At 37.6% G+C, this 56,227-nt stretch carries 62 protein-coding genes, 1 tRNA gene and 2 pseudogenes (1 of these 65 cut by a window edge); 34 read left to right on the top strand and 31 right to left on the bottom strand.

All coding sequences use genetic code 11. From position 1 onward, the window contains the following. A protein-coding gene (gene rppB, locus VB691_RS03140; protein ID WP_323290006.1) for a two-component system sensor histidine kinase RppB crosses the window boundary here: on the top strand, positions 1–610 show its final stretch. The gene continues 752 nt to the left of window position 1, outside the view; 610 of the gene's 1,362 nt are visible here — the last part of the coding sequence; its start codon lies beyond the left edge, outside the window; it ends in the stop codon at positions 608–610. A gap of 29 nt (positions 611–639) precedes the next feature. Here rppB and VB691_RS03135 read toward each other — a convergent pair whose 3' ends face one another. Continuing rightward, positions 640–2,097 (bottom strand): carotenoid oxygenase family protein, encoded by a 1,458-nt coding sequence (locus VB691_RS03135; protein ID WP_323290005.1) that lies wholly within the window; start codon positions 2,095–2,097, stop codon positions 640–642. A gap of 11 nt (positions 2,098–2,108) precedes the next feature. Next, positions 2,109–2,609 (bottom strand): alpha/beta hydrolase, encoded by a 501-nt coding sequence (locus tag VB691_RS03130; RefSeq protein ID WP_323290004.1) that lies wholly within the window; start codon positions 2,607–2,609, stop codon positions 2,109–2,111. A 213-nt stretch (positions 2,610–2,822) separates the two neighbouring features. Between VB691_RS03130 and VB691_RS03125 the strand changes: the two genes are divergently transcribed. Together VB691_RS03125 and VB691_RS03120 are read left to right on the top strand one after the other, a co-directional pair. Further along, entirely contained in the window at positions 2,823–3,029 is a 207-nt protein-coding gene (locus VB691_RS03125) for a hypothetical protein (RefSeq protein ID WP_323290003.1), read from the top strand. 106 nt (positions 3,030–3,135) lie between these two features. Beyond that, positions 3,136–3,354, top strand: coding sequence for a hypothetical protein (locus VB691_RS03120; protein WP_323290002.1), 219 nt, complete (start codon positions 3,136–3,138; stop codon positions 3,352–3,354). A 94-nt stretch (positions 3,355–3,448) separates the two neighbouring features. Here VB691_RS03120 and ilvN read toward each other — a convergent pair whose 3' ends face one another. Together ilvN and VB691_RS03110 are read right to left on the bottom strand one after the other, a co-directional pair. After that, on the bottom strand, positions 3,449–3,970 hold the full coding sequence (gene ilvN, locus VB691_RS03115; protein WP_323290001.1) for an acetolactate synthase small subunit: 522 nt from the start codon (positions 3,968–3,970) through the stop codon (positions 3,449–3,451). Between the two features lie 151 nt (positions 3,971–4,121). Next, positions 4,122–4,880: a response regulator transcription factor gene (locus VB691_RS03110; protein ID WP_323290000.1), complete on the bottom strand. Its 759-nt coding sequence runs from the start codon at positions 4,878–4,880 to the stop codon at positions 4,122–4,124. A gap of 96 nt (positions 4,881–4,976) precedes the next feature. Here VB691_RS03110 and VB691_RS03105 point away from each other — a divergent pair, with 96 nt between their 5' ends. The 3 genes from VB691_RS03105 (at position 4,977) to VB691_RS03095 (ending at position 7,396) form a co-directional block, all read left to right on the top strand. Continuing rightward, the gene (locus VB691_RS03105) at positions 4,977–5,723 is read left to right on the top strand and encodes a creatininase family protein (protein ID WP_323289999.1); all 747 of its coding nucleotides are present in this window, start codon (positions 4,977–4,979) and stop codon (positions 5,721–5,723) included. Positions 5,724–5,761: 38 nt separating this feature from the next. Continuing rightward, the gene (ruvB, locus tag VB691_RS03100) at positions 5,762–6,862 is read left to right on the top strand and encodes a Holliday junction branch migration DNA helicase RuvB (protein ID WP_323290173.1); all 1,101 of its coding nucleotides are present in this window, start codon (positions 5,762–5,764) and stop codon (positions 6,860–6,862) included. A gap of 75 nt (positions 6,863–6,937) precedes the next feature. Continuing rightward, positions 6,938–7,396, top strand: coding sequence for a hypothetical protein (locus tag VB691_RS03095; RefSeq protein ID WP_323289998.1), 459 nt, complete (start codon positions 6,938–6,940; stop codon positions 7,394–7,396). Positions 7,397–7,440: 44 nt separating this feature from the next. Here the strand turns inward: VB691_RS03095 and VB691_RS03090 are convergent, their stop codons facing one another. Continuing rightward, positions 7,441–9,183 carry an ABC transporter substrate-binding protein gene (locus VB691_RS03090; RefSeq protein ID WP_416244663.1) on the bottom strand — a complete coding sequence of 581 codons (1,743 nt, stop codon included), beginning with the start codon at positions 9,181–9,183 and terminating at the stop codon, positions 7,441–7,443. Between the two features lie 179 nt (positions 9,184–9,362). Here VB691_RS03090 and VB691_RS03085 point away from each other — a divergent pair, with 179 nt between their 5' ends. The 3 genes from VB691_RS03085 to VB691_RS03075 all read left to right on the top strand — a co-directional run bounded on the left by VB691_RS03085 (position 9,363) and on the right by VB691_RS03075 (position 10,308). Next, the gene (locus VB691_RS03085) at positions 9,363–9,680 is read left to right on the top strand and encodes a hypothetical protein (protein ID WP_323290172.1); all 318 of its coding nucleotides are present in this window, start codon (positions 9,363–9,365) and stop codon (positions 9,678–9,680) included. Between the two features lie 68 nt (positions 9,681–9,748). Next, positions 9,749–10,012, top strand: a complete 264-nt coding sequence (locus VB691_RS03080) for a hypothetical protein (protein ID WP_323289996.1) — start codon at positions 9,749–9,751, stop codon at positions 10,010–10,012. Between the two features lie 68 nt (positions 10,013–10,080). After that, on the top strand, positions 10,081–10,308 hold the full coding sequence (locus tag VB691_RS03075; RefSeq protein WP_323289995.1) for a hypothetical protein: 228 nt from the start codon (positions 10,081–10,083) through the stop codon (positions 10,306–10,308). 78 nt (positions 10,309–10,386) lie between these two features. Here VB691_RS03075 and VB691_RS03070 read toward each other — a convergent pair whose 3' ends face one another. After that, a complete protein-coding gene (locus tag VB691_RS03070) occupies positions 10,387–11,412 on the bottom strand; it encodes an ABC transporter permease (RefSeq protein WP_323289994.1) in 1,026 nt (341 codons plus the stop codon). Positions 11,413–11,448: 36 nt separating this feature from the next. Beyond that, on the bottom strand, positions 11,449–11,727 hold the full coding sequence (locus VB691_RS03065; RefSeq protein ID WP_323289993.1) for a hypothetical protein: 279 nt from the start codon (positions 11,725–11,727) through the stop codon (positions 11,449–11,451). 215 nt (positions 11,728–11,942) lie between these two features. Between VB691_RS03065 and VB691_RS03060 the strand changes: the two genes are divergently transcribed. From VB691_RS03060 to VB691_RS03045, 4 genes are read left to right on the top strand one after another with little or no spacing between them, the layout of a single operon-like run. After that, positions 11,943–12,395 carry a hypothetical protein gene (locus VB691_RS03060; protein WP_323289992.1) on the top strand — a complete coding sequence of 151 codons (453 nt, stop codon included), beginning with the start codon at positions 11,943–11,945 and terminating at the stop codon, positions 12,393–12,395. A 21-nt stretch (positions 12,396–12,416) separates the two neighbouring features. Then, positions 12,417–12,737 carry a hypothetical protein gene (locus tag VB691_RS03055; protein WP_323289991.1) on the top strand — a complete coding sequence of 107 codons (321 nt, stop codon included), beginning with the start codon at positions 12,417–12,419 and terminating at the stop codon, positions 12,735–12,737. A 60-nt stretch (positions 12,738–12,797) separates the two neighbouring features. Then, a complete protein-coding gene (locus VB691_RS03050) occupies positions 12,798–13,055 on the top strand; it encodes a prevent-host-death family protein (protein ID WP_323289990.1) in 258 nt (85 codons plus the stop codon). Further along, entirely contained in the window at positions 13,055–13,495 is a 441-nt protein-coding gene (locus VB691_RS03045; RefSeq protein ID WP_323289989.1) for a PIN domain-containing protein, read from the top strand. The genes VB691_RS03050 and VB691_RS03045 overlap by 1 nt, the downstream gene beginning before the upstream one ends. Positions 13,496–13,519: 24 nt before the next feature. Here VB691_RS03045 and VB691_RS03040 read toward each other — a convergent pair whose 3' ends face one another. The 4 genes from VB691_RS03040 to VB691_RS03025 all read right to left on the bottom strand — a co-directional run bounded on the left by VB691_RS03040 (position 13,520) and on the right by VB691_RS03025 (position 15,633). Further along, positions 13,520–14,134 (bottom strand): DUF938 domain-containing protein, encoded by a 615-nt coding sequence (locus VB691_RS03040; protein WP_323289988.1) that lies wholly within the window; start codon positions 14,132–14,134, stop codon positions 13,520–13,522. A gap of 3 nt (positions 14,135–14,137) precedes the next feature. Next, the gene (locus VB691_RS03035; protein WP_416244617.1) at positions 14,138–14,674 is read right to left on the bottom strand and encodes a hypothetical protein; all 537 of its coding nucleotides are present in this window, start codon (positions 14,672–14,674) and stop codon (positions 14,138–14,140) included. Further along, complete coding sequence (gene pyrF, locus VB691_RS03030; protein WP_323289987.1) at positions 14,671–15,363, bottom strand: orotidine-5'-phosphate decarboxylase; 693 nt, start codon at positions 15,361–15,363, stop codon at positions 14,671–14,673. The genes VB691_RS03035 and pyrF overlap by 4 nt, the downstream gene beginning before the upstream one ends. Positions 15,364–15,513: 150 nt before the next feature. Beyond that, the gene (locus VB691_RS03025; RefSeq protein ID WP_323289986.1) at positions 15,514–15,633 is read right to left on the bottom strand and encodes a photosystem II protein Y; all 120 of its coding nucleotides are present in this window, start codon (positions 15,631–15,633) and stop codon (positions 15,514–15,516) included. Positions 15,634–15,860: 227 nt separating this feature from the next. On the opposite strand from VB691_RS03025, the gene VB691_RS03020 reads away from it, so the two are divergent. From VB691_RS03020 to VB691_RS03010, 3 genes are all read left to right on the top strand, one after another. Further along, positions 15,861–16,757 carry a glycosyltransferase family 2 protein gene (locus tag VB691_RS03020; RefSeq protein WP_323289985.1) on the top strand — a complete coding sequence of 299 codons (897 nt, stop codon included), beginning with the start codon at positions 15,861–15,863 and terminating at the stop codon, positions 16,755–16,757. Between the two features lie 63 nt (positions 16,758–16,820). After that, on the top strand, positions 16,821–17,894 hold the full coding sequence (locus VB691_RS03015; RefSeq protein WP_323289984.1) for an AI-2E family transporter: 1,074 nt from the start codon (positions 16,821–16,823) through the stop codon (positions 17,892–17,894). Positions 17,895–17,976: 82 nt separating this feature from the next. Next, positions 17,977–19,053 carry a hypothetical protein gene (locus tag VB691_RS03010; protein WP_323289983.1) on the top strand — a complete coding sequence of 359 codons (1,077 nt, stop codon included), beginning with the start codon at positions 17,977–17,979 and terminating at the stop codon, positions 19,051–19,053. Between the two features lie 64 nt (positions 19,054–19,117). Here VB691_RS03010 and bchI read toward each other — a convergent pair whose 3' ends face one another. Next, positions 19,118–20,194 carry a magnesium chelatase ATPase subunit I gene (bchI, locus tag VB691_RS03005; RefSeq protein ID WP_323289982.1) on the bottom strand — a complete coding sequence of 359 codons (1,077 nt, stop codon included), beginning with the start codon at positions 20,192–20,194 and terminating at the stop codon, positions 19,118–19,120. A 244-nt stretch (positions 20,195–20,438) separates the two neighbouring features. On the opposite strand from bchI, the pseudogene VB691_RS03000 reads away from it, so the two are divergent. Next, a pseudogene (locus tag VB691_RS03000) lies at positions 20,439–20,858 on the top strand (AAA family ATPase); the annotation flags it as partial. Positions 20,859–20,972: 114 nt separating this feature from the next. Here the strand turns inward: VB691_RS03000 and VB691_RS02995 are convergent. The 7 genes from VB691_RS02995 to hemW all read right to left on the bottom strand — a co-directional run bounded on the left by VB691_RS02995 (position 20,973) and on the right by hemW (position 26,171). Continuing rightward, entirely contained in the window at positions 20,973–21,170 is a 198-nt protein-coding gene (locus tag VB691_RS02995) for a type II toxin-antitoxin system HicA family toxin (RefSeq protein WP_323290170.1), read from the bottom strand. Between the two features lies 1 nt (position 21,171). Then, positions 21,172–21,399, bottom strand: coding sequence for a type II toxin-antitoxin system HicB family antitoxin (locus VB691_RS02990; RefSeq protein ID WP_323289981.1), 228 nt, complete (start codon positions 21,397–21,399; stop codon positions 21,172–21,174). Positions 21,400–21,802: 403 nt separating this feature from the next. Continuing rightward, positions 21,803–22,153: a phenylpyruvate tautomerase MIF-related protein gene (locus tag VB691_RS02985; RefSeq protein WP_323289980.1), complete on the bottom strand. Its 351-nt coding sequence runs from the start codon at positions 22,151–22,153 to the stop codon at positions 21,803–21,805. Positions 22,154–22,219: 66 nt separating this feature from the next. Beyond that, on the bottom strand, positions 22,220–22,702 hold the full coding sequence (locus VB691_RS02980) for a flavin reductase family protein (protein WP_323289979.1): 483 nt from the start codon (positions 22,700–22,702) through the stop codon (positions 22,220–22,222). Between the two features lie 110 nt (positions 22,703–22,812). Continuing rightward, entirely contained in the window at positions 22,813–23,778 is a 966-nt protein-coding gene (locus VB691_RS02975) for a deoxyhypusine synthase family protein (protein WP_323289978.1), read from the bottom strand. Positions 23,779–23,932: 154 nt separating this feature from the next. Beyond that, the gene (locus VB691_RS02970) at positions 23,933–24,802 is read right to left on the bottom strand and encodes a fatty acid desaturase family protein (RefSeq protein ID WP_323289977.1); all 870 of its coding nucleotides are present in this window, start codon (positions 24,800–24,802) and stop codon (positions 23,933–23,935) included. Between the two features lie 127 nt (positions 24,803–24,929). Continuing rightward, a complete protein-coding gene (gene hemW / locus VB691_RS02965; protein WP_323289976.1) occupies positions 24,930–26,171 on the bottom strand; it encodes a radical SAM family heme chaperone HemW in 1,242 nt (413 codons plus the stop codon). 187 nt (positions 26,172–26,358) lie between these two features. Here hemW and VB691_RS02960 point away from each other — a divergent pair, with 187 nt between their 5' ends. After that, entirely contained in the window at positions 26,359–27,441 is a 1,083-nt protein-coding gene (locus VB691_RS02960) for a PIN/TRAM domain-containing protein (RefSeq protein ID WP_323289975.1), read from the top strand. 13 nt (positions 27,442–27,454) lie between these two features. Here VB691_RS02960 and VB691_RS02955 read toward each other — a convergent pair. The 4 genes and pseudogenes from VB691_RS02955 to purU all read right to left on the bottom strand — a co-directional run. Next, a pseudogene (locus tag VB691_RS02955) lies at positions 27,455–28,423 on the bottom strand (RNA-guided endonuclease InsQ/TnpB family protein); the annotation flags it as partial. Continuing rightward, positions 28,420–28,503 carry a helix-turn-helix domain-containing protein gene (locus VB691_RS25790; RefSeq protein WP_416244661.1) on the bottom strand — a complete coding sequence of 28 codons (84 nt, stop codon included), beginning with the start codon at positions 28,501–28,503 and terminating at the stop codon, positions 28,420–28,422. The gene VB691_RS25790 and the pseudogene VB691_RS02955, both read right to left, overlap by 4 nt. Positions 28,504–28,845: 342 nt before the next feature. Then, on the bottom strand, positions 28,846–29,553 hold the full coding sequence (locus VB691_RS02950) for a 1-acyl-sn-glycerol-3-phosphate acyltransferase (protein ID WP_323289974.1): 708 nt from the start codon (positions 29,551–29,553) through the stop codon (positions 28,846–28,848). A 119-nt stretch (positions 29,554–29,672) separates the two neighbouring features. After that, on the bottom strand, positions 29,673–30,527 hold the full coding sequence (gene purU / locus VB691_RS02945) for a formyltetrahydrofolate deformylase (RefSeq protein ID WP_323290169.1): 855 nt from the start codon (positions 30,525–30,527) through the stop codon (positions 29,673–29,675). A gap of 125 nt (positions 30,528–30,652) precedes the next feature. On the opposite strand from purU, the gene VB691_RS02940 reads away from it, so the two are divergent. The 4 genes from VB691_RS02940 (at position 30,653) to VB691_RS02925 (ending at position 34,484) form a co-directional block, all read left to right on the top strand. After that, positions 30,653–32,164, top strand: coding sequence for a hypothetical protein (locus tag VB691_RS02940; protein ID WP_323289973.1), 1,512 nt, complete (start codon positions 30,653–30,655; stop codon positions 32,162–32,164). A gap of 70 nt (positions 32,165–32,234) precedes the next feature. Then, a complete protein-coding gene (locus tag VB691_RS02935) occupies positions 32,235–32,453 on the top strand; it encodes a four helix bundle protein (RefSeq protein ID WP_323289972.1) in 219 nt (72 codons plus the stop codon). A 35-nt stretch (positions 32,454–32,488) separates the two neighbouring features. Continuing rightward, positions 32,489–33,169, top strand: coding sequence for a response regulator transcription factor (locus VB691_RS02930; protein WP_323289971.1), 681 nt, complete (start codon positions 32,489–32,491; stop codon positions 33,167–33,169). Positions 33,170–33,251: 82 nt separating this feature from the next. Beyond that, the gene (locus tag VB691_RS02925) at positions 33,252–34,484 is read left to right on the top strand and encodes an ATP-binding protein (protein ID WP_323289970.1); all 1,233 of its coding nucleotides are present in this window, start codon (positions 33,252–33,254) and stop codon (positions 34,482–34,484) included. Positions 34,485–34,661: 177 nt separating this feature from the next. Here the strand turns inward: VB691_RS02925 and VB691_RS02920 are convergent, their stop codons facing one another. The 4 genes from VB691_RS02920 to VB691_RS02905 form a co-directional block, all read right to left on the bottom strand. Further along, entirely contained in the window at positions 34,662–35,159 is a 498-nt protein-coding gene (locus VB691_RS02920) for a PepSY domain-containing protein (RefSeq protein WP_323289969.1), read from the bottom strand. A gap of 136 nt (positions 35,160–35,295) precedes the next feature. Next, positions 35,296–37,764, bottom strand: a complete 2,469-nt coding sequence (locus tag VB691_RS02915) for a plasma-membrane proton-efflux P-type ATPase (RefSeq protein WP_323289968.1) — start codon at positions 37,762–37,764, stop codon at positions 35,296–35,298. Positions 37,765–37,793: 29 nt separating this feature from the next. Continuing rightward, a complete protein-coding gene (gene cax, locus VB691_RS02910) occupies positions 37,794–38,888 on the bottom strand; it encodes a calcium/proton exchanger (RefSeq protein WP_323290168.1) in 1,095 nt (364 codons plus the stop codon). Between the two features lie 45 nt (positions 38,889–38,933). After that, complete coding sequence (locus VB691_RS02905; protein ID WP_323289967.1) at positions 38,934–39,455, bottom strand: DUF1003 domain-containing protein; 522 nt, start codon at positions 39,453–39,455, stop codon at positions 38,934–38,936. 202 nt (positions 39,456–39,657) lie between these two features. Here VB691_RS02905 and VB691_RS02900 point away from each other — a divergent pair, with 202 nt between their 5' ends. From VB691_RS02900 to VB691_RS02880, 5 genes are all read left to right on the top strand, one after another. Further along, the gene (locus VB691_RS02900; protein WP_323289966.1) at positions 39,658–40,413 is read left to right on the top strand and encodes a MinD/ParA family protein; all 756 of its coding nucleotides are present in this window, start codon (positions 39,658–39,660) and stop codon (positions 40,411–40,413) included. Positions 40,414–40,454: 41 nt separating this feature from the next. Further along, positions 40,455–41,486, top strand: coding sequence for a glutaminase A (gene glsA, locus VB691_RS02895; protein WP_323289965.1), 1,032 nt, complete (start codon positions 40,455–40,457; stop codon positions 41,484–41,486). Positions 41,487–41,554: 68 nt separating this feature from the next. Further along, complete coding sequence (locus VB691_RS02890; RefSeq protein WP_323289964.1) at positions 41,555–42,397, top strand: hypothetical protein; 843 nt, start codon at positions 41,555–41,557, stop codon at positions 42,395–42,397. 5 nt (positions 42,398–42,402) lie between these two features. Continuing rightward, entirely contained in the window at positions 42,403–42,762 is a 360-nt protein-coding gene (locus VB691_RS02885; protein WP_323289963.1) for a PAS domain S-box protein, read from the top strand. Beyond that, the gene (locus tag VB691_RS02880) at positions 42,759–44,276 is read left to right on the top strand and encodes a PAS domain S-box protein (RefSeq protein ID WP_323289962.1); all 1,518 of its coding nucleotides are present in this window, start codon (positions 42,759–42,761) and stop codon (positions 44,274–44,276) included. Before VB691_RS02885 ends, VB691_RS02880 begins: the two co-directional genes overlap by 4 nt. A gap of 2 nt (positions 44,277–44,278) precedes the next feature. Here VB691_RS02880 and VB691_RS02875 read toward each other — a convergent pair whose 3' ends face one another. Beyond that, positions 44,279–45,166 (bottom strand): LysR family transcriptional regulator, encoded by an 888-nt coding sequence (locus VB691_RS02875; RefSeq protein WP_323289961.1) that lies wholly within the window; start codon positions 45,164–45,166, stop codon positions 44,279–44,281. A 327-nt stretch (positions 45,167–45,493) separates the two neighbouring features. Between VB691_RS02875 and VB691_RS02870 the strand changes: the two genes are divergently transcribed. From VB691_RS02870 to VB691_RS02850, 5 genes are all read left to right on the top strand, one after another. Beyond that, the gene (locus VB691_RS02870) at positions 45,494–46,096 is read left to right on the top strand and encodes a hypothetical protein (RefSeq protein WP_323289960.1); all 603 of its coding nucleotides are present in this window, start codon (positions 45,494–45,496) and stop codon (positions 46,094–46,096) included. Next, complete coding sequence (locus VB691_RS02865; RefSeq protein WP_323289959.1) at positions 46,083–47,144, top strand: PEP-CTERM sorting domain-containing protein; 1,062 nt, start codon at positions 46,083–46,085, stop codon at positions 47,142–47,144. Before VB691_RS02870 ends, VB691_RS02865 begins: the two co-directional genes overlap by 14 nt. Positions 47,145–47,388: 244 nt before the next feature. Further along, positions 47,389–48,828: a TldD/PmbA family protein gene (locus tag VB691_RS02860; RefSeq protein ID WP_323289958.1), complete on the top strand. Its 1,440-nt coding sequence runs from the start codon at positions 47,389–47,391 to the stop codon at positions 48,826–48,828. Between the two features lie 118 nt (positions 48,829–48,946). Next, positions 48,947–50,290 (top strand): TldD/PmbA family protein, encoded by a 1,344-nt coding sequence (locus VB691_RS02855; protein WP_323289957.1) that lies wholly within the window; start codon positions 48,947–48,949, stop codon positions 50,288–50,290. Between the two features lie 120 nt (positions 50,291–50,410). Further along, a complete protein-coding gene (locus VB691_RS02850) occupies positions 50,411–51,235 on the top strand; it encodes an FkbM family methyltransferase (RefSeq protein ID WP_323289956.1) in 825 nt (274 codons plus the stop codon). 161 nt (positions 51,236–51,396) lie between these two features. Here the strand turns inward: VB691_RS02850 and VB691_RS02845 are convergent. The 3 genes from VB691_RS02845 to nagA all read right to left on the bottom strand — a co-directional run bounded on the left by VB691_RS02845 (position 51,397) and on the right by nagA (position 53,830). Then, positions 51,397–51,469: transfer RNA gene (locus tag VB691_RS02845), tRNA-Arg, on the bottom strand. Between the two features lie 51 nt (positions 51,470–51,520). Beyond that, the gene (locus VB691_RS02840) at positions 51,521–52,630 is read right to left on the bottom strand and encodes a pentapeptide repeat-containing protein (protein ID WP_323289955.1); all 1,110 of its coding nucleotides are present in this window, start codon (positions 52,628–52,630) and stop codon (positions 51,521–51,523) included. Positions 52,631–52,669: 39 nt separating this feature from the next. After that, positions 52,670–53,830 (bottom strand): N-acetylglucosamine-6-phosphate deacetylase, encoded by a 1,161-nt coding sequence (nagA, locus tag VB691_RS02835; RefSeq protein WP_323289954.1) that lies wholly within the window; start codon positions 53,828–53,830, stop codon positions 52,670–52,672. A 182-nt stretch (positions 53,831–54,012) separates the two neighbouring features. Here nagA and ggt point away from each other — a divergent pair, with 182 nt between their 5' ends. Further along, positions 54,013–55,566: a gamma-glutamyltransferase gene (gene ggt, locus VB691_RS02830; protein WP_323289953.1), complete on the top strand. Its 1,554-nt coding sequence runs from the start codon at positions 54,013–54,015 to the stop codon at positions 55,564–55,566. Positions 55,567–55,708: 142 nt separating this feature from the next. Continuing rightward, complete coding sequence (locus tag VB691_RS02825) at positions 55,709–56,200, top strand: hypothetical protein (protein WP_323289952.1); 492 nt, start codon at positions 55,709–55,711, stop codon at positions 56,198–56,200. The last annotated feature ends 27 nt before the right edge of the window (positions 56,201–56,227 follow it).

Here is a 56,227-nt window from a genome sequence, read left to right as displayed (position 1 = left end):
GAGTTCAATTTTAACAGAACAAGAAGCAAGAGAAACCTTGTCTATCTTGGGACGACAAACCCAAAGATTATCGGCTTTAGTTGCTGATTTATTAATGTTATCTCGTTTAGATTGGCAGTTAAACTCTAACTCAATTAATATTAAATATGAGAAAATTTGTCTTAATGATCTCATTAGTGATGTTTTAGAAGAATTAGCATCTTTTGCAATATCATTAGATATCGTACTACAAGCAGAAATCAGGGTTAATTATCCCTTAGAAATTCAGGGAGATACAGAACAAATTTATCGTTTACTCTTTAATTTAGTGGTTAATGGCATTCAATATACTCCCAAAGGAGGCGAAGTAATAATAATTTTAGAAAAAACGAATAAACTAGCAATAATTAAAGTAAAAGATACAGGAATTGGCATTAATTCACAAGCCTTACAACATATTTTTGAAAGGTTTTATCGGGTTGATCAAGGTCGTTCGAGAAAAGAAGGGGGTTCAGGGTTAGGGTTATCCATTTCTCAAGCGATCGCCCAAGCTCATCATGGTACAATTGAAGTGAGAAGTGAAGTTAACAAAGGCAGCTTATTCATCGTTCAATTACCCAAAATATTGTAGGGGTAATTCATGAATTACCCCTACAAATTCTAACCTATCCAGTTACCATGAAACCCACTAGGAACCCGCACAGGTAAATGTATCGTTGCGATGGGTTCCTTTTCAAAATTAGCAGGATCAATAATTAATAAATCACTGGTATTTGTATTCTCATTGTAAACGAAAGTAACAACATAACCATCTAATTCACCTGATTTATTTGGGTGGGGTATAAAGGAAGCTTCACCGCAATAACAACCTGATTTTAGTTGATGAGTTTTATGGTTTTGGTTAACCATATCATATTGAATTAAAGCAGGAAAATAGCCAATAATTTGTTTTTTAGCTAGTAAGTCATTGTCAATATAAGGGGTATAACCAAAGCGGTAAGGTTGTCCCATTCTACGACTATCAATAATAGGAAATTCAATGGAATGATCATCAATAGATTTTTGATTAATTTGATGAGTTTTCAAATCAATAGTCATTCTTTGTAGATTAGATTTATTAGATGAAATTGCTTCTAGATTGGTTTCTAGGTTCATTTTAGGATAGTGAACATAATCAATTGTTAATTGATTATCTTTTTCAAAAGAATTCATAAAATGCCATAGCCAAAAAGCTTCTGTTTTCAGATAAATAGGTTTTTTTTCAGGATGATGACGATCAACTAAAATAATGGTTGTTCCCCCTTCAGGTTCCCAAGTAAAAGGGGTATTATTTGCCTTAGCTTTTTCCATATTAAAAATCAAAGGACAGTCAAAGAAAATGGCATAATTTTCAGTGAGTGCCATATCATGTATTAGTACAGGTTTGGCAATTTCAATGGGATAATTTCTAATAATTTTTCCTTGTTTATCAGCAATATAATAATGTAAATAAGGTGAATTAAAAAATGAATAACGATAGAAATGTAATTCTCCTGTAGTATAATCAACTTTGGGATGGGCTGTCATAGACTGTTCTAAATTACCCTGAAAATTCCATTCCCCAACTGTCTCTAATTCTTGCGTTATTTCATAGGGTAAACCAATCTCATATAAAGCCAAAAGTTTGCCCCCATGGGACATAATATTTGTATTCGCATAATTCTTAAATTTTAATTCATCAAGTTCTTTTCCTTCAAACCTTTCATAAGCAAGTCCGCGAGTTTGAATCCAACGATTTTTATAACTAGCTTTTCCATTTTCCAAGTAAATTCCATGTAACATTCCATCCCCTTCTAAGGGATAATTATAAGACTCAGGTTTAAACATGGGATTAGGGCCATTACGAACATACATCCCCTTAATTTCTGGTGGAATTGTTCCCGATACTTTCAAATTACTAATATCAAGTTCTTGGAAAACTGGGGCATTAATTCCCTTCAAAAAACTATTGTCACTTTTCCAACTTTTGTAAGAACTATATTGTTTATACATGGGTTGAGATTGTACAGGTAAATTATGCAATGCCATCGTTCCCAAAGCGGTTAAGGTTGATTGAATTAAAAAGTCTCTTCTTTTCATGATTTTAATCCTTAAAATTTACTATTTTTGAGCATTTTTGTGGCCAGTTGTGTATCAATAGCAATGCTATCAGTCGGAAAATTACGCATTACATCTATTGCTGTCCATCCCTCTTTATCCTGATGAATAGCAGCAGAAACTAAGGCTCCACGAATGGCATAAAATCCATTAGAATTAGGATGGGTACTAAAAATTTGACCCATACTTTTTAATAAATCTTCCATTAAAGGAGTTCGCAATAAACGAGAAAATCTTACCCCATTAATAGTATGACGTTGCTGTAAAGTTTGACGCAGTTCAATTAAAGTCTGCTCATCAAATTGACTAGCATAAAGAGCAAATTCTTTCGTAATTCTTCCCTCTTTAGCATAAACTTCTAAAGAATCAACAGATAAGGGAAAATTGAACGGGCCATAAATAAAGTAAATTTTGTCTGCACTTAAAGCAGCTTGTGGAATTAAAGGAATAATTAATCCCCATAATCCCAACCAAAAACAAGAAAGTTTGGTCATATTTGTAACAGTAAATTTGTTGGAACTAAATAGGTTGCGGTGAATTGCTAATAAGGTTACAGTAAGTCCACAACTGAGGGCCTTGTAATTAATCAAATATTAACAAAGCAACGGGAAAACCTAAATTTTGGTGAACCCCTTTACAGATTTTAAGATTAACTTTATAGTTAAATTGTAGGTTAGTTAATTTTGTAACAGAAAAAGTCTTTAAAGATGAGTAATCAAGCAACTACTACTATTCAGATTGAACATCAACCCAGTGAAGCACGTTTACAAGAATTAGGGGTTAAACGCTGGCCCATTTGGAGTAAAGAAGTCTCTGTCTTCCCCTGGACGGCTCTCCCGACATCTTGGTATAAAATGTATAATCAGATACAATACTTAAGATGGTGGGTTACGACGCGGATTAAAACTTATTAGTTTTTCCTCAAAATCGTTGCCGCGTCTAACCCACCCTACGAATTATAAGCTTTACTTATCACCACAGGTACGGGAGAGCCAATCTAACTAAATTATTTTGAGCAATATGTCAATTTCTAAACCGGAAATAAAACAACTCTTAGAAAGAGTCATTTTTGAAGAAACTCATCCCGAAGACTGGGTAGAAGATGTTTGGGCTTTAAGTGCCATGCACGGAGACAGTGGAGCAAAATTACTTGATGTTTTTTATGCCTTAATTGAATGTTGTTCTGAGGAACAATTAGAAAATTTATTGCATACTTTATATCAAAAACAACTAAAATAGGACTGACGAAACACCAACCTAATTTATGTTTTTTGTAGGGGCAATTCATGAATTGCCCCTACGGGTAGCTTAAACCCTTCGGGCTTTGGTAAGCTTAAAAGACCTTAGCTTCAAGAGATTTCAAGTATTCAGTATTAACCCGTGATTCGCGGGTTAAGGCAATTTTACCAGTGCGGGCCACTTCCCTAATACCAAACTTATTTAACATCTGAAAAATTGCTACCATTTTACCAGGATCACCAACAACTTCTACGGTAACAGTTTCTTCAGACATATCAACAATTTTCGCTCGAAAAACCTGCACTAATTCCAGCACTTCTGCTCGGTTAGCTGCACTGGCATTGACTTTAAGTAACATTAATTCTCGTTCAACACAAGGGGTTTGAGTAATATCATTAACCTTAAGAACATTAATCAATTTATAGAGTTGCTTCGTTAATTGTTCAATGCTATTATCATCCCCAGGAACCACCATTGTGATCCGGGAAACCCCAACTTGTTCGGCGGGCCCCACAGCTAAACTTTCAATATTGAACCCACGACGGGCAAATAAACCAGCGATACGGGTTAAAACTCCCGCTTCATCTTCAACTAAAACAGAAAGAGTATGTTTCATGGTTATCAATAGGAAAATCTGGCAAACAATCAGAAATTAAGCACAATCCTAAGATGATTATTGCTTATTTTCGCTTTCTTTTTTCCTTGGTCTTTCAGATTATCATAACAAAGAGAGGAAAGCCCAAAATCTTGAGTTAAACTATCATTTTTTAACCAAAACGATAGCCAAACCCCCGCACAGTAATTAAATATTGCGGTTGACCGGGATCTTTTTCTAATTTCTCCCGTAACCAACGAATATGGACATCAACGGTTTTGGTATCCCCCAAAAAATCTGGCCCCCAAATTTGTTCAATTAATTGATCCCGTGACCAAACACGGCGCGGATAGCTCAGAAATAGCTCTAATAAGCGATATTCTTTGGGAGAAAGGTTAACTTCTTCCCCTCGAACCAACACCCGACATTCTTCGCTAAATAGGGTAATATCCCGGAAATGTCGCACAGGCGCGGACGACACATTATTAAAGCCTTGACGACGAATCAAAGCCCGACAACGAGCCACTAATTCCCGCATACTAAAGGGTTTGGTTAAATAATCATCGGCCCCCACTTCTAACCCCAAAACCCGATCAGTTTCACTGGCCTTGGCACTCAGAATTAAAATCGGCACAACATTGCCTTGATAACGTAACAAGCGACAAATATCTAAGCCGTTAACCTGTGGTAACATCAGATCCAAGATCAGCAAATCAAACCGGATTTGTCCTGGGTTCGGGTTGTCTTCGTCTTGCTGAAATAAATTTAAGGCAGTCCGTCCATCTGTTGCTGTTACAACTTCGTAACCTTCATCTTCTAAAGCCAAAACAATCATATCTCGGATGACATCTTCATCCTCTACCACGAGAATGCGGTAAGTCTGAACAACAGAGGGGTTAGGGGAATTTTGAGACACTTCAAAACACAGCATAATTACTCAACAGTTTGGTTCTAGGCCAACATATACAACAAAATTGGACATTTTGGGTAAAAAACTTTCTTTATTCTTTATTAATGTTAATTGATTATGTTATTACATCTCAGTACCTGGCCAGAAGTTGAACATTATTTAGAAACCAATCAAGGTATCATTATTCCTATTGGTTCAACGGAACAACATGGCCCCACTGGCCTCATTGGAACAGATGCTATCTGTGCAGAGGCGATCGCTAAAGGAGTGGGAGAGGCAACTAATAGCTTAGTGGGGCCAACAATTAATGTAGGAATGGCTTTACATCATACGGCTTTTCCTGGCAGCATGAGTTTACGTCCTAGTACCTTAATTCAGGTGATCATTGATTATCTTACCTGTTTAACTGAAGCGGGGTTTACGCGCTATTTTTTTATTAATGGTCATGGGGGCAATATTGCCACCTTAAAAGCGGCTTTTTCCGAGACTTATTATCAGTTATCTCAGCTAAAAATTGCCAAAGCTGATCAAGTTCATTGTCAAGTTGGTAACTGGTTTATGTGTCGTTCTGTTTATCAAAAAGCAAAGGAATTATATGGGGAGCAAGAGGGTTCCCATGCAACCCCTTCTGAGGTTGCTTTGACTCAATATGTGTATCCTGAGTCTATTAAAAATGCGCCTTTATCTGCTGATGTGGGGTCAGGATATCCCATTTATGGAGCAGCAGATTTTCGCGCTCATTATCCTGATGGTAGAATGGGATCAAATCCCGCTTTAGCAACCCCTGAACATGGGAAAGAACTCTATGAATTAGCGGTTAAAGAGTTGAGTGAAAGTTATCTTAAATTCTTGAATGCTGATTAATATAAAAGTTATAATTTTTTGATAATAATTGTAAAATGATGGCTATCAAACGTTCTAAAACTTCTAATAATCCTCCCGAAAAACCATCAAAATCACCTGAAGTAAAAAGAGAAAATAAAGAGTTACTTTCCCAAAAAGTAACGGAAAGAGAACAAGATAGCTTAGAAGAAAGTATTCGTCCTCATTGCTTCAATGATTATATTGGACAGCGGGATCTTAAAGATATTTTAGCAATTGTCATGGGAGCCGCCAAAACTAGAAATGAACCCATCGATCACTTATTATTATATGGGCCCCCTGGCTTGGGTAAAACTACAATTTCTATAATTTTAGCCTCCGAAATGGGCGTTAATTGTAAGATAACGGCTGCTCCTGCTCTAGAAAGACCAAGAGATATTACAGGATTATTAGTAAATCTTAAACCAGGAGATATTCTCTTTATTGATGAAATTCATCGCCTTAACCGTTTAACAGAAGAACTTCTTTATCCTGCCATGGAAGACTACCGTCTTGATATTACCATTGGCAAAGGACAAGCTGCTAGAATCCGTAGTATTCCTCTGCCTAAATTTACCTTAGTCGGAGCAACTACCAAAGTTGGGGCCTTAACTTCTCCTCTACGCGATCGCTTTGGACTAATTCAACGTTTAAAATTTTATGAACCTGATGAATTAAGCTTAATTATTTTACGCACCGCCAAGATTTTAAACACATCAATTACTCAAGAAGGGGCCCAAGAAATTGCCCGTCGTTCTAGAGGAACCCCTCGCATTGCTAACCGTTTATTACGAAGGGTTAGAGATTATATTCAAGTCAAAAAATTCGAGACAATTACGCAAGAATTCGCCGCAGAAGCTTTAGATATTTATCAAGTTGATCCCCAAGGACTAGATTGGACAGATCGCCTCATTTTAACAACTATGATTAATCAATTTAATGGGGGCCCCGTCGGGTTAGAAGCGATCGCAGCATCTACGGGAGAAGACAGCAAAACCATTGAAGAAGTTTACGAACCCTATTTATTACAAATTGGTTATCTTAATCGTACTCCAAGGGGAAGAATTGTAACCCCTGCGGCCTATCAACACTTAGGCCAAAACGGAGAAGAACAGTTATCGATTTTTGATGATTTGCTGTAATCAAAATCACAGCCAGATTCACAGTTTTGATTTATCTTTGACCTAAAAGTTCTTTTTGCATTGTTTTATTTTTCCATGAACGTTAACCCTAATATTATTATTTCTGCCCCCCATATCATGATTCCTAAAACCTATTGGAATCCCTTATTAGGAGAAATTTTGCGAGAAGCGGATCTGATTAATTCTGCTCAATTACAAACCGCATTAATGGATAAAAGCGAACATAAATGGCAGCGCATTGGGGAAATTTTAGCCTTACGAGGTTGGTTAAAACAGGAAACCGTTGATTTTTTTGCCGAAGAATGGAAAACCTGTTTACAACAAGGGGCCCAATATCCCATTGGAGAATATTTGAAACAAGCTGCCCTAATTAATGAGGCGCAAATTCAACAAATTTTAAAAGAACAACAACAACTTAAACTAAAGTTTGGGGAAATTGCAGTGGCGAAAGGCTTCGTTAAACAAACAACCATTGACTTTTTTCTCCATAATTTATTTGGTTATTGTTCTCAGGAATTCTTATTTGTTGCTTAAGTTCAAGAAACCCTATAAATTTACAACAGATTAGAACCCTAATATTAATTCTGTTCCTCAGTAAGATCAGTTACCGAAAGTTTCTCAATATTCCAGAATGCGCCCCCTAATGGTGAATATTGAATCCCGTCAAAACGGTTTCTAACCGCCGCTAAAGAATAAGGATTAACTAAATAAATAAAGGGTAAATATTCTGAGACTAATTCCTGGGATTCATTATAAATTTCTTTGCGCTTTTCTAGGACTAATTCTTGAGATCCAGCAACATATAAAGCTTCAATTTCTTTTTCCCAGTCAGCAAAAACTTGTCCGGTAATAGGTTGACTTCCTGCTTGGGGTTTTTGGTTAAACATATGTAAATTACCATCGGTGTACCAAATATTAGGTGAATGGGGTTCATTTCCTCCTGTAAATCCAATAATATGTGCCTCCCAATCTAAGGAATTACTAAGTTTATCAACTAAAACATTAAACGCTAAGGGACTGAAATCTACTTGCATTCCTAACTTTCTCAAATCTTCTTTAATTTGGGCCCCCATTGCTTCTCGAATTTTATTCCCTGCATTAGTAATTAAGGTAAACTGTACGCGATTTCCTTTACTATCCAATAATTCGCCCCCTTGATTATACTTAAAACCTTCTTGTAAAAGCAATTTTTTGGCTTTTTCAGGATCATAATCATACCCCTTGACTGATTTATTATAAAAGGGAGATTGCACAGATTCTTGGGTATTTTGTGGCCCACCTAAACCTCGATAAATATTATTAATAATCCGAGGGCGATCAATACCATAAGCAATGGCTTTTCTGAAATTGACGTTATTAAACCAAGCTGATTTAATGGGATCAATTAATGGTTTACCATCTCGTTTGCCTTTGTTTAAATTTAAAGACATAAATGTTGTTCCATAAGCAGGGCCACCATTGAAAATGGTAAAATTTCCGCGATTTTCTTCCTGTTTTAAGAGAGAAAAATATTCAGGGGTAACACTAATTGAGTCTAAACTTCCTGAGCGAAATTGTAATAAAGATGTATCGGTAGATTCAACAATTGCCCAAACCACTCTATTAATATTAGGTAGTTGTTTTTCTTGTTCATCTTTTTTCCAATAATAAGGATTTTTCTCAAAAATAATGCGCTGACTGGTAACATATTCTTTGAGTTTATAAGGGCCATTCACAATAATTTCATCAGGGGGTGTATCTGTCCCCCAAGCTGTTAAAAATGCTGGATTTCCTTCTTGATCTTTTTGTTCTATCGTTTTGCGTAATATATGGGCTGGTAAAATTGGAATACTAGCATTGTCTAAAAAAGGCGCGAAAGGTTCAGTAATTTTAAACTCAATTCGTCGATCATCTAATTTTTTAATCGTCGGAAAATCTCCACTTTTGCCAACTCTAAAACTATCCCGATAATTATTAGGTATTTTCTCATTCAAATATAAATCATTATAACTAAAAACAACATCATCAGCAGTTAAAGGCTTACCATCAGACCATTTTAATCCTTCTCTTAAGGTGAAAATAATGGTCAATTTATCATCAGAAAATTCCCAAGATTCTGCTAAAGCTGGTTCTTTTTCTGCCGTCAAAGGATTTTCGGTAATTAGTCCCTCATAAGTCAAACCAAAGACATTAGGAGATTCTTGAGATAAGACAGCATTAAAGGTTTTAGGATCACTTAAAACTGACAAAACAACTTGATTTTGACTCTCAGATGAGGCACAAGCTGTTAATGATAATACACATAAACCGATTAAAATAAAGCTTAATACACGACGATACATTGTTTTTATTGTCTCAAAATATTTCATGATTAATAACTAGCCAAGGGTTGATTTATTCCTACTATAACACGATGTTAACAAGCAAATAAGCTTTTGAAAATTAGGATATAATACAAATAGCCTCCTCATTGCCTCGAAGGAACATCTCAAAATAATAGATTTAATCGGAGAGTAACATGATGTCCAAGGTAACAGATAATGACATTAAAGAGCTAAAAGATTTGATCATCAGTAATCAAACACTCCTAGAAACAAGATTAACTGGTATTGAGAAGGGGCAAGCTGACTTAAAAGAACAGTTAACAGGAATTGATAAACAATTAACTGTAATTGAAACCCGTTTAGAGGACTGGAAACCATCTATGGATAAAATTCCAGACTTAGCTGAAAAGGTTGGAGAACTAAAGAATTGGAGACAGATATTAATCATTGCTTTAACAGCCCTCATTAGTAGTTCAATTACTTGGGGAATTCGAGGAGGAAGTCTCAAACCTTAACCGTAATTATTCGTCTTCAATTGTTTTCAAATTATACATCCTCTCATATCTAATTAGGAGTTTAATCCATGAGTCAAGAACCCGTTACCATTACTTATTCCCTTGAGGAAGTTTTAGCTAGATTAGAGCAAAAGATAGATAAACAATCAGAACAAATTGCCAGAATTGAAGCTACATTACAAGCACAACAGCCAATAATCCAAAAAATCCCAGATTTAGCTGAAAAGGTTGGAGAACTAAAAAACTGGAGACAGATAGTAATCATTGCTTTAACAGCCCTCATTAGTAGTTCCATTACTTGGGTAATTAGAGCGGGAAGTTTCAAACCTTAACGGCAATTATTCGTCTTCAATTGTTTTCAAATTATACATCCTCTCATATCTAATTAGGAGTTTAACCGATGTCAGACCTTGAATTTCACCGAAGATTATCAGCCCTAGAAAGACGACTCAGCAAGCTTGAAGATGGGTATAAAGAATTAGATAATGTAGTAGATCCTAAAGGATGGATCGGAGAAGCTTTTGAGTTACTTGAGAAAGATATCGATGAGGTTAAGCAAAAACTCAACGAAGTGGACGGAAAAATTGATGTCATTCTTCAACATTTGACGGGAATGAATAAAAGTTAATTAAAATGGCTCTACCGAACCTGCTATGTAGGTGTTGATTTAGCATAAAAAGTTCGGTAGAACCATTAAAATCAAGTATCAATAACGAATTCGCGGGTCGACATAAGCATTAGCTAAGTCAATTAAAATACTGACAAAGACAACAATGCCCCCAAAAAAGACCATAATTCCTTGCACCGTAGGGTAGTCTCTCACTGCGATCGCTTCATATAAACGGTTGCCTAACCCTGGCCAAGAAAAGGTGACTTCTGTTAAGACTGCGCCCCCTAATAAGGCAGCAAAGGTTAATCCTAAGACAGTAATCACAGGAATTAGAGCATTTTTCAAAGCATGAGCCAATAAAATTCGTCTTTCGGGGATACCTCTTGCCCTTGCTGCCTCTACATAATCAGCTTGTAAGGTTTGTTTAAGGTTTACCCTAACCATTCGTTCAAAAATTCCACTTAATAATAATCCCAAGGTAAAACAAGGTAGAATTAAATAATAAATGGCGGTAAAAAATTGCCCCAAATTGCCACTAAATAAGCTATCAATAGTATAAATTCCGGTTAGTCCATTGGGGGAAACTTGGTCAAGGGGAAAACGAGTTCCCAAAGGAAACCAACGTAACTGGACGGCAAAAATTAATTGGAACAACATTCCAACCCAAAAAATGGGTAAAGAATAGGTAATAATGCCAAATAATCGCCCACCCACATCAATTGCAGTATTCGGACGAGAAGCGGAGAGAATACCCAGACTCACCCCAATAACGATGGCAATAATCATACTATAAAAGGTCAGTTCAGCAGTGGCCGGAAAATGTTGGGCAATAATTTCCCAAACCGACTGTCCTTGACTGGTAATGGACGTTCCTAAATTCAAACTCAGTAATTGTCCGAGATAGGTGATATATTGCAGCCACAGGGGTTCATTTAAGCCTAAACTTTCCCTTAAAGCTTCTTTTGTGGCTTCAGGGGCGCGGTTTCCCAGAATTGCGTCTGCTGGATCACCAGGAGTCGCCCGCAGCAGCAAAAACACCAAAGTAACAATTGTCCACACCATAAGGGGGGCCAACAAGAGACGGGCTAGGAGATAATATTGTATGGCTTTAGAACGGGACATTAGCGGTTATGTAAAATACCAAATTTGGTTCTTATTTTAAGGGGTTGGTGGCTCATCGTCACTATCGGACTCAAATAGATTTTCTCCAATGCCTAATTCTCGTTTAGAGAGTTTAATTTGTTTCCAAAGGTCTTTAATTTGTTTATAAGCTTGTTCTGATTTAATTTTGCCAGCAGTTTCTAGATTACAAATATAGCTAACTCGTTGGGCAAATTCCTGTAAGTTAGCGTTAAAAACCAAATTTTCTGGTTTAACTTCCCCATAGTAACGACCATGAGGGTAGAAAAATTCATCTTTATTTGAATCTGAGGACATAAAAGCGGTTTCCTCTGGGGAAAGTTGACAGCGTTAATAATTTCAATGATTACTTATTTTCTGAAAATAGGATATTAAAAAATTTTAAGCTTGAGTAGATAAATTACATTCCTCTATAGTTTTACCATAAATTTTTCTATTTGACACGAATGTTAATTTAGCATTTGTGTTAAACTATTAGCTATTGGTGTGAATTTAATGAGCAAAGGATATCAATGAAAGCAGCTTATTTAGGTTTCGTAACTATTCTGAGTACCGTTACCTTGACTGTGCCAATTTCAATTATGGCACAAGATCCCCCGGCTGAAACTTATCAACCTGGTTTTTGGCAACCTGTGGCACGATTTGATCCTAAAAAACCCGTCGAAGTTAAACTGATTAATAAAACTGAATTATCTTTAGAATATGATTTAACTGACGTAGAATTTGTTAATCCTGATACCCTATCTCCAGGGGAAACGGGAATCCTCAAAAATTTTGGTAACTCTGCTTATATTGTTGTTTATACCCTTACTCCACCTAATCCAGAAACTCCCTTTACCCTCAAGTTTAATATTGATGTCACTGCTGATAATATTGTCACCGTAACGATTGAAAAAGCAGCACCTAATTTCTTTGGTCATCGTACCTTTAATTTACAAAAAACTGGTGCAATATTTGTTTATTAACTAACCCATTAACCATCATTGATGAACATTAAAACCCCCGTTGTGATTTATGATCAGGGAGATGTTTTAATTTTTGAGTCAATTAAAATCGCTGAATCCTATCTGGAAAGTATTGATATTCCTGGATATCTTGCTTATGATTGTGAAGGTCGATTGTTAAAATTAATCCCTGAAAAACAGCGAGTTAAAATAGAACTGGCTGAAAGTGAATCTTCTCATCAGCATCAATTACAGCAAATTTTAATTGACTTTTTAACCAAACTTGGTCATGATTTCCTTGAATTATCCCAAATGTCTTTAGGGGAATTAGTGACAAAAAGTTTAGTTTATAAAACTCAATAAATAGCTTAGAGGATATTTTGTTATCATGTAATTGTGTGTACATATTAGAGATTAAGCTATATGTCAAGTATTGAATCAGTTGGGATGAATGAGTTTAGCACAAACTTATACAAGTATACCAAAGAAAATCAGGAACCGATTGCTTTAACTTCTCATGGGGAAACAATTGGTTACTATATTCCTACTCAACCACAGAAAAAAGATATAGAGTCTTTACGTCAAGCTGTTCTCAAACTCAGTCATATTTTAGCTGGAAAAGGACTGAGTGAAGATGATATTGTGGCTGATTTTCAGAGCTTGAGAAAACAGAGTGATTAATGACCAAGCAAACAAAAATTATTGTTCTGGATGCCAATATTCTTATTCGTGCAGTTCTAGTAATAAAGACTTTTTCTCTGATCGCTGAAAATAGAGGAAAGGTACTTTTTTGTACACCACAAATTTGTTATCGTGAAGTTATTTTTCATATCCCTAATATTGCTCGAAAACGTCATATAAGTCCCACGGAAGAACAGGAGATATTAAAAACTCTCAATAAGCTAAAACAAGTTGTTAGTGAAATAGAAGAAGATATTTATAGAGATTTTAAGGAAGAAGCGTTAAGTCGCATTAGAGAAAGGGATGAAAAAGATTGGCCAATTGTTGCATTAGCTCTTGCTTTTGGCTGTCCTATTTGGACAGAGGATCAAGATTTCTTTGGCATAGGTATTGCTACATGGAAAACTAAAAATATTGAAATTTTCTTCCACGAATTATGATAATATTAAGTCCATAAATAAGAACTATAGCTTCTCAAAAATCACGGATAAATTATTAGCGGGCATTGTTATCATCTCTTTAAAGATTAACCCTTGATTTTGAGCAACAGTAACCACATCTTCTAAGTTACGAACTCCCCATTCTGGATTTTGACTTTGTAAAGATTGATCAAAAGATTGGTTGCTTGGTGCGGTATGTTTTCCCCCTTGTTTATAGGGGCCATATAAATATAAAATCCCCCCTGATGACAATAAACGGCCTGCCCCTTGCATCAGTCCTAAACAAGCTAACCAAGGAGAAATATGAATCATATTAATATTAACAATTGCTGCAATATTAATCTTTTGTTGTTCAACTTCCCAAACAGAATCTTGAGCATTAATATTAAGGGGAGAATGAAGATTATCCGTAGGAAATTCTTGTCGCCAAGCTTCAATACTATCCCTTAACATCTGATTAGGATCAGAAGGTATCCAGTGACGAGGATGTAAAGCAGGGGCAAAAAAAATAGAATGTTCTCCCGTTCCGCTGGCAATTTCTAGGATATTTCCTGATGGGGGAAGAACCCTTAATAAGACTTCTAAAATAGCTTCACGGTTGCGTTGAGTTGCGGGGGCAAATTGTTTAAAATCATTCATAATTTATTGTGTTAAAACTCCTGCACGACAATCTTTTAACCAAAGACTAATTGCTTGACCGATCGCACCATTACTGGCATCTTGGGGAGGTAAAGGCGGATCACCTTGTTGTAAATCTGCCAACTGAGAAAAGAGTAACACCGATCGCCAACCATCAGAACTTGGGGTCAAAAATAACCAATAATAATTTTGTAACTCAATTGCTTCCTCTCGACTATATTGCCTTTCTAAAGTTGTAAAAAACACCTGCTGAGTCTGATCAGCTAAAACAGGCTGATATTGTAAATTAGTTAGGGGTAAAGGCTCAAATTCCGGTCTACCTGCAATAATGACATGATTATAAGCATCAACAGTGCGATCGCCTCGTCTGGCCCGTTGAGTCACGCGGTTGGCATAACTGGGTAAATCTTTTAACATCAAGGTCATGAGGGTTTCAAGATCCGAAGGACAGGCCAGCCTGATAATTTTATTTTCAGCATCAACCCTTTCCCCCATGATCAGATTAAGCAGTAATAACAGTCCTAACAGCCAAGGTTTCATAGTTCGTTGATGATACGTTCCCACGCCATAACAGGATCATCTGCCATTGTAATCGGACGACCAATAACTAGGTAATCTGCTCCCGCTTCTAGGGCTTTTTGGGGAGTCATCACCCGTCGCTGATCTCCTGCTTGGGCCCAAGTCGGACGAACCCCAGGACAGACTAAAACAAAATCTTTGCCACAGACTTGTCTAAGTTGACTGACTTCATGAGGAGAACACACCGCCCCATGAATGCCGCATTCTTTGGCTAATAAAGCCATCTGTAGGGCGTATTCAGGGAGTTCTAGGGGAACTTTGAGGTCAAAAGCTAAATCCCGTGAATTAAGACTGGTGAGGAGAGTAATGGCTAATAATTGAGGGGGGGAGGGACTGTCAGCAATGGCTTCTCTTGCCGCTTTTAAGGCGTTTTGACCGGCCGTTGCGTGGAGAGTGAGTAAGTCTACCCCATAGTGACTGGCCGAACGACAGGCCCCGGCCACAGTGTTGGGGATATCATGAAATTTTAGGTCTAAAAAAATGCGTTTTTGACGATCTTTGAGATGTTTCAGAATATTGGGGCCAGCAGCGACAAATAATTCTAAGCCAACTTTCCAAAACGTCACTTGAGGAAGTTGATCAATCAGGGCGATCGCCGCTTCTTGGGTAGGGACATCTAAGGGAACAATCAGGCGATCGGCGGGTTTCATAAAAACTTTAGGACTTACATATAAAGGATATCTGTAGGGGTAATTTATGAATTGCCCCTACAAAAAACTGAAAAAGGGAAGTTTCCGGTTGTTAGTCTAGGGACTGACAACGGTTTAACCTCCCCTCAAACGCTTCTTAATGCTTGAAAATTAGCTTTCTTTGCTGAGAAACTTTTGAACTTGTCCAATAGCAGCAGCGGCAATATTAAAAGCTGCCCAACTAGCGGCAATGAGAAGGGGAGCAACAACGACTAAAACGCGCCAATCCATCTTTCTAGTTTCCTCTTGTTAATTGTTATGGAACTTTGTTGAAAATTTTATTAAATCCATATTACCACCAAGGCGCAAATTTCTAGCTTTTCTGTTAAGGATGGAAAACATCGATGGGAAATTGGAGACAAACTTTAAATACCTTGATACACTAGCTTATAGACTGATTGTCAGTAAAATGTTTTAAAACCAACCCTTAAGCTTAATTATCTTGGGCCATACCATTAATGATCTCTATTTACATCCTCACCTATAACGAACAAGTGGATATTGCGGAGTGTATTGAGTCCGCCCTTTCCCTCTCGGATGATATTATTGTCGTTGATTCCTTTAGCAGCGATCGCACTGTAGAAATTGCCTCTGGTTATCCGGTTCAAATTATTCAACATAAATTTGAAAGTCACGGGAAACAACGAACCTGGATGTTGAAAAATATCCCCACCAAAAATAACTGGGTTTATATTCTCGAAGCAGACGAACGCATGACCCCTGAATTATTCGCTGAATGTGTCGCCGCAAGTCAAAGCAAAGAAGCGGTGGGTTATTATGTGGCAGAACGGGTCATTTTTATGGGTAAATGGATTCGTCGCAGTACCCAATATCCCCGTTATCAAATGCGTTTGTTTGAAAAAGGAAAGGTCTGGTTTGGAGATTATGGCCACACGGAAAGGGAAGTTTATAGCGGCCCTGTGAGTTTTCTCAAAGAAACCTATCCTCATTATACCTGTGGTAAAGGGTTAAGTCGTTGGATAGAAAAACATAATCGTTATTCTACTGATGAGGCTAAAGAAACCCTTTATCAATTACAACAAGGAGGGGTTAATTGGAAAAAATTATTCTTTGGGTCTAGTGAGGTTGAACGACGACGGGCCCTCAAAGATTTATCCCTAAGAATGCCTTTTCGTCCGATTATTCGTTGGTTTTATATGTATTTTATTTTAGGGGGCATTTTAGACGGCAAAGCTGGTTTTGCTTGGTGTACCTTACAAGCTTTTTATGAATATCTCATCCTCTTAAAAGTTGATGAATTACGGGAGACTAATCTAGAGTCATCCTATCCTAATTCCCTGAAATATCCTAATACTGAAGAACCTTCTAATCAATCAGAATCTTTATCTTTGTAAATCAATTATTCGAGACAATTTAAGGTTATTTTTGGGGATATTTATACCCAAAAAATTAAATTTATGGAAAATCGTTTTAATGTTCTCGATCTGATCATCAAGCTCTTTTTTATAGGCTTGTTATTTGTTTGGTGCTTTATTCTCCTGCGTCCCTTTATCGAAATTATTCTCTGGGGAATCATTCTAGCGATCGCCATATTTCCCCTATTCTTATGGCTGAAAGCTCGTTTAGGGGGACAGGGAAAATTATCCGGGACGATTCTCGCCTTAATGGGGGTGGCTGTTATTATTGGCCCAGTAAGTGTGATGGCCACTGTTTTTGTCAGTAATGTTGATACCTTCGCCAATAGCCTAGGGGCAGGTAAATTCAGTGTTCCGCCTCCCCCCGAAGGTGTCGCTACTTGGCCCTTTATTGGGCAATGGGTCAATAATATTTGGCAATCAGCATCAGTTAACTTAGGAGCAGTATTAAGTCGATTTCAGCCACAAATTGAGGCTTTAGCGAAAAACCTGATCTTCTTAGCCGCTAATATTGGTCTAGTTCTACTGAAGTTTATCGTCTCTATTATCCTTGCTGGATTACTGATGATCAATGCTGAGGGTTTAAACCGTCGGCTGAGTCAGATTGTGTTAAGGTTGACCCCGAAACAAGGTCAAGGGTTTTTGCAACTGGCCACAGCTACCATTCGCGGGGTGACTCGTGGCATCATTGGGGTTGCTATCTTACAAAGTCTTCTCATTGGCCTTGGTTTGATAGTCGCTCAAATTCCCTTTGCTGGCTTATTAACCCTTCTCTGTTTAATTTTAGCTATTGTTCAGATCGGGCCGGGTTTAGTGGTGTTTCCCACCATCATCTTTGCTTGGTCAACCATGGGTACCATGAGCGCATTATTGTTCACTCTCTGGATGATTCCGACAACCTTAGTTGATAATATCCTCAAACCAATTTTAATGGCTCAAGGATTACCTGTCCCCACAGTTATTATTTTAATTGGGGTTCTTGGGGGAACTTTAGCCCATGGAATTTTGGGTTTATTTATTGGCCCAGTCATCCTCAGTCTGGGTTATGAGTTAATCATGGCCTGGGTTAATTTTGAGTCTTCACCCGTCTCAAGTGTTTCTGATGGTGAAAATTGAGCTTTCCTTTCTCAAAAAACATAGAATATTCAAGGTGAAATGATAAACTTGAATTCAATTTAAAACCGGATAGGCAATATTCATGATCACTCGTCGAGATCTTAAACAATTACAGTCTTTGGTCAAGATTCCCGCTCTTTCCATTTTATTACCCACCCATCGGACATCCCCTGATAACAAAAAAGATCCCATTCTGGTTAAAAATCTGGTTGATGAGGCAACAAATCGGCTGAAGGAAGAATTTTCTGTCCGCGAATTAGAACCTTTACTCAATAGATTGGAAACCCTTGTCAACGAAATTGACTATCGCTATACATTGGATGGTTTGGCAATATTTGTTAGTCATGACTTTGGCAAGATTTATTACTTCCCTTTTTCTGTCCCCCCACGGGTAATCATTGATAAAACCTTTGCAACACGAGATTTAGTTTATGGTTTGCATCGCTCCCAATCTTATTGGGTTTTTCTCTTAAGTCAAGCCTCTACCCGCTTACTAGCTGGCACTGGGGAAACCTTAGAGGAAGTTCAAGACGAAAACTTCCCAATGCCTATGACTGGGCCTGGAGCTACAGAAACGATTCCTTACGACGCTGATTCGAGTTATGTAGATGATCGGCATCGTCGCTTTTTTCAACAGGTAGATAGAGCATTTACGTCCTATGTTGAGGATGAATCACCCCTGTTGATTGTCGGTGGGGTCGTTCGACAAATATCCTTTTTTCAGGAAGTTTCCCAATATACGAATGCGATCGCAGGAACTTTGACGGGCAATTTTGATAAAGCGACACTATCTGAATTGCTCCCTGATGTGTGGCCGATTGTACAATCTGCGCGGGAAAAGCAACGCCAAGATGCACTAGAGTCCTTAGATGCGGCCATGGGAACCAAAACCGTCGGTTCTACCATCGGGGAAGCCTGGCGACTCGCTCAGGAAGGTCGAGGTAAATTGCTTCTGGTTGAAAAAAATTACCATGTACCAGCGATTTTAACGGAAGACGGTCAGTTTCAGTTAGTGGATGAACCAGGCGGTACAGAGGTGATGGATGATGCTGTAGATGAAATTATCGAAGTTGTGCTGGCTAAGGGGGGAGATGTCGCTATGGTGGATGATGGAACCCTCTCTATTCATCAGCGAATTGCCTTGATTTTGCGCTATTGATCCCCTTCCCCATTAGGTAAAATTCAAGTTGAGTAGGGTGGGCATTGTCCACCCTACAAATGGGTTAATTTTCCTGAGTTTCTAGGCCAAACACACGATTAAAAGCTTTTTCGACTTTATAGCCAGAATCAATGGTTTCTAGGGGATCTTTCCGCAGTCGGTGGCGTAAACATAACACCATTGTTCGTCGAATATCGTCTACTGTTACCTCTGTACGTCCTTCAAAGGCTGTTAATGCTTTTGCTGCGCGGTTGGTGACGATATCTCCCCTCAGTCCATCTACATCTAATTCTGAGCAAACTTCTGAGATTTTGACCCGTAAATCATAGTCAATGTTAACGGATGGTAGAAGGTTTTGCGCCCTGACTAAGCTATTTTGGAGATCATCTTGTTTAGCTTGATAGGTTTCACAGAATTTTTGCGGCTCACTGTCAAATTCGGAGCGTTGTTCCACAATTTGAACTCTTAGGGTTGGTTCTTTAACGGTGTGAATTTCCGCGTGCATTCCAAAGCGATCGAGCAGTTGGGGCCGTAATTCTCCTTCTTCGGGGTTTCCTGACCCAACTAAGACAAAGCGGGCCGGGTGACGGATGGAAATACCTTCTCTTTCGACGGTATTCCAACCACTGGCAGCCGAGTCTAGCAGCACATCAACTAAGTGGTCATCCAGAAGGTTAACCTCGTCTACATAGAGGATACCGCGATTGGCTTTGGCTAACAAACCAGGTTCAAAGGCTTTTACCCCTTCTGAGAGGGCTTTTTCAATGTCAATGGTACCACAAACCCGATCTTCTGTTGCGCCAAGGGGTAAGTCTACCATGATGACTTTTTTCTGGGCAATTTGGAAGGGAATACCGTCTTCTAACTGTTGACGTGCGGTGTCGCTCATCATGTCGGGGTCAGTGGGATGAGAATTGAAGGGATCGTTAGCAATGACTTCAATTTCGGGGAGTAAGTCAGCTAAAGCGCGGATAGTGGTGGATTTTCCTGTGCCGCGATCGCCCATAATCATTACACCCCCAATTTTTGGGTCAATGACGTTGAGGAGTAGGGCCAGTTTCATTTCTTCTTGACCGACAATGGCCGTAAAAGGGAAAACTACGCGACGGGTTTTCGGAGGTGCTTGTAAGGTTGCAGTCATCTGGGTTATTAGGATCGTTCTCTTTTAAATTTTCTATGCGATCGGTTCCAAGGTCAATCTTTCCCATTGTGCCATAGGATACCACTCCTATAAACCTTTAAAGGCATTCATGTAATGGAGATTGAAGAAAAATGATCATTTACCAATGATCATTGAAAATTTTAGTTATTTACTGATTAATTATTCTAAAATAATATTAATAAGTTCTCTCAATCTTTATTTTTTCCATTAGTAGCATTCTAATATGACTAATTTAACTCAAGATTTTACCACAATTAATAAAAATATTTGTCAGCAAAAAATTTTGAAACTAGAAGTAAACAAATTAAAAAATATCAGAAATTTAAGCATTGACTTTTCAAAAAATAATTTAACAGCTATTCTTGGGCCTAATGGTTGCGGAAAATCAACACTTATTCATGCTTTAGCTTGTTGCTATCAGCCTAAAGAAAATGAACCCAATAGTATTAACTACCAATTTAGCAATTTCTTCTTACCAACAACTCATTCAACTTGGCAAGGCAGTGAATTTATTCTCATTCATAGTTGTAGAAATCAACAAAAAGAATTGGATAACCTTCACACTGAATATAGAAAAGAAACAACAAGATGGATGCCTAGATACATGAGAAGACCACAAAGATATGTATCTTTTATTGGTATTAAAACTTGTGTGCCTAAAATTGAAGAAGAAACACAGAAAAGTCTAATTCGGTATTCAATGCGAATCCTATCAGATGATATATCTCATCAAATTAAAAAACAAGCTAGTGTTATTTTAAATAGAGATTATACTGAATATCATCTTAATGGTTTTAAAAGCAATACGAATCTCATTATAGTTGGGAATAGGAACAGTAATGGTAGTGTCATTAATTTGCTTTTGCATAATAATATGACTGCCACGCTGCCTAACTTGAATAAACCCTTGATTTTTCAGAATTTTACAAACTTCTAAAGCAGATAAAACTCTCAATTTACCCAACTGTTACCTCCAACCTAGTAATAAAAACTTCACTGTGTAACCGATGAGTAATTTCTGAGGGACTAGCAGTTTCAAAAAATAACTCTAAGGCTTCAATTAAATTAATCCTCGCTTCTTCTACCGTTGCTCCCTGACTAGCAATATCTAGTTCTGGACATACGGAAACATAGCCATCATTTTCTCGTTCAATAATTGCTGTAAACTGGCGTAATTCTCTCATTTTTGTCCTCTCAAATAATTTAATTATTTAATCCTTGCTTTGGAACAGGTTTTAATGGGGTTTTCTTCTGTTAATTCTTTGGCTCAAAATGATAAGATAGAGATACTTCAAAAATGTAAATCTTGAAAAAAATCTTAAATTTTTGGTTGTAGTGATCCATAGGTGAGAATTTTATGATACAATGTGTCATAATGGGAACATTGACTCTCAAACGTAAAAGCATATATTCCCATTATGAACTATATATTTTATATTTTCTCACAAAGTTCCTAAAAAAGCAACCCCCCTCTATTTTAGGCTAATAAATTATTTGATAATTTAAAGATATAGAGATAGGAACCATAATTTTTGATTCCTATCCTTAGACAAATCTGGGATTAATTATTCAGGGTTTATCACTTTTTTAAAAAGTCCCACCATTCCATCCCCACATACTACCTTTAGCATCAGCAAATTCAAGATAAATCCTGTTTTTTGCAACACCTAGTTTATCTTCTATAATTTGACAAAAATCTTGACTCATTGCTTTTGTTTGTTCGGGTTTCATGTTACCAATACTTTTGATTTCAACATAACAAACGGGATCAAAAGTACCAGCAAAAGTCATGAAAATATCAGATTCAAAAGCAGTCATTACATAGGATTCTGGTTTGCCTAAATGTTTTGCTAATTTCACTGACAAGGTTTTGAGTAAGTCTTTAACTGTGCTTGACTCTGGCTGAGAAATTGACGATTTTACTTGAATTAATGGCATAATTAAGACTATTTTGATTGTCTAAACATCAAGAAAAAATGCTGTAGATTTAAGTATTCTTTACAATTATCCCCCATATTGCCATCCTGTACTTTCGAGAGTTAAGGGGTTTCCTTCTCGGTGAATTCCTGAACCAATAACTTCACCAACATAGACAGTATGATCGCCTTTTTCAACCGTACCTACAACGCGACATTCCACATAACCTAACGAGTCTTGAATGATCGGACAACCTGTTTCTTCTCCTTCATAAAATTCTACATCTTCAAATTTATTACCGACCCGACTTTTAGGTTTAAAAAACTTGGCTGCTAATTCTTTTTGTCCATCTTCTAAGAAACTTAGGGAAAAAACACCACTTTTTTTGATCATTTCATGGGAACCAGAATCTTTTCTGACACAATTAACAACTAGAGGAGGTTCAAAAGAAGACTGCATTACCCAACTTGCAGTAAACCCATTTAAGTTTTCCCCATCTTTAACCCCACAAATATAGAGTCCATGAGGGATCTTCCGTAACATTGTTTTTTTTGCTGTTTCGTCTAACAAGGTAATTTTTCTCCTGAGTTTTATTAACAAATTAATTCTGATTTTACCAGGTTTTGGTTAATCTCTGAAAAGGCGATCGCCTTTAGTTCTCATGATATCAAAAAGTCAGTTCAACTTTCTAACACATAGTTAAAAATCAAGGGTGCAACAATGGTCGCATCTGATTCAATAACGTAGCTTGGGGTATCTATATCTAGTTTACCCCAAGTAATCTTTTCATTGGGAACAGCACCACTATAGGAACCATAGGAGGTGGTAGAGTCACTAATTTGAGCAAAGTAACCCCATAATTTACAAGGAAGTTTTAAATCTTGTTGAATCAAGGGAACAACACAAATAGGAAAGTCTCCGGCAATTCCTCCCCCAATTTGAAAGAAACCAAGGGAACCATTTTGAGTATTTTCTTGATACCATTTAACTAACATTTGCATTTGTTCTAGCCCACTTTTCATGATATTTGTATCACTAATATTTCCTTTAATAACTTGGGAAACAAACATATTGCCGAGGGTAGAATCTTCCCATCCAGGAGTAAAAATCTTTAGTCCTTTTTGCCAAGCAGCAATCACCCAAGAATCTTTGGGATCAATTTGATATTCATCTTTTAAGATACCACTTTCTAGTAGTTGATAGGTATATTCATAAGGGAAAAATCTTTGATTTGAGAGATCAGCTTTTTGCCATAATCTTAAGAGATGACTTTCGATTTTTCTCATGGCTTCTTCTTCAGGAATACAGGTATCTGTTACCCGATTTAATCCATGATCTAATAAAATTTTTTCATCTTCCGTAGTAAGATAACGATAATTGGGAATTCTTTTGTAGTGATTATGAGCCACTAAATTAAAGATATCTTCTTCTAAATTAGCCCCAGTGCAACAAATTCCATGCACTTTATCAGCGCGAATCATTTCAGCTAAAGAAATGCCTAACTCAGCGGTACTCATTGCACCAGCTAGGGTTACTAACATTTTATTTCCTGCCTGTAAATGCTTAACCCACCCTTCTGCGGCATCTCGACAAGCTGCTGCGTTAAAATGGCGGAAATTGCGCTGCATAAAGTGTCTAGTATTCATCACAAGTTTCTGAAAATCATATAATTATTTTACCAGCATTTACGACTTTTTGCATCAGATAGACAACTTGACTAAAATCCAGTCCTCCTGGTACGTGATTTTCGGTCGTGTCTAAATTATCAATGGATAATTGACAATGGATAATTGACAATTATTAATTATCCATTGTTGAACTAATTTCTGCTGAGTCATAGTCTGTCTGATTTGTTCTCATTTTCATTTGTTTATAAGTATCTAAAAATCCATAAGAAATATCGGGGTTATCGGAACATAATTCTCGATGAGCTTCCGGCAATTTATACCAGGGAATAGTGGGACAAAAATGATGGGCGTAGTGATAGCCATTATTATGACTAAGAAAATTATTGAGCATACTTAAATTTGAACGAGTTCCCGAAATAGTCTGATAGTGATCTTCAATTTCTGACCAATATAAGTAACTGGTAAAACACCAAATAAATGGAACAAACCAATAAAGTATTAACCAATCAAGGTGATTATAGAAATAAAACAATAAACTAATTGGAAGCCAAAAACAAACCAATTTTATCACAGTTTTAAAGCCAGAAAATTTGAGGGTTGCTAAGTGGGTGAAGACAGCAAATCCCAGAATTGGTTTAACAAACCAAATTAACCATAAATTAGGAAAAGATTGGGATAATCCCCACTCCTCATAATCTTCTACCAAATGATCTCCTTTTTTGCCTAAATATTGATGATGGGGAACATGAGCAGCTTGATATTGAGAAATTGTTTGAAAAAAGGGAAGTGCATATAAAAACTCTAAATTTTCATTCCATGATTTAATTTTAAAAAGATTGTAGTGAGACGCTTCATGAATTAAAGATTCTCCAATGGCAAATTGAAAAGCCCCAATTATCCAAATAGTTATCAGGTAAGCAAATATATTATTCAATTTAATACTTAATGCGGCCAATAAAAAAATCGCACCCCAATCTTTAAGTAAGGCTAAAAAACCTCGGTAGTGACTCCGTTCAACAAATTTACTTGCTTGGCTTGCCATGAATGTGTTATGTATTGAAAAGTACGAGTAAGTGAGAGCAATTAGTTTCAATTATTATCCTAAATTAGATTAGCAAGCATCGAGGCTTTTTGAGATATTTTATAGAATTTTTTAAGAATTCAACTTATTATCTACTGTTTTGCTCAAATTCCTCAAACAAGGTAGCTAAAATTGTATTAGATACTAAAAATCCATCGGGATCAGTTAGACGAATTTTCGCTGATTCTTGCCAGTTATTATTATTAATTTTATTGATTATCTTGCCATTTTCATCAATAAATTCAACCCAATTTTGTTGAGTATATGGTAATAAAATATTGTAAATTTTTTCAATAATTATTTGTCCAAACTTGTTTGATATACTTGACAAATCAATCCCTTCATGTAATCTAAATCCCAACATAAAAGTTTCGAGTAAATAATCAAGATTGGTCAAATAAGGACTATCAATAGAATAACCTGATTTTAATAATTCCTCAACCCAATCATAATAAGTTTGACGAGTGCGAGGTCGAGTAAATCTCTGTTTATTTGTATAACTTGCTGCCCCCATACCAAAACCATAATAGGGCTTATTTTCCCAATAAACTCGATTATGAAGACATTGATAACCGGATTTTGCATAATTAGAAATCTCATAATGTTCATATCCTGCATTCGTTAATATTTGCTGAGTCAAACTATACATTTGAGCCGCCATTTCATCATTAGGTAAAGGAAATTTACCCGGTTTATATTGTTTGCCAAAAGCAGTCACACTTTCCAAAACCAAATCATAACAAGAAAGATGTTTTGGATTAATTTTAATCGCTTTTTCTAAGGAATATTGCCAAGTTTCTAAAGTTTGATAAGGTAAACCAGAAATCAAATCCAAACTAAAATTATCAATATTAACTTGATGAATTAAATCAATAGCATTCTCAATATCTTGAAGACGATGAAAGCGACCACATTTTTCTAATAATTCGTCCTGAAACACTTGAACTCCCAAACTAAATCGATTAACTCCTAGATTTTTATAGCTCTGTAATTGTTGTAATGTAAAAGTTCCAGGGTCCATTTCTAAAGAAATTTCTGCATCAGAGTTAATCCCAAAATATTGATCTAGAGTTGTTAAAATCTTCTCCAAATAAACAGGGGATAATAAGGAAGGCGTTCCCCCACCAAAGAAAACCGTTTTTAAGGGAACATTATCAGAGGGTGTCACTTGAATTTCTTTACACAAAACATCCACATAGTTTTGAATAGAGAGGGATGTATTAATATCAGTTTTATCCCCCAAAACAGAAATAGGGAAATCACAATAATAACAGCGACGACGACAAAAAGGGATATGAAGATAAGCGGAGGAAGGAATTATTGTTTCCATAAAAGATGGAGGAAAGATTAACAATATAATTAAAATTACTGAATTTCTGTAACTAAAATAGGAACAAACGAGTTGATAACAAATAAGAGCCAATCAAAAGGTTATAATAAGGAATCATTTGGAGCTTGTGGCGAAACTTTACTAATTTTTCCTCTGGACTCCCACAATATTGATTAAGACAGAAATTATGATTGATGCCATTATTATCCTCATATTTATCCTAGCAGCCGCCGGAGTCGGTTTTGATAGTGTAGATTTGCTACCTTTAGGGGTTCAAGCGCAAATCTCCAATATTGATGCTTTACGGTGGTTAGGGGCCGGTTTTACCTCAATTCTTGGTTTGGCCCTGGGTTTAGTTGCTCAAACCACCTATCGTCGTTTAGAGACAAGAATTCGGACGACTCCCATTGAAGTCATTTTAACAAGGGCTGTAGGATTAGTCATTGGCCTGTTAATTGCTAATCTGATGTTAGCCCCAATTTTCCTGCTTCCCATTCCCAAAGAGTTTGCTTTTATCAAACCGATGACTGCTATTTTGGGAAGTGTGATCTTTTCTTTCATGGGAATTAGTTTAGCCGATACTCACGGACGCACGTTTTTACGACTGATTAACCCTAACAGTATTGAAACCTTATTAGTGGCCGAAGGAACTTTACAAGCGGCCTCAACGAAAGTTATGGATACTAGCTGTATTATTGATGGTCGCATTGAACAACTCCTAGACACGGGGTTTATTGAAGGACAAATTTTGATTCCTCAGTTTGTGTTACAGGAGTTACAACAATTAGCTGATGCGAGTAATGATCAAAAACGGGTTAGGGGACGACGGGGGTTAGATATCCTCAACCGTATGCAAGAAGCTTTTCCTAAACGTATTGTGATCCATTCTGCTGATTATGAAGATATTTCCACTGTTGACGCGAAATTAGTCCATCTTGCTCAAGAAATCAATGGCACCCTATTAACCAATGATTATAATTTGAGCAAGGTGGCCAATCTGCAAAAAGTGACCATTCTCAACGTCAATGATATCGCTCAGGCCATTCGTCCCATTTATTTACCTGGAGATACCTTAGACCTCAAAATTCTTAAACCTGGGAAAGAACCCACTCAAGGGATCGGTTATCTGCAAGATGGGACAATGGTAGTGGTAGAAGAAGGGAAAGACTATTTAGGTGGAGAGTTAAGGGTTGTGGTTACTTCTGCCCTCCAAACTTCTGCTGGCCGGATGATTTTTGCTAAACCTCAGTCAGTGGTTGCTTCCTCGTGACATCCTCCCGACGCTAACTGCTAAGAGCAGTATAGCGCGGGCTTCCCAATTCACATTGAGATATTTCTGCCCACAGAGGTGTAGTACACGCCACTTGCTCTACTTGGGGAGACCCCAAGACCGCAGTGGCTCCCCTACGCCAGTTATCTAGGCTCATCACCCCCGACACCTCGACTTGACAGACGGTTTCCTTTCCCCTGAGTCCCAGGGTAGTAGTTTCTATGCCTCGATTACAAATTTCTTGGGCAGAGGACACATCCCTATCGCATTGATAATGGCATTCAGGACAATCATGAATTCTATCAGCAAGGGTTTTTCGTGACGATGACCTGCAATTAGAGCAAGTCTGGCTAGTTCCTTTGTGGTCAACTAATCCGAAGTATTTACCCCTTACCTTACAGACGTATTTCAGGATATCCCTAAATTGTCCAAAACCAGCATCAAGAGTATGTTTGCCTAAAAAACCCTTAGCCATGATGCGAAAGTCAATATCTTCCATGAAGATAGAATCTCCCATATCACAAACTTGATGAGCTAATTTGAAATGGTAATCTTTGCGCTTAAAGGCAATATGATTATGTTGTTTTTCTACTTTTTTTCTGGCTTTATCGTAATTATTAGAACGCTTATTTTTCTTTGCCAACCGATGTTGTAGCAATTTCAGCTTACGTTGTTCGGTTTTGAAGAATTTACGCCCTTTCTCAACAAAGCCGTCAGAAGTAGCAATGATTTTAGTTATCCCGACATCCAAACCTAACGGATGTCCATAAGGAGTCTCAACTTCAGGCAAAGACATATCGGATTGAATGCTAATAACAGCAAACCATCCTTTGGCTTTTTTGAGAACTCTTACCTGTTTGATCACAAAACCATCAGGAATAGGACGATGAAGATTTATCTGAACTTTTCCTAGTTTTGGTAAGTTTATTTGCCACCCCGTCAAAGGGTTGCTTCTAAACTGAGGAAATAGTAAAGACTTCATTGACAAATTTCAAGCCATTCATCTAACATTTCTGTTTGCTTACTGTCAGGGTAGATTCGGTATGAGTAGTTTAGAATCATCATATAATCTACTTTACCATACCATAAGCAATGTGGCAACATAAATTTATCGGACGAGGTTGTGCTTTGCACGTTAATATATTGGTCGGGCTGTATCCCGACGCTAAAACATTGCGGGTACTCACCGTTCGGACTTCGGCGTGAGCGCTCAGTCGAACGCTGAGCTCACGGCCGAAGCCTGTGGTTCGACTTGTGCTGAGCTTGCGTTGCCCTGAGCTTGCCGAAGGGTCGAAGTATGCACCCCGCTCGTTTATAGGGCGGGACTTAGCCCGACATCTAAGTTAAATCGTTCAAAACTCCTACTTAAAAACAGGAATTTTGAACGTCCCATGCTTGATAACCCTAAGCGATCGCCATTTGTTGGGATGAGGTTTCCCCTTCATGTAACCCCTTCAAACTGGTTTCTAAATCATGAATTAGCTTTTCTGAATTACTTTTCATCCCTTGGGTATCATAGGCAGCCACATCAAGGGGAGGGCCAATATTAACTGTAACATCGCTTCCCCAACTGGGATAGGGTTGATTGTATTGGATGCTTACTGGCAGAATTTTCACCCCGCAACCAGGTTGTTGAGACTCTACTTCTAAGGCAATGCGGGCCACACCTCGTTTTAAGGGATGAATCTGAGTATCTCGAAAAATCCCCCCTTCAGGAAAAATCACCAACATTTCCCCAAGTTTTAGAACTTCCACGCTATGCCTTAAACTACTCATGGCGGGATGGTTTACATCGATAGGAAAACCGCCTAAACGCCGAATAAACCAGCCCTGAATGCCTGTGATTTCACTTGATGTCACCATAAACCGCAAATCTCGACCACTCACCCAGCGGCCAAGGGTATAGGGAATTACCAAGGCATCCCAACGGGAACGATGGGTTGGGGCCACAATTACTGGCCCGGTTTTAGGGATATTTTCTTGTCCTGTAATGGTGAGGCGACCAAAAAACGAGGGCATTATGAGCCAATATCCTAAGGGATAGGCGAGACGAATTAACCAAGGGGAAATTCGGGATTTAACTTGATGGCTAGATAGAGTAGATTGAGTCATAAATCTGGCAAAACGCAAGCAAAAATCGGGAAAAAATAGGGTTCATTGTAGCTACACTATAAACTCTGGTTTAGGTTGATGTCTTGCTAAATCAGGACAGTTGATGGGGTGTCAAGATCTTAGGCAAATACCACAGTACGATTACCATAAACTAAGACCCGATGTTGTAAGTGTAGACGCACGGCCCTGGCTAAAACAACCCGTTCTAAGTCTTTTCCTTTACGAGTTAAATCAGCAATGGTATCTCGATGGGAAACTCTAACCACATCCTGTTCAATAATTGGCCCTTCATCTAAATCAGCAGTGACAAAATGGGCCGTTGCTCCAATAATTTTTACCCCTCTTTCATGGGCCCGGTGGTAAGGGTTGGCCCCAGCAAAGGCAGGAAGAAATGAGTGATGAATATTAATAACATTGGGAAAATGATGGATGAATTCTGGGGTGAGAATTTGCATATATTTGGCGAGGACAATTAAATCAATCCTCTCTTGTCGTAAGAGTTCTAATTGTCTTGCTTCTTGTTGAATTTTATTCTCTTTGTTGATGGAAAGATGGTGAAAATCGAGGCCAAATTGTTGAGCGATCGCTTCTAACTTTTGATGATTACTAATAATTAAAGCGATCTCGGCCGGTAGTTCTTTGGCTTGCCATCGCCAGAGTAAATCAAGTAAACAATGGTCTTGTTTTGTTACCCATAAAGCTAGGCGAGGAATGGTATCCGAAAAATGAATATCCCAAACTGCTTGTAAGGGTTTAGCAATGGCAGCAAAGGCCGGAGCAATCATATCACGAGATAAATTAAATCCCTCTAATTGCCACTCAATGCGGGCTAAAAATAAGCCGGCCTCAAAATCTGTATGTTGATCCGCATGGATAATATTGCCACCATTAGCATAAATAAAATTAGCAAATTTTGCCACTAACCCTTGTTGATCGGGACAGGAAATCAGTAAAGTAGCGGTTGGCCCATTCATACTAATTGAAATCATCTTGTTTTTTCTATTATAACTAATTTTTATAACTATGCTAAATCTTTTTAAGTTCTTGATATTTTTTGGGGATGATTAAGTTATTAATTATAGAACTCAGAAAAAATATCATGGAAAAGATGTTAAACAGGGTTCCAGAGATTACAATTTACTTCTGGATAATTAAAGTTCTCGCAACCACAGTCGGTGAAACTGGGGCTGATTTTTTTGCATTTACGATGAACCTTGGTTTAGGTGTTACCTCCTATATTATGGGTGGTTTACTGCTGATTGCACTTTTCAACCAATTTAGGATTAAGCGTTATGTACCATTGAGTTACTGGCTTGTTGTTGTTTTAATCAGTATTGTTGGTACATTAATTACTGATAGATTAGTAGATGATTTTAGCGTTAATTTGGTAACAACTACCATTGTTTTTAGTTTTGTTTTATTGGCAGTTTTTGGGTTTTGGTATTTAAGTGAAAAAACCTTAGCGATGCACTCCATAAATACAACTAAAAGAGAGCTTTTCTATTGGGTAGCTATTTTATTTACCTTTGCTTTGGGTACTTCAGCAGGAGATCTCTTAGGAGAGTCTTTAAGATTAGGTTATGCTAACTCAGCATTATTATTTGCAGCAGCAATTGCCATCATAACAGTTGGTTATTATTACTTCAAAATGAATGCAGTTTTAGCATTCTGGTTAGCTTATATTTTGACTCGTCCTTTAGGTGCATCAATGGGTGATTTACTATCCCAACCCACTAAAAATGGAGGCTTTGGCTATGGGACAGTAGGAACCAGTATGCTTTTTCTCTCCATAATTTTCAGTCTAGTTATTTACTTAAGTTTTAAGTCGAAAAAACGAATTTTACTGCCAAGTGATCAAGAAAACTGGGAAAGACAATTGAACAAAGTTGCAGCAGTTACTATCTTTTTTTGGATCATGAAGATACTCGCTACAACTCTAGGTGAAACAGCAGGGGACTTCATTTCAATGTCTTTAAACTTGGGATATTATGTAGGCTTTGCAGTAACATTTGTTATCCTAGCAGTTCTCCTATTTGTTCAGATTAAAGCTGATAGACATCGCCCGTTCTTGTATTGGACGGCTATCATTGCCACAACTACCGCCGGAACTGAAGTTTCAGACTTGATGGATCGCTCTCTGGGCCTTGGTTATACGGCAGGTTCCCTGATTCTTGTCGCTGGACTTTTGACTGTTCTTGCTATCTGGTACTATCGGGATCGGGATCTCAGCGTTTATCCCATTGTTAGGCAAGATGCGGAGACTACCTATTGGCTGGCGATCGTCTTCTCAAACAGTTTAGGAACAGCCTTTGGAGACTTTCTGACGAGCAATATGGGTCTGAGTTATGTACAAGGCGCATTCGTCACTGCTGGCGTTATTGGTGTAGTTATTGCCCTTCATTACCATACTAAGTTGAGTGAGGTTTTGCTATTTTGGATCGCGTTCATCTTTACACGGCCATTTGGTGCTACTTTCGGGGATTTTTTGACTAAACCGGTCGATCATGGAGGCCTAGCATTGCCGAGGGGTTATGCTTCAATAATCACTTTATTTCTATTAGCATTTGTTCTCGTGTTTTCTATGAGAAGGAAAAAAATTAGGACATCTTGACTAATGAATAATGAGTAATTAATTTTATCATTTTTCTTAATCGGGAAACCAATCATCTGAGAGGGCATTATTGAGAGAAATTTCAGCCGTATCTGGAATAGAAATCAGTAAGTTCGCTTTTTTATTAGCGATCGCCTTGAAAGAAGCCAATGAATCAGATTATTGGTTAGAATTATTACATCAATCAAATTATATCGATAAAAAAGGCTATCAATCAATTATTAATGACTTAGAGGAAATTCTCAAACTATTAACTTCCATCATAAAAACCGCAAAAAACAATACTTAATTATTCATTATTTCTGAGTAACTTTCTTAAAACTTATGAAAATTTTAATTGTTGAAGATGACACTCGTATCGCTAAACCCCTTGCCAAAGATTTAAGCTATCAATGTCATTCTGTTGATTTAGCTAATGATGGAATAGAAGGATGGGAATATGCCCAAGCAACTCAATATGATTTAATTTTATTAGATTTGATGCTACCTAAATTAGATGGAATCTCTCTCTGTAAACGATTACGGGACGCAAAATATAAGGCATTAATCTTGATGTTAACTGCCAAAGATACCACAGAAGATAAAGTCATTGGACTTGATGCAGGGGCAGATGATTATTTAGTTAAACCGTTTAAATTAGAAGAATTAGCTGCTAGAATTAGGGCATTATCCCGAAGATATTTAGACATTAAACCTCCGATTATTATTCATGGTAATTTACATTTAGACCCCAATAGTCAAGAAGTAACTTATGCAGGAAACACCCTAATTTTAACTCCCAAAGAATATATGATATTAGAATATTTTTTAAGAAATCCTCATCAAGTTTTAACTCGTTCAGCTATCATTGAAAAAGTTTGGACATTTGATGATTTATCAGGGGAAGAAACAGTAAGAACTCATATCACAAATTTACGAAAAAAGCTTAAAGCGGCTGGCAGTCCCGAAACTTTAATTGAAACTATTTATGGTATGGGTTATCGTTTGACAGCTATTTCTGAATAATTAGGCTATGTAGATAGCCTTTGTTCTTATAGAATCAGGTTTAAGCCTGTATACAGTTAGTTATTAATTCTACTTTTAGATTATGTTTAAAAATATTCGCCATCGCTTACTGTTATCTTATTTGCTCATTTTAGCCTTAATTTTAGGCATATTTTCTCTTGGTATTCGTTTAATATTTGCCTATAATTTGAGACAACAACTAATAGAAAAACTAACAGCATTAGGACAGGGTGCGGCTGCTAATACAGAATGGGAACACAATCAATTAAAAATTGATGATGATTTTAAGCTTCGAGAATTGTTAAATAATCAGCAATCTTTACAGTGGTTTGATGTTAAAGGTAACTCTATTTTAAAGCAGGGTGAATTTATCAGTAGTTTGCCTTTATCCCCAGATGATTTAGTGCAAATTAAACCAGGAAATCCGAATATTCAAAGCATTACTTTGCCCATTATTGATAGTGATATTAGTCAATTAATTGGTTATGTGAGAGTTAGTCAATCTTTGGAAGAATTAGAAGAAACATTAACCAAATTAGATTGGGGATTAGGAATTAGTATTATTGTGGCTTTAAGTATTAGTGGAATTGGTGGTATTCTGTTAACTAATCAGGCAATGAAACCCATTGAAGAAAGTTTTCAAAGGTTAAAACAGTTTACAGCAGATGCTTCCCATGAACTTCGTAATCCTTTGATGGTTATTGATAGTAATGTTGCTGTTTCTCTTAAATATTCAGAAGGCATGAGAAAAACAGATCAAGAAAGTTTTGAAGCCATTGCTAGTGCAACAGAACAAATGATTAATTTAACGGAAGATTTACTAATTTTAGCTCGTTCTGATCAAATTAATCTAATTAAGAAAGAAACAGTTAATCTAGTAATTATTTTAGAAAAATTAGTTAAGTTATATCAGCCAAAAATTGAAGCTAAAAAACTTAACTTTAAACTTAAATTATCTGAAACTATATGGATGTCTGGGGATTCCTTAAAACTTGAAAGATTATTTAGTAATTTAATTGATAATGCGATTTATTATACATCAGAATCAGGGGTTATTGAGATACAAGGTAAACAGAAAAAATCCTCAATTGAAATACAAATTAAAGATACAGGAATTGGCATATCTGCCGAAAATTTGGAGAGAATTTTTGAGCGATTTTGGAGAGCAGATACGTCTCGCTCTTATTGGAATGGTGGCTCTGGTTTAGGCCTAGCAATTGTCAAAGCAATTGTTAAACATCACGGGGGAACAATTACTGTCACCAGTCAGTTAGGAATTGGTAGCTGTTTTACCATATCTTTACCGATTAATTAATAAAATAATAATCTCTTTTAATAAATAGATAAAATCAACAATTATATACAGGCTAAAGCCTCATACTACAAAAACAAAGGCTGTCTACACAGCCTAAATAAACCCTGTCGGCACAGAGTTTGTTTATATAGCTTAACCCTTCAGAGTTAAGCCATATAATTTTTAATTGTTTTACGTTTAACCATCATCATTCATTTCACCATCACCATCTCCCTCTGCATCTTCAGCAACGCGAATACTACTTTGAGGACGGTTTTTCTCATCAGTTTCAGCATTAGAGTTATCAATATAAAGAATCTTGCCATTACCCGCATCAACTTTCACATCTTTTTCTCCAATAATCACAGAATAAACTAAATTTCCGTCTTCATTTTCTAATTCAACTTTAGTTGCTTGACTTCCCATTGATTTCTCGGCAACTTGTTGTGCTTGTTGGGGACTAATTTTAGCAAGAGATTGTAAATTAGCTGATTCTTGTTTTTCGTGAGCATCATCATCATTTTCCCCATCTTCATCATCTTCTGCTGCTTCTGCAACCTGGTAAGATTTATGCTCTGAAGAAATGACAGCAACTGGAGATTTTACTTGTGTTGTACTAACGGCTCGTGCTAAGCTACCAAGACCCAATATACTTAGTAAAGCTATACCTAAAGTGAGTTGAGTTGAATTTTTCATGGTGATTTACTTCTTTATTTTTGAATCGATACTTACACTTTAAGCAATCAATATAAAGAAGTTAGAAAGATTAGATTCTTTCCATTTATCAATGAATAATTATTCATTATTCATTATTCATTATTCATTGGTGAACTTACATTCTAAACCTCTGCCAACGCTCCAAATATTTTTTAGCAAAGATTGATTTTTTCTGGTCGAAAATAGCATAAAGCACTAATTTTGCTCGATCAATCACTAAAAACCAGATAAACGCATAACCCCAACTGGCGGCTGTCCAAGGAAACCCAATGCCAGGAATAAAAATTCCGAAAATTGCCATCAGGGTTGAGATTAAAGCTGCTGTTCCTGTTGATAATAACAAAGCTTTACCAGGTTTCATCGACCAGAAAGGCCCCTCGACACGAGTAGCGTAAATAGTCATCATTCCCCCGACTGCAAGGTTTAAATAAACTAAGGTAGGGATGAGATCTTTGGGAATGGTAAAGACTTTTTCGGCCAGGTAATAAAGAATAAACGTCTCGAAAACACAAATAAGTCCTAAAGCTGCTGAAATCCCTAATGTTCTCGTCATATCCCATGATTGGGGAGTTTGGGATGTGGGAGCGCGATCGTAAGCAATGCTGACTAATGCTCCATCATTGAGCAAAGCCAAAAACACGATCATTACAGCCGTTAACGGATAGGAATTGAAGAAAAGAATCGCTAAAGTTGTAAAAACCAACACGCGAATGGTTTCCACTACCCGATAGATGGTATAGCTAGTCATGCGGGCGAAAATTTGGCGACTCAGCCGAATAGCATCAATGATCACCGAAAGTCCAGGAGCCAGCAAAACGATGTCTGCCGCCGCACGGGCCGCATCTGTCGCCCCAGAAACAGCAATTCCCACATCGGCCTTTTTAAGTGCTGGCGCGTCGTTAACCCCATCTCCTGTCATGCCTACAATATGACCCCGATGTTTGAGAACATCAACAATGTGATATTTATCTTCGGGAAACACTTGACCAAACCCGTCAGCTTGCTCAATTTTGTCATTTAAGTTAGATAGTTGACTAGCGGGAGTATTTCTCAGCATTTCTGCATCGAGAATGTTTTGACCTAAGCCTAATTGTCGGCAGGTTTCTCGCGCAATTAAGACTTGATCTCCTGTCACCATCTTCACCGGAACCCCAAACCGACGGGCAGCTTCAATGGTTATTTTAGAATCAGGGCGAGGAGGATCAAACAGGGAAAGAATACCGAGAAACTGCCATTGTCCGAGATCGTTAGTGCGGGCTACTCCTAAGGCCCGATAACCTTTTTTGGCATAGTCTTCGATCACCTGATTGACTGGCCCTTCTATGTCTGCTGTATTAACGACAAGGGATAAGATAACCTGGGGCGCACCTTTGGCCACATTAAAAGTCTTGCCGTTTTGGTCTTTTACTTGGGCTTCTGTCCGTTTACTGACGGGATCAAAAGGGGTAAAGTGCAGGATCTGATACTCTTGAAGTTGGGTTTGATCTTTGAGTCCAGCGATCACCGTTAAATCGATGGGATCTTCATTTTCTGACTGGGATGCTAGGGCTGCCGCTAGAATCATCTCCTCGGCGTTAACCCCTTCTAGGGTATAAGGATCGCCTAAAGTCAATTGATTTAGAGTCAGAGTTCCGGTTTTGTCAGAACATAGCATATCCATTCCCGCCAATTCTTCAATAGAAGACAAGCGAGTGACTACTACATCCTTCTTGGCTAAGTTTTGCGCCCCCACTGCCATACTAATCGACAAAACCGTGGGCATAGCAACGGGAACGGAAGCAACAGTCAGCACCAAGCAGAATTTTAGTAAGGAGAAGAAGCGATCGCCTTCATAGAGTCTGACAAAGAGGATGATACCAACTAGGGCGATCGCCGCAATAATTAAAAAGTCTCCAATTTTTAAGACAGCTTTCTGGAAATGACTCACGTTATCGGTTTCGGCGACTAATTTGGCTGTTTTCCCAAAAAAGGTATTAACTCCTGTGGCATTGACTACAGCCTCTGCTTGTCCTTGTTTGAGGATGGAACCGGAGTAAACCTGATCACCTGTTTTGTGAGTCACAGGGAGAGATTCTCCGGTTAAGGAAGCTTGATCAATTTTGAGGGGATCACAGTCTAATAAGCGTCCATCAGCAGGTAAGACATCCCCAATTTTGAGACGGATGATATCTCCTGGGACAAGTTCCCTTGCTGGCACTGTTGTCCAATGTCCCTCCCGTTTGGCAGTGGCGTTAAGAGCTAATTGAGATTTAAGGGCCGCGACGGCATCTCCGGCGGATTTTTCTTCCCAAAATCCAATGACACTATTTCCGATTAATAATAATAAAATAATGCCAAAATCTGTCCAATCTCCTACTAATGCTGATAGGATAACTGCTGCCTCAATCATCCAAGGAATAGGCCCCCAAAAATAAGAGAGAAATTCTATTAGTGGATTAACTGTTTTTTCAGCTAATTCGTTATAACCGTATTGAGAAAGGCGACTTTCGACTTCTGTTTGATTGAGTCCATTGGGTGATGTTCCCAACTGTTTCATCAAGTCTGGTAAGGATAAATCTGAGGAAAGAACGTTAGTATTATTCATTTTCTAACAACTCCTTAGTTTCACTTAAATTATACCGGATGATAAAAGAAACTGACTCCCAAAATAAAATAAGTAGCTAAAAGTAAAGTTCCATCTAACCAATTGGAACGCCCACTAAAACTAATTAAGTTAGTAACTGTAACAGCCACAGCCATTGCAACTACTTCAAAAAAGTTAAAATCAAGATCCATTCCTGGATTCATTCTTCCTCCTACTAAAATTAATAAAGGCGCGACAAATAAAGTAATTAATAAACTATCACCTGTAGCTGTAGCCACAGTTAAATCCATCTGATTTTTTAAAGCTAATCGAACTACGGTAACAATGCCAGCTACATCACTAATTAAAGGCAATAAAATTACCCCTGTAAATAATGGTGTAAAACCGAATCCATCAATAACAGAATCAAGATCTTTGATAAATAATTCCGATTCAAAAGCAACTCCCATTGTCATCAGAAGAAGTACAATTATCCATAACCATAACTGATGATAAATACCTGTTAGTTTTTGTCCTTCTAAGGCATCTGATTCAGTTTCAATTGCTACACTAACATCATAAAGATAACTGTGAGTTTTTAAGGAGAATAATAGGGTTAATCCATAGACGATAATTAAGACAGTTGCTACCATCACAGAGATTTGCTCAATTGCTTTGGGGTCAACTAAATTTGATGTATTAATCGCTAGTGTAGGTAAGGCGATCGCAATGACTCCCAAAGTCATAGATAATCCGTTGACTCTAGCTAGAATTGGTTGAAATTCTTGTTCTTTATAACGAATTCCTCCTGTCAACATTGCTAATCCTAAAAAGAGCAGTAAATCGCTTAAAATACTGCCCGTAATACTTGCTTTAACCAGATCAACTAATCCTTCTTTTAAAGCAACAAATGCAATAATTAATGTGGTAGCACTGCCAAAAATAGCATTGACTAAACCCCCTAGGGTTGGCCCTGTAAAAATAGCCACTTTCTCGGTAGCGATACTTAACCCAATTGATAAGGGAATAATGGACAAAACTGCATAAATAAAACCAAAATTTCTTCCCCAATCAAGAATATCTGCTGCAATAGAAAGTGGCACTAAAATTAAAAGAAATACAGCGACACTTTTTTCAAAAGTTATTTTTAACAAAAGTTTCTCCTAATTGTTTGCTGTTAAGTTTAAGAGTCATTTGCTGCTCTCCTTTTGTCTAAGAAATTCTTCAAGCTGTTCAATCTGTTTCTGCTGTTTCAACAATAAATTTTTGAGTTCAACTATTTCTTGTTCTCTCAGAAGGTCTACTTTATCATGAAGTAATCCTATTTCTAATTCAGCCTTCATATTAACTTCGTAGTCGTGTTTAGCTTCTTGGCGATCAACTGCTGCTTGGCGATTTTGACTCATCATAATAATGGGTGCAGCATAAGCAGCTTGAAAAGAAAGCACCAAGTTAAGTAAAATGAAAGGATAGGGGTCCCAATGGTTAACAAAAGCAACACCATTGAGTATGACCCAAATCATTAAAATAACCGATTGAATAATAATAAAACGCCAAGAACCCATAACAGAAGCAAAAGCATCAGATAAGCGATCGCCCATCTTGATGATTGGTTTAGGAGGATTTTGTGCTGGTTTGCGTTCTCGGAGTCTTATTAATAATTTATATTCTTCTGGACTCACTTTGGGACGCAGTGGTCGTCGATAAGCCATGAGTTTCTTGCTGTTTCTTTAATTTCTTAATTATCTCATTTTAGAGATTCATTTGTTGTTGGACTACTTAAACTTAGATATAAATCTGTTTTGATATGCCTAAAAGTTATAGCTGCGATAATTATAAAGCATTGGACTTGAAAGTAGCTATGTAAGTATGATCAGGGGTTAAGAGTAACAAATAAATTCAAAAAATACACCTATGCCAAAAGTAGTCTCAATACACTCCTATCGCGGCGGTACTGGCAAATCTAACTTTAGTGCTAACTTGGCCACTACTGTTGCTTTACAAGGGAAAAGAGTTGGCGTAGTTGACACTGATATTCAATCACCAGGAATTCATAATCTTTTCGGTCTGGAACCAGAGAATACAAATAAGACCCTCAATAGCTATTTATGGGGTCAAGCAGCGATTGAAGATGCAGCTTATGATGTTAGCGATAATCTCCAACTCAAAGGAGACGGCAAGGTTTTTCTGGTTCCTTCTAGTGTTAAAGCTGATGATATTTCCCGAATTTTGAGCGAGGGATATGATGTTAAACTTATCAATGATGGGTTTCGTAAATTAGTTAAGGAACTCCAATTAGATTACTTATTTATTGATACTCACCCAGGTTTATCTAAAGAAACTTTCCTCACAATTGCTATTTCTCATGTTTTGCTGCTAATTTTACGTCCCGACAAACAAGATTATCAAGGGACTGCTGTTACTGTGGACGTAGCACGACAGTTAAAGGTTCGCAAAATGTTGCTGGCAGTAAATAAAGCCTTGCAAAGCATGAATTTTGATGTTTTGCGCCAAAAAATTGAAACCGCTTATGATGCACCTGTTGCCGGAATTTTTCCCCTTTCAGAAGATTTAGTACAATTGGCCAGTAACGGTGTTTTCTGTGTGAAATATCCAGACCATTATGTGAGTCGGGAATTTGCGAAAGTGGCACAGCAGATTATGGAATAACTAAGTGTTGACTGATAACTGAATGATCAGAATTTTAAACTATGACAGAAAAACACGATTTAAAGTCCCTTGCCAGTTCAATTAATGCCGTAGCTTCACCTTTTCGTTCTTATCTCAACGAATTGTATGAAAAATATGAATCCCTCAATGATGGCACTGTTGCTGACTATATTCCTGAGTTAGCATTAGCTAAACCCGACTGGTTTGGTATTTGTATTGTTACGGTTGATGGTCAAGTTTTTGATGTGGGTAATTGTGATCAATTGTTTACTATTCAATCCATATCTAAGGCATTTATTTATGGTTTAGCCTTAGAAGATAATGGTCGAGAATATGTTAATAGTAAAGTCAGTGTTGAACCCACAGGAGAAGCATTTAATTCAATTGTTTTAGATGAGAAAACTAACCGTCCTTATAATCCGATGGTCAATGCTGGAGCTATCGCTACTACGGATTTAATTAAAGGAAATGGAGCAACGGAAAGACTCAAACGTATTCTTGATATGTTTCGCCGTTACACAGGGAGAGAATTAAATATTAACGTCCCTGTATTCCTATCAGAAAAGACTACAGGAAATCGCAATCGAGCGATGGCTTATTTAATGTTAAATTTTGGTATGGTTAGTGACAGAATTGATGAAACTCTTGATCTATATTTTCAACAATGTTCCATAATGGTTAATGCTCAAGATTTGGCAATGATGGCAGCAACTCTTGCTAATGGTGGTGTTAACCCTGTGACTGGAGAAAGAGCGATTGATGAGCGATATGTTCAAGATGTAATTAGCGTTATGCTGACCTGTGGAATGTATGATGCTAGTGGAGAATGGACTTACAATGTGGGAATGCCAGCTAAAAGTGGGGTAGGTGGTGGTATTACTGCCGTAGCTTTGGGAAAATTGGGAATTGGAGTTTTCTCGCCACCTTTAGATGAAAAGGGAAATAGTCTCAGAGGAATTAAAGTTTGCTCAGATATTTCTAGAGATTTTGGTTTGCATTTATTTAATGTTGCCAAGTCAGAAAAAAATTTACAAGAATGGATTGAAGGTGGTAATTCTCTTGATAATTGGTAACTAATTATTAGTTGATATATTCGTCAATATTTTTAACTCAAAATCTCAAATGCAAAAATCTCAAATCTATGACATTTAATTACTTTGATAAACTGCGGGATGAAATTTTTCAAGCGATAGATGGTTATGAACCCAGTAGTAATCCCCTTTTCTACGAAACTCTACAAACTAATTTTCCTGGCAGTTTGCCAATGGCAGACTATATCAAAAATACTTACAATACTTTAAATGAATATGGTTTTAATAAAGGTAAAACTATAGGTATGGTGGCAATTTGTCGAGATGAAATCACTGATATTTTAATTGATGAAGTGATTAAATATTGGGGGAAAACATTTAATTGTTGTAGTTTAGCTGGCTTTGTAATGATGGGTAAAACAGGTTTAGCAGCAGCTACACACCACACTCCAATTATTGATGGTATCAGGAGATTTACATTTTATGCTATGCCTCATATTGCTATTTCTAAAAATGGTGAAATTGGCAAAGTTTACCGCGAAGGTATTCAACAAGCTTCCCACGCTTGCGGTGCATTAGAAGCCATTATGAAAGAATTACAATCAGGTTATCTTCAACTAATAACTGATATGCAAGATATTGAACAATCAATTATTCGTCAGAAAATTCTTTCTAGTCTTAAATATGGTGATAAACCGAATTTAGTGGAAATTACTAAATTAGCTAGTCAGATTATTTCTCAAGATGTGAATCAACTTTTAAGTTCTTTAGATAATTCTATTTTTAATTATGCAGTAATGACTGGTATTCAAATTCATGGCCCCTTAGATACTCATTGGATTTATCCTCAAGATTTTTATGTAGTTGGTGCTGATATTCCTGGGGGTAAAAAAAGTCTGAATCAAGAAACATCCGGGCAAGAATCTATCACATCAATCGATAATAATTGGTAAACAAAATGAAAACATTTAATGAATTAACCCTAGAAACTAAACAACCTATTGTAATTTCAGATGACCAAGGATTTGTGGTTTATATTAATCAGTGTTTTACCGATGTTTATCTGTGGGATTCTGAATTAATTGGCCAAACATTAGCAGACATTATTCCCAGTAATTTTCATGATTCTCACAATTTAGGATTTTCTCGATTTACAATGACAGAAATCTCTCATGTAGCCAATCATCCTATCAATGCGATGGTCATTACTAAGGATGGTCGCGCTGTTTTATCTGAACATTATATTACAGCACAAAATATAGAAGGTAAGTGGTTTTTTACAGCACAATTACGTCCGTTATCAGGAGAAAATAAATGAATATTCTTGACTTAGAACTAGCTGAAAAAAATCTAGATATTGTGATTAGCGAACTAAGAGCAACACTAGGAAAAATGGAACTTGCTCTCGGTTCTATTAATGAAGCGATTGTTTGGACAGGAGAAGATACAGGAATTCAATGGTGTAATACTACCTTTGACCGCTTAGTTAATCAAGCTCATATTGCCATATTAGGAAATCCTTTACCCAATTTATTACCATTAGTTAATCAGGGTCAAGAATTGGCACAAAGTGAACATCCAGTATTTAAAGTTTTAAAACAAGAATTTTCTACCACAGAATATGAATTTATCACCCCAGATAAAACCCTAATTTTGGAAATTTATGGTTCTTATTTAGAACTTAAAAATGGTGACAAAACTGCAGTTATGACAATTCGTGATATTACCGAACGCAAACGCATGGAGTCCGCTTTAATTTCCGCAAATCGGCAAATGGCCAGTTATTTACAGGAAGTTGATAAAGTTATTGCTGCTGCGATCGCCGTAGAAAATGATACTTTTGTCCCTGCAATTTTAGATTCTGTCGCAGTTCGTACTGATGAGTTAGGAAGACTGGCTAGAATATTTACTCAAATGGTTCAACAACTTAAAATCCGTGAGAGAGAATTAGCAGAAGCTAAAGAACAATTAGAAGCGGTTTTAAATGCTGTACCAGGGTCTATTTCTTGGATTGATGCAGGGGGTTTATATATTGGTGTTAATCGTTATTTAGCCGAAAATTTTCAGTTATCTCAAGATGCTTTTATTGGTCAAGAATTGGGCTTTTTGCAAGGTAGTAGTCAAATGGCAGAATTTATGCGTCAGTTTATTGCTAGTCCTCAAACCTCCGTTTCTTCTGTTATTGAATTAGAAATTAATAGCGATAAGCGATATTATTTAGTAGCAGCGCAAAAGTATCAACAAGGTAAGGCAACAGTATCGGTGGGTATTGATGTTACAGAACGGAAAAAAGCGGAAGAAGCTCTACGAATTGCTGAAGAAAATTATCGCAGTATCTTTGAAAATGCTTTAGAGGGTATTTTTCAATCTCAGGTTGATGGGGTTTTTATTAGTGTAAATCCAGCGATGGCTCGTATTTATGGTTATGATTCTCCCGCAGATATGATAGCAAGTATTCAGGAAAATGATCGGCAGATTTATGTAGATGCTAATTGTCGAAAAGAGTTTACACGATTGATGGAAGAAACAGGTACAGTTAAGGATTTAGAATATCAAATTTATCGCCGTGATGGTAGTATTATTTGGGTACAAGAAAACACAAGAGCAGTGCGAGATGGGTCTGGGAAAGTCTTGTACTATGAAGGAATTTTACAGGATATTAGCGATCGCAAACATCGAGAAGATGACCTCAAACGACAATTAGCCGAATTAAAGGTAGAAATTGACCAGAAAAAACGAGAAAAGGATGTCGCTTTAATTACTAAAAGTGGTTATTTTAAAGAGTTGCAAAGTGAAATTTCTGAAGTAAATTTAGACGAATTTTGGGAGTAAGTTTAATTTTGATCCTCCAAGAGAATTTTCAGAAAGTTTTCTAAAGATTGAGAAGGTTTTTCCTTGCGCCAGACAGCCTTTGATCTTGCATAGTCGAGGGGATGATGAAGCTTCATAAACATAACTCTGGGATGGGGTAATGCTTCTGCTTCTTTTGGCATTACAGCGACCCCTTGTCCTGCTGTAACCAGGGTAATCATTGAAGCGTGACTATCGGCAAACAGACAAAGATTGGGAGTAAATCCTGCTTTATTACAAGTACCCCTAATACGATCATTGCGTCCCGGAAAGGTTTCTTCAGACATCCCGATAAATTTTTCCTTTGCTAGTTCAACAAGATCAATGGATTCGTGATCTGCCAAAGGATGAGTATCCGGTAATAAAGCAACGATAGGAAATGTTTTGACACATTTTACTATAAACTCTTGGTCTAACTCATTGGGTGGATTGCCCATAAAAGCAATATCGATAATACTATTTCGTAGAGCTTCTACTTGTTTATGAGGGGACATCTCTTGCAGACTGAGGGGAACTTTTGGATAGGCAAGTCCAAAGCGGTGTAGAGCATCCCCCAAAAAACTCTGCAAAATGGTGGGAATATAGCCAACAATCAACGGCGTATCTGTATTTGTACCATAAGCCTTAAGGCTTTGCACCGCAACCTGACTACGATTTAAAATATCTTTTGCCTGTTCGAGAAATAATTTTCCTGCTTCTGTTAGTTTCAATCCGCCTGATTTTCTGATAAATAGTTTAACATTTAGTTCATCTTCAAGGTCTTTAATTTGGCGGCTTAAGGCTGGTTGAGAAATATACAACTTTTCCGCAGCACGAGTAAAATTGAGTTCTTTTGCAACCACGACGAAATATTTGAGATGCCGTAACTCCATAAACTTGTACAGGTATGCTTAAAAGTTATACATCCATGATTATAAAGCATTGGACTTTATGAAAGGGTTTTATTATATTGGGAGCCAGTTGATGAATTTCACCAAATTTACTGAATAATCTTTTATTAACAGAAGTTTAAGGGAAGTTAATTTATTCATACTCAATAAGCCTACGGATTATATCTGTACTGCGTGAGTTTTGTTCCTAGTTTTTTAAACTTTGAATGGGAGAATCGACATTCTGGAAATTTTTGGTAAAGTCATTACAGCAATAATTCAAACTATTTCGTCATGAAACTGCAAAAATTAGCTACATCCCTCGCAATAGTGACTTTCTCAAGCATTTCTTCTGTATTTTCTGTCTCATCTGCATGGGCGGCTGATTTCATCTTTAACGCCACTTTTAGCAATGGCTATACAGCAAAAGGAACGTTTACAACCAAACCAGGTACTCCTAATTCTTTCTCAGAAAGTAATCCTAATTTTCCCAATGTTCCCTTTGCTACTCAATTTTTAGAGTCCACATCCCTATCCGTTTTCGATGGCACTAATACTTTACTTCAAACTGGCAGTGGCGTAGTCAACGGTATCTCAACTAATGCGTTTTTGCGTTTAGATTTCGATAGCTCTCTAAGCCCTAATCTTACTGCTTTAAATGTCAACACTGAGACACCAACTCAGAATCCCTACTACTTCATCGGCAATAACGTTCTTCCCGATGGTACTCCTGTTGCACCAGGTACCACTGATTACAACCTCTTTTTGTATAACAGAGATACGGATAACTATACGTTCTTAGGTTCGACCACTAGCATTCAAGCAACATCTGTCCCTGAATCTTCTTCCGTCATCAGTTTACTCGGACTTGCTGCTCTCGGTGCTGCTTCTGCTGTTAAATTCGATAAAAAGAGAAAAAATGAGATTAACTAACAAAATTTCCCACTCTGCCGCTACTGCAATTGTTTTTTTAACGGGTACTCTTGTTACTTCAACTATTGTAGGAACCTCTGCTGCAAATGCTTTAACTCTGACCCAAAATGTTACTGGTATTCAGTATGGTGCCTTTACGGATGGTGCTAATTCAACCATTAACGGAATAACTTATCTCAATCAATCTCTGCCTTTTAGGGGAATAACGGCTAATTCTGTTGATTGGGCCTTCGGTAATTCCCCTCAACCTGTTGTCACCTTACGGCGCGGAGGATATGCTCCAACCGATAGCTTTGGTAATTATAATGATCGGGATATCCCCTCATCAGAGCGTTTGGTGGGCGACCCCGAAACAACTGTCCGCATTCCTTACCCAATCAGCAATGAAACCGTTTTAAGTCAAAATAATATCTTTGCCGCCGTTGATAACGTTTTTGTCAATGCTGGCTATATTAACGGTATTCAAACCGATATTGAACGGGTTGATTTTGTCTTTCAAAATGGGTTAAAGGTTTCTCCTGGTTTGGCGATCGCGTTATTTGATCGCGGGCCTGCTACTGCTCATGATGGGTTTCAAATTGCACCAGTTTTAAGTATTGATAATACTGGCAATCCTACCAGCTATGGTTCTTTAGGGGCGATCGCACCAGGTTGGGGACAAACTAATCTCAGACCGGGAGGTGGTAGCACTGATAATCTACCCTACACTGTTTTAACCAATAGTAGCGGTGAATTTGGCAATGTTTTGAGCGTTAATCAGCAAATTGGTGGTTTATTAATTCCACTGACTGATCTTTCCTCTGCACCTATCATTTACGGTTTCTCTCTCTTTGCTCCAGATGTAACCGATGGGGGCAATGCAACAAACCTGCTAAATTGGACAAATTCAAACTTTTTTCCCCAGGATACGCCAAATGCAATCGGTGGTCTTGACTTAGTAGCTGGTAGTGGTCAAATTGCTGCTATTGTACCTGAACCGTCTTCTATTTTCGGACTTTCAGCCTTAATTGTCATTGGGATGGGGGCTACTTTAAAACGTAAAATTTAAGGCTTTCTGGTAATTTTTATCGATTAAAATGCCTGACATGAATCTTTAATCTTTATAAAGTGGGTCTAAATTTTCAGTTTAGATCCACTGAGTTTTTTGCGTACTCTTGAATCAGCTTTTTTCAAGAAATGATTATATAGCAATTCTAAATAATTTATAAGATTCCCTAACCCCTATTCTGAGATATTTTTCTCACAACCGAAATAGGATTGCTATAATTAAACAATTACTATGATCTAAATTCATGACCGAATTGTTAGAAACCTGGTTAAATAAAATTGATATCCCCGCAGATTGGATCGGGTTGCGACAAGTAACCGAAACCTCAACTCTGCGTTATGTTAGAGATGGTAAACCCCAAAACAACGGACGCACCCACACCAAAGGGGTTATGGTGGAAGTCTTAGCAAAGGGACAATTTGGTTATTGTGCCACTAATCATCTTACCCCAGAAAATATCCAGATTGCTGCTGAAATAGCCTATAAACAAGCTGTTACTGCCGCAGCTTGGGGGGTACATCCTTTTAGTTTAGAACAACGTCCTAAAGCCGTAGGAACCTATAATTCCCCCTATCTAAAACCCCTCGATCTTCTCAGTCCCCAAGACATTAATAATCTGCTATTAAAGGTTAATGAAACCCTCAAAGTTTCCGAGCAAATTGTTAGTACCAGTGCAATTGCTCGTATTTTAGAAACAGAAATTCAATTTGTTAGTAGTAATGGGTCAGATGCTTATCAAAAATTCCTATTAATTACCACAGACTGCACCGCAACGGCCCAAGATGGTAATATTATTCAAAAACGCACTGATAACGGAATGACGGCCCATTCCTATCAAGGTGGAATGGAAGTTTTAGACGAGGCAGAAATCTTAACCCGCGCTCAAAAAATCGGGGAACAAGCAGTCGAATTATTATCGGCCTCAGACTGTCCCACAACCACAACAACCTTGGTATTGGCCCCCGATCAAATGATGTTACAAATACATGAAAGTATCGGTCATCCTTTGGAACTTGATCGCATTTTAGGGGATGAACGCAATTATGCCGGGTCAAGTTTTGTCAAATTAGAAGACTTTGGTAACTTGGTTTATGGTTCCCCTTTGATGAATGTTACTTTTGATCCTTCAGTATCAGGAGAATTTGCCAGTTATCGCTTTGATGATGGGGGAAATATTGCCACCCGTGAATATTTAATTAAAGATGGGATGTTATTACGGGGTTTAGGGAGTTTAGAGAGTCAAATTAGAGCAAAAGTGCCTGGTGTAGCCAATTTTCGCGCATCTTCCTGGAATCGGGCCCCCATCGATCGCATGGCTAATATTAACCTAGAACCTGGGACAACTTCTTTTGATAAGATGATTAGTAATATTGAATCTGGGGTTTATATGGAGTCTAATCGATCTTGGTCAATTGATGATTATCGTAATAAGTTTCAGTTTGGGTGTGAATATGCAAAACTGATCGAAAATGGCAAGTTAACTCAAACTTTGAAAAACCCTAATTATCGAGGCATTACTAATCAATTTTGGCGCAGTTTATCTCAACTTGGAGATAACTCAACCCTGAGAATGTATGGAACTCCTGACTGTGGAAAAGGAGAACCTAACCAAGCAATTCGTGTGGGCCATGCTTCCCCTATTTGTGCATTTGATAATATTGAAGTTTTTGGGGGAGTCGGTTAATTGTTGTGTTTAAATTTGGAGATTGCCTATTGTAAAGGTTACTATAGCAATCCTAATAAATCTTTTAAATGCACAGCAAGCTTACACAATAGTAGAAAACGTTTAGTGATTTCATATTATGAACCCCCAAAAATTAGAACATCTAGAATCTAGCTTTAAGCAACTCTGTGACCATCTGATCAATATCCTAAACACAGATGAGCATCTATCTATTGAACTTAGTAGCGAACAAACCCAATTTATCCGATTTAATGGGGCAAAAGTTCGACAAACAGGGATGGTTAAAGATGGGACAATTAAACTCACTTTGATCGCTAATCAAAGAACTGCTTATGCTGCATTTCCCTTTACGGTCGATGTTACCACCGACAGCAAAATAGGACGAGAAAACCTCGATTATTTGCGTAAAGAATTACCGCAATTACCGGAAGATCCTCATATTGTTTTACCCGAAAATTGTGGTTCTAGTCGAGAGGTTTACCCAGGAATTTTATTGTCTCCTGAAAAGGTAGTTAATGAGATTTTACACCCAGTTTCTCAAATTGATATGACGGGAATTTATACCGCAGGCCAAGTAATTCGAGGAAATGCCAATTCTGCGGGTCAATTTCATTGGTTTGCCACAGAATCATTTATTTTAGACTATTCTTTGATTACTCCTTCAGAAAAAGCTGTTAAAGGCACTTTTTCAGGACAAAATTGGGAGCAACAGCAATATTTAGAGCAAATAAAAACATCTAAAACTCAATTATTGGCTTTAGAAACTCCCTCAAAAACCCTTAAACCTGGGGGTTATCGAACCTATTTTGCTCCTGCTGCGGTTGCTGATTTAGTTAGTATGTTATCTTGGGGAGGCATTAGTGAAGCATCTTTAAGACGGGGAGGTAGTGCTTTATTAAAATTACAACAGGGAAACACTTTATCACCTCTATTTTCCTTACAAGAAAACTTTAGCAAAGGGACAGTTCCTAGATTTAATGAATTAGGAGAAATTGCTCCCGAAATTTTGCCAATTATTACAGAAGGCAAGTTAGTAAATACTTTAATTAATGCTCGTACTGCTTCAGAATATAAGTTAACCCCCAATGGTGCAAATAGTTTTGAAGGTTTGCGATCGCCTGAATTAGCAAGAGGAAATCTAGGGAAAGATGAGATTCTTTCTACCTTAAAAACAGGGTTATATGTCTCTAATTTACACTATTTAAACTGGAGCGATCGCACAGGAGGAAGGATCACTGGAATGACTCGTTATGCTTGTTTTTGGGTAGACAATGGGGAAATTATTGCTCCCATTGAAAACTTAAGATTTGATGAAAGTCTCTATCGATTTTGGGGAGAAAATTTAGTCAATTTAACCGATTTTCGAGAGTTTATTCCTGAGACAAATACCTATTCAAAACGCAGCTTAGGAGGGGTTTTGGTTCCAGGAATGTTGGTCAATGATTTTCAATTTACTTTGTAAGATGAGATTAAGCCTTGGTCGTCTTGCTCTTTCGATCTTGTCAATAACTGTGATATTATTATAAGTTAGGCAGCCAATTGAGGCTAAGGTTTTATAACAAGCAGAACAAGTGAGGTAGCAATGTCTGAAGGTATATATCGTGAGTCTGTCAATGCCACACATAAGTTTTTAGGGAAAAGTAATATTTTCAATAGAATAGCTATTAGCCTTTATTTTCATACTAAGCGAATCTTTAAACATCATCTTTCTGACTCATCAGATATAAGTAAAAACGGAGAAGAACTTATCGTTAGCTTAGCGGCAAAAAAGATTGGCTCGTTTGTAGATGTTGGGGCAAATGTTGGAGATTGGACGAGTATATTACTTAAATACTCAGATTCCCCAAAGAAAGGTATTCTATATGAACCCAGCCCTACAGTATTTATGACCTTAAAACAAAAACTATCAAATCATCAAGGGTTAAGCTTTAGGCAAGTTGCTGTGGGAGAGGATGAAGGAAGAGCAACTTTACATGAGAACCCTAAATCTACTAATGTATCTTCTTTGATTTCTCCTAGAGGTTCAACAGAACAGACAGAAGTAGATATAGTCTCTTTAGATAAAGATCTACTTAATTTTAATATTGAGAAAATTGATTTTCTGAAGATTGATACAGAAGGGTATGACTTTCAAGTTCTAAAAGGTGCTTACGAGTTTCTGAAAAGACAGGCTATTGGTTTAATTCAATTTGAGTATAGCCATAATTGGATTCCGGCTAGTAGTACATTAAAAGCGGCAATGAATTATTTAGAATCTTGTGGCTATGAAGTTCTATTGCTGAAGTCTGACGGGCTTTACAGTTTAAATTATGGTTGGTATGGAGAATATTTCCAGTATTCAAACTTTCTGGCGATCTCTCCTTCATGGTCATGGATAAAAGAAGATTTATATCGAGGCTTGATTTAGTGCGATCTCGCGGGAGCGAGTGCTGCCGCACCGCTAATCTTGTCGGTTGGGTTGACGAATGTTACCTTTACAGAATGGACTTTTATCATGAAGATTTCATATACATACTGGAAAGAATCGGAAGGAAATGAAACCCAACGCGATCTTTAATGTAGAAAAAACGAACACGGAGGGATTTGAACCCCCGACACCCAGGACCGGAACCTGGTGCTCTATCCACTGAGCTACGTGTCCACAGTTTTCTCTAGCATAACATGGTTTACCCTAATCCTGTGAGCCATCACGTCAGGAATCACCGACAAAAATCGCGCCCCGTTCCCGCAAACTGTCCGCCAGTTCTTCCGTCATTCCCGTATTATTGCCAAATTTTGCCCCTTTAACCACTGCCCCACTCAAATTCGTCTGGCTTAAATTCACCTCCTGCAAATTGGCATCCGTTAAATCAGCCCCAATCAGATTCGCTAAGGCTAAACTGGCACGATAAAAGTCCCCTTGCTGTAGGTTGGCATTGCCTAAATAAGCCCCACTTAAATCAGCCCCGCTAAATCTGGCATAGTTTAACACCGCCTCACTTAAGTCTGCATCAGTTAAATTGGCCCCCCGAAAATTGCTCTGAGTCAAATTGGCCCCACTTAACTCAATTCCGCTTAATTCAGTGGCTAAGAAATTGCCTCCCGCTAAGTCTTGTAAGGGGTCTAATTCCGCGATTTGGGCTAATTCTAAGAAATTGTTCGTCTCAGCGTTATAAATGCGGTCAATTTGTTGATGAAGTTGGGAAAGGGCGTTAGGATCAATGGTGGTTGTTGAACTTTCTTCTACTTTTTCAGATGCGGCTAAATCTGAAGTTAACTTTAACAGAGATAAATGGGGAGAAAGCCGGAACTTCCACAAAAATTGTGCTAATTTTCTTTCTAAAATACTCTGTTTATTGGGATGAATATCATGTTTCCATAACCCAACTACATCGGTGATGGAAATATCAGCTAGACTGACATCACAAGTCAAAATAACAGAGACAGGATGTGTCATGACTTGAATCTTGGCCAAGGATGAAACCATCTCTACTGTAAACATTGATTGTCCAGTTTGAGGAATCAATTGCCAAGTCGCAACAGTATTAGATGTGCTGACTAACTGACAAAAATCATTTAATAAGCTTTGGGGTGCAATAATCTCTCCATTTTCTACGGTTAGGGTGAGTTTACCCCCTTTTATGCCAAATTTAAGATGACCATTCAGTAAGGCTTTTTCCTGTTCATCACACCGCAGGGTTAATGTCAGGGTAAAGGGTTCCGCAGTTGTTTGGGGTGTCCCTGCTTCTAATTTTAGAAAGACACAACTCGGATAGGGGCTATAGGATAGAAGGGGATGGAGAGAAGGGCAAAAGTCCGACATGATTTCAAATAATAACTTCCCGCTTAAAATCATATCATCTCAAATTCTTTTCCAACTAACTTGATTATTTTCTTCGTCCCAATGCCAATGTAATAAATGGGCTGGTTGTCCTGAAGAAATGCCTGGTAAATTAATCGCTTTTCTGGGAGATTCTGTGGCTAAGGCAATGGCAATTCCTAGGGAACATAATTGCCATTTAACTAAGTTTTTTACTCCCATCAGTAAGGGCAAAGTTGTTCCGGCTAAGGTTCCATTTGCAAGTCTTGCAGTGCCTTTTTTGACTTCAATTTGTCGATCATCCCAAGGATAAACCCCATCCTCTAATCCAATGGGGGCTAAGGCATCACTTACTAAGAAAACTCCTCTTTCATAAAGACTCCCTCTTAATAATAATTCGATCATGGTGGTACAGACATGATTGCCATCAGCAATTAACCCACAATATACATGAGAATTGATCATTGCTTCCCCTAATAATCCTGGTTTACGATGGTGTAAACTAGGCATGGCATTATAGGCATGAGTGACCATTGATGCCCCTAATTTAAAGGCTTTTTTTGCATCTTGAGCCGTGGCTTGGGAATGACCTAAACTGACAACAATTCCCCGTGAACATAGGTAGGGAATGACTTCATCTGTTGTCTCTAATTCGGGGGCAAAGGTTATAATTTTAACTAGATGGCTATAGTCCCCTAATAACCATTCAATGGCTTCAACGGAAGGGGTTAATAAATATTGGGCCGGGTGCGCTCCCTTCCTTTCATGGTTGAGAAATGGCCCCTCTAAATGAACCCCTAATATTTGGGAAGTTTCAAGTGATTCTTGCCTTTGTATTCTCATAAATTTGTCAATTACTGACAGCGATCGCTTAATGTTTTCTACTGAGGTTGTTACTAGCGTAGGCAGAAAACTATCAATGCCTTCTTGCCATAAAAATTGACAGATTTTGTGTAATGTAGAAATGTGTTTTTCTTGGAGATCAGTAAAGGCTAAACCTAGTCCTCCATTAATTTGTAAATCTACTCCCCCTAAAGAAATCCAGTCCCCTTCCGCATCATAATAATTCTGCTTGGAGTCAGGAGAAACTTTGGCACCCATTGACTCAATATCTTTAATGATTCCTTGCTCATCAATTACGATTTTTTGACTCTCTCGATACCCTGGTAATTTGGCATTAATGATTGTAATATTTCTTAGCATTTTTAACTCACAATATAGGGTTATTGCTCTTGACAACCCTCACGCAATATGAGAAAATTTATTTCATAATGGGAATAGCTTTGTCTATCGGCAAATCTTTATATTTCCATTATGAAATCTTTTTCAATATAATAATACCATAAAAGAAGGAAAAAAATACATCAATTTTCATTGAGAGATTAATGGGTGAAAAAACGCGGGGTGCTATTGCTGCGGGCCATCAGAAAACGGCTGAGGCGGGTCAAATTATCTTTGAATTAGGGGGCAATGCTTTTGATGCAGCCATTGCAGCCATGTTAGCCTCTTGTGTGGTTGAATCTACCTTAACATCTATTGGAGGAGGTGGGTTTTTCTTAGCCCATACTAAAGAGAGACAGAAGATTTTATTTGATTTTTTTTGTCAAACTCCTAGCCAGAAAAAACAAATTAAAGATCTCGATTTTTATGCCGTTAATTTAGATTTTAAAGGAGCAAGTCAAGTCTTTCATATTGGCTTAGGTTCCATTGCCGTTCCTGGTACCTTAGCAGGAATTTTTGAAGTGCATAAACAACTTGGAAAACTGCCCTTTCATGTTGTGGCGGAACCAGCCATTGAATATGCTAGAAATGGCTATCAAGTCACAAAGTATAATCGGGTAACGTTTGAGATTTTAGAACCTATTTTAACTGGATCAAAAAATTCGCAAAAACTGTATGCTCCAGATGGTAACTTATTAGAAACGGGAGAAAATGCTTATATAAAAGACTTTGCTAACATTCTAGAAGAATTAATAAAAAAAGGTGTTCAGGAATTTTACCAAGGAGAAATTGCCCATCAAATCATCAGAGATGTTTCGCCAGGAGGACATTTAACTCTAGAAGATTTAAGTCAGTATTGCGTCATCAAAAGACATCCCATTAAATTCCAATATCGCGGCTATGAAATATTAACTAATCCGCCACCAAGTTCAGGAGGAATCTTAATTGCATACTGCTTAAAACTGTTAGAAAACTATCCTATTAATAGCTTAGAATGGGGAAGTAAAAAACATTTAGAAATCTTGGCTCAGGTGATGGCTTTGACCAATGAAGCCAGGAAAATGAACTATGATAACTATGTTTATCAAAATAATATTGTTGAGAACTTTTTAAGTCAAGAAAACCTAGAAAAATCCCACAAAAAACTAGAAAAAACCCTCAACAAATGGGGTAGTACCACTCATATTAGTGTGATCGATCAAGAAGGAAATGCTGCCAGTGTAACCAACTCAAATGGAGAAGGATCATCCTATGTAATTCCCAACACAGGAATTATGTTAAATAATATGTTAGGGGAAGCAGATTTAAACCCCTTGGGCTTTCATACTTGGGAGAGCGATCGCCGAATTTCTTCCATGATGTCTCCCAGCATTATTTTAAAAGAAGGCAAACCCGAAATCGTTTTAGGATCAGGAGGTTCAAACCGAATTAGGACTGCTATTTTACAAGTTATTTCTAACTTATTAGACTTCAATCTTCCCCTAGAAAATGCAATTAATTGTCCCAGAGTTCATTGGGAAGATAATATTTTTAACCTAGAACCCATGAGCCAATTAGGAAATTTTGAGTCCTTAGATCTTCCCCCAGAGACTCAAATTGTGCCTTGGCAAGAACCCGGTATGTTTTTTGGGGGAGTTCATGGAGTTAAATATGGGGAAGCAGGAACTTTAGAAGGGTTTGGCGATCCTCGTCGAGCAGGAGTCGCCATTGTTTGTTAAACTTTTCAGGAGCATTCAGGTTAACTCGACGATTTCCGAGTTGATGAGAGATACTGTAACTTATGTAACAAGATCACTCAATTTATTAACTTCTCGGATCTGTCATTTTCCCATGTCCAACTCGAATTCCTGATTAAATCCTATGTTTGTTTTACGTTATTGTGTGTGTGTGAGTGTAAGTCTTTTAGTGGCACTGGCTTATGAGGCATCAGTGACAGCCCAAACCCCTTCATCCTTCAATGATGGGGCTGACGGGTTAAAATCAGAACCCCGTGTCAGTGAACTTAAGCAATTGGAAGAAACTTCAGTTAAACCCGACACAGAAGGAGTTCCTCTAAGCAATCAAGAGAATACAGTGGTTAGAGAAGAAGCAATTCCCCCTCAGCCCATTTCGCCCACCAATTTTCAAGAATCTTTGCAACAATCTGAAACCATTTTAGAAAAATTGCCCCCAAATAATCTTAATCCCAGTGGCAACCCTTTACTATTTCCCACCAAACCCGATGAAGTAAAGACAAATATTCGTCAAGCCATTAGCTTAAAAGAAGTGATCGCCTTAGCCTTACAAAACAATCGAGAAGTTCAAACAGCCAGAACAACCTTAGAACCCACATTCCGCACTTCAAAAAAGTAGTATGAAATACTACAGTTATCTCTGATT

Origin of the sequence: Crocosphaera sp. XPORK-15E, assembly GCF_034931425.1 — a bacterium.
GTDB lineage: Bacteria > Cyanobacteriota > Cyanobacteriia > Cyanobacteriales > Microcystaceae > UHCC-0190.
Note: the sequence above shows the minus strand (reverse complement) of the source record. Positions and strands in the feature narration are given on the sequence as shown.

What these genes read in the sequence shown, in the direction of transcription:
- VB691_RS03135 (WP_323290005.1), bottom strand. Translation starts at nt 2,097, where the DNA reads ATGAAAAGAAGAGACTTTTTAATTCAATCAACCTTAACCGCTTTGGGA.
- VB691_RS03130 (WP_323290004.1), bottom strand. Translation starts at nt 2,609, where the DNA reads ATGACCAAACTTTCTTGTTTTTGGTTGGGATTATGGGGATTAATTATT.
- VB691_RS03125 (WP_323290003.1), top strand. Translation starts at nt 2,823, where the DNA reads ATGAGTAATCAAGCAACTACTACTATTCAGATTGAACATCAACCCAGT.
- VB691_RS03120 (WP_323290002.1), top strand. Translation starts at nt 3,136, where the DNA reads ATGTCAATTTCTAAACCGGAAATAAAACAACTCTTAGAAAGAGTCATT.
- ilvN (WP_323290001.1), bottom strand. Translation starts at nt 3,970, where the DNA reads ATGAAACATACTCTTTCTGTTTTAGTTGAAGATGAAGCGGGAGTTTTA.
- VB691_RS03110 (WP_323290000.1), bottom strand. Translation starts at nt 4,880, where the DNA reads ATGCTGTGTTTTGAAGTGTCTCAAAATTCCCCTAACCCCTCTGTTGTT.
- VB691_RS03105 (WP_323289999.1), top strand. Translation starts at nt 4,977, where the DNA reads ATGTTATTACATCTCAGTACCTGGCCAGAAGTTGAACATTATTTAGAA.
- ruvB (WP_323290173.1), top strand. Translation starts at nt 5,762, where the DNA reads ATGGCTATCAAACGTTCTAAAACTTCTAATAATCCTCCCGAAAAACCA.
- VB691_RS03095 (WP_323289998.1), top strand. Translation starts at nt 6,938, where the DNA reads ATGAACGTTAACCCTAATATTATTATTTCTGCCCCCCATATCATGATT.
- VB691_RS03090 (WP_416244663.1), bottom strand. Translation starts at nt 9,183, where the DNA reads ATGTATCGTCGTGTATTAAGCTTTATTTTAATCGGTTTATGTGTATTA.
- VB691_RS03085 (WP_323290172.1), top strand. Translation starts at nt 9,363, where the DNA reads ATGTCCAAGGTAACAGATAATGACATTAAAGAGCTAAAAGATTTGATC.
- VB691_RS03080 (WP_323289996.1), top strand. Translation starts at nt 9,749, where the DNA reads ATGAGTCAAGAACCCGTTACCATTACTTATTCCCTTGAGGAAGTTTTA.
- VB691_RS03075 (WP_323289995.1), top strand. Translation starts at nt 10,081, where the DNA reads ATGTCAGACCTTGAATTTCACCGAAGATTATCAGCCCTAGAAAGACGA.
- VB691_RS03070 (WP_323289994.1), bottom strand. Translation starts at nt 11,412, where the DNA reads ATGTCCCGTTCTAAAGCCATACAATATTATCTCCTAGCCCGTCTCTTG.
- VB691_RS03065 (WP_323289993.1), bottom strand. Translation starts at nt 11,727, where the DNA reads ATGTCCTCAGATTCAAATAAAGATGAATTTTTCTACCCTCATGGTCGT.
- VB691_RS03060 (WP_323289992.1), top strand. Translation starts at nt 11,943, where the DNA reads ATGAAAGCAGCTTATTTAGGTTTCGTAACTATTCTGAGTACCGTTACC.
- VB691_RS03055 (WP_323289991.1), top strand. Translation starts at nt 12,417, where the DNA reads ATGAACATTAAAACCCCCGTTGTGATTTATGATCAGGGAGATGTTTTA.
- VB691_RS03050 (WP_323289990.1), top strand. Translation starts at nt 12,798, where the DNA reads ATGTCAAGTATTGAATCAGTTGGGATGAATGAGTTTAGCACAAACTTA.
- VB691_RS03045 (WP_323289989.1), top strand. Translation starts at nt 13,055, where the DNA reads ATGACCAAGCAAACAAAAATTATTGTTCTGGATGCCAATATTCTTATT.
- VB691_RS03040 (WP_323289988.1), bottom strand. Translation starts at nt 14,134, where the DNA reads ATGAATGATTTTAAACAATTTGCCCCCGCAACTCAACGCAACCGTGAA.
- VB691_RS03035 (WP_416244617.1), bottom strand. Translation starts at nt 14,674, where the DNA reads ATGAAACCTTGGCTGTTAGGACTGTTATTACTGCTTAATCTGATCATG.
- pyrF (WP_323289987.1), bottom strand. Translation starts at nt 15,363, where the DNA reads ATGAAACCCGCCGATCGCCTGATTGTTCCCTTAGATGTCCCTACCCAA.
- VB691_RS03025 (WP_323289986.1), bottom strand. Translation starts at nt 15,633, where the DNA reads ATGGATTGGCGCGTTTTAGTCGTTGTTGCTCCCCTTCTCATTGCCGCT.
- VB691_RS03020 (WP_323289985.1), top strand. Translation starts at nt 15,861, where the DNA reads ATGATCTCTATTTACATCCTCACCTATAACGAACAAGTGGATATTGCG.
- VB691_RS03015 (WP_323289984.1), top strand. Translation starts at nt 16,821, where the DNA reads ATGGAAAATCGTTTTAATGTTCTCGATCTGATCATCAAGCTCTTTTTT.
- VB691_RS03010 (WP_323289983.1), top strand. Translation starts at nt 17,977, where the DNA reads ATGATCACTCGTCGAGATCTTAAACAATTACAGTCTTTGGTCAAGATT.
- bchI (WP_323289982.1), bottom strand. Translation starts at nt 20,194, where the DNA reads ATGACTGCAACCTTACAAGCACCTCCGAAAACCCGTCGCGTAGTTTTC.
- VB691_RS02990 (WP_323289981.1), bottom strand. Translation starts at nt 21,399, where the DNA reads ATGAGAGAATTACGCCAGTTTACAGCAATTATTGAACGAGAAAATGAT.
- VB691_RS02985 (WP_323289980.1), bottom strand. Translation starts at nt 22,153, where the DNA reads ATGCCATTAATTCAAGTAAAATCGTCAATTTCTCAGCCAGAGTCAAGC.
- VB691_RS02975 (WP_323289978.1), bottom strand. Translation starts at nt 23,778, where the DNA reads ATGAATACTAGACACTTTATGCAGCGCAATTTCCGCCATTTTAACGCA.
- VB691_RS02970 (WP_323289977.1), bottom strand. Translation starts at nt 24,802, where the DNA reads ATGGCAAGCCAAGCAAGTAAATTTGTTGAACGGAGTCACTACCGAGGT.
- hemW (WP_323289976.1), bottom strand. Translation starts at nt 26,171, where the DNA reads ATGGAAACAATAATTCCTTCCTCCGCTTATCTTCATATCCCTTTTTGT.
- VB691_RS02960 (WP_323289975.1), top strand. Translation starts at nt 26,359, where the DNA reads ATGATTGATGCCATTATTATCCTCATATTTATCCTAGCAGCCGCCGGA.
- VB691_RS25790 (WP_416244661.1), bottom strand. Translation starts at nt 28,503, where the DNA reads ATGATTCTAAACTACTCATACCGAATCTACCCTGACAGTAAGCAAACA.
- VB691_RS02950 (WP_323289974.1), bottom strand. Translation starts at nt 29,553, where the DNA reads ATGACTCAATCTACTCTATCTAGCCATCAAGTTAAATCCCGAATTTCC.
- purU (WP_323290169.1), bottom strand. Translation starts at nt 30,527, where the DNA reads ATGAATGGGCCAACCGCTACTTTACTGATTTCCTGTCCCGATCAACAA.
- VB691_RS02940 (WP_323289973.1), top strand. Translation starts at nt 30,653, where the DNA reads ATGGAAAAGATGTTAAACAGGGTTCCAGAGATTACAATTTACTTCTGG.
- VB691_RS02930 (WP_323289971.1), top strand. Translation starts at nt 32,489, where the DNA reads ATGAAAATTTTAATTGTTGAAGATGACACTCGTATCGCTAAACCCCTT.
- VB691_RS02925 (WP_323289970.1), top strand. Translation starts at nt 33,252, where the DNA reads ATGTTTAAAAATATTCGCCATCGCTTACTGTTATCTTATTTGCTCATT.
- VB691_RS02920 (WP_323289969.1), bottom strand. Translation starts at nt 35,159, where the DNA reads ATGAAAAATTCAACTCAACTCACTTTAGGTATAGCTTTACTAAGTATA.
- VB691_RS02915 (WP_323289968.1), bottom strand. Translation starts at nt 37,764, where the DNA reads ATGAATAATACTAACGTTCTTTCCTCAGATTTATCCTTACCAGACTTG.
- VB691_RS02905 (WP_323289967.1), bottom strand. Translation starts at nt 39,455, where the DNA reads ATGGCTTATCGACGACCACTGCGTCCCAAAGTGAGTCCAGAAGAATAT.
- VB691_RS02900 (WP_323289966.1), top strand. Translation starts at nt 39,658, where the DNA reads ATGCCAAAAGTAGTCTCAATACACTCCTATCGCGGCGGTACTGGCAAA.
- glsA (WP_323289965.1), top strand. Translation starts at nt 40,455, where the DNA reads ATGACAGAAAAACACGATTTAAAGTCCCTTGCCAGTTCAATTAATGCC.
- VB691_RS02890 (WP_323289964.1), top strand. Translation starts at nt 41,555, where the DNA reads ATGACATTTAATTACTTTGATAAACTGCGGGATGAAATTTTTCAAGCG.
- VB691_RS02885 (WP_323289963.1), top strand. Translation starts at nt 42,403, where the DNA reads ATGAAAACATTTAATGAATTAACCCTAGAAACTAAACAACCTATTGTA.
- VB691_RS02880 (WP_323289962.1), top strand. Translation starts at nt 42,759, where the DNA reads ATGAATATTCTTGACTTAGAACTAGCTGAAAAAAATCTAGATATTGTG.
- VB691_RS02875 (WP_323289961.1), bottom strand. Translation starts at nt 45,166, where the DNA reads ATGGAGTTACGGCATCTCAAATATTTCGTCGTGGTTGCAAAAGAACTC.
- VB691_RS02865 (WP_323289959.1), top strand. Translation starts at nt 46,083, where the DNA reads ATGAGATTAACTAACAAAATTTCCCACTCTGCCGCTACTGCAATTGTT.
- VB691_RS02860 (WP_323289958.1), top strand. Translation starts at nt 47,389, where the DNA reads ATGACCGAATTGTTAGAAACCTGGTTAAATAAAATTGATATCCCCGCA.
- VB691_RS02855 (WP_323289957.1), top strand. Translation starts at nt 48,947, where the DNA reads ATGAACCCCCAAAAATTAGAACATCTAGAATCTAGCTTTAAGCAACTC.
- VB691_RS02850 (WP_323289956.1), top strand. Translation starts at nt 50,411, where the DNA reads ATGTCTGAAGGTATATATCGTGAGTCTGTCAATGCCACACATAAGTTT.
- VB691_RS02840 (WP_323289955.1), bottom strand. Translation starts at nt 52,630, where the DNA reads ATGTCGGACTTTTGCCCTTCTCTCCATCCCCTTCTATCCTATAGCCCC.
- nagA (WP_323289954.1), bottom strand. Translation starts at nt 53,830, where the DNA reads ATGCTAAGAAATATTACAATCATTAATGCCAAATTACCAGGGTATCGA.
- ggt (WP_323289953.1), top strand. Translation starts at nt 54,013, where the DNA reads ATGGGTGAAAAAACGCGGGGTGCTATTGCTGCGGGCCATCAGAAAACG.
- VB691_RS02825 (WP_323289952.1), top strand. Translation starts at nt 55,709, where the DNA reads ATGTTTGTTTTACGTTATTGTGTGTGTGTGAGTGTAAGTCTTTTAGTG.